Annotated in this window: 53 protein-coding genes and 1 tRNA gene (1 of these 54 cut by a window edge); 30 read left to right on the top strand and 24 right to left on the bottom strand. The window is 43.8% G+C overall.

What is annotated here, in order from left to right:
• The 10 genes from tatC to trpA all read left to right on the top strand — a co-directional run.
• A protein-coding gene (gene tatC, locus X939_RS0120790) for a twin-arginine translocase subunit TatC (RefSeq protein WP_025765205.1) crosses the window boundary here: on the top strand, positions 1 to 380 show its final stretch. 484 nt of this gene lie to the left of the window's left edge; the window shows 380 of its 864 coding nt (coding positions 485-864); the start codon falls outside the window, past its left edge; it ends in the stop codon at positions 378 to 380.
• A gap of 288 nt (positions 381 to 668) precedes the next feature.
• On the top strand, positions 669 to 2090 hold the full coding sequence (locus tag X939_RS0120785) for an anthranilate synthase component I family protein (RefSeq protein WP_025765204.1): 1422 nt from the start codon (positions 669 to 671) through the stop codon (positions 2088 to 2090).
• Between the two features lie 36 nt (positions 2091 to 2126).
• A complete protein-coding gene (locus X939_RS0120780; protein WP_025765203.1) occupies positions 2127 to 2693 on the top strand; it encodes an anthranilate synthase component II in 567 nt (188 codons plus the stop codon).
• 51 nt (positions 2694 to 2744) lie between these two features.
• Positions 2745 to 3734, top strand: coding sequence for an anthranilate phosphoribosyltransferase (gene trpD / locus X939_RS0120775; RefSeq protein WP_025765202.1), 990 nt, complete (start codon positions 2745 to 2747; stop codon positions 3732 to 3734).
• A gap of 35 nt (positions 3735 to 3769) precedes the next feature.
• Positions 3770 to 4561, top strand: coding sequence for an indole-3-glycerol phosphate synthase TrpC (gene trpC / locus X939_RS0120770; RefSeq protein WP_025765201.1), 792 nt, complete (start codon positions 3770 to 3772; stop codon positions 4559 to 4561).
• Between the two features lie 18 nt (positions 4562 to 4579).
• Positions 4580 to 5230 (top strand): phosphoribosylanthranilate isomerase, encoded by a 651-nt coding sequence (locus X939_RS0120765; RefSeq protein ID WP_025765200.1) that lies wholly within the window; start codon positions 4580 to 4582, stop codon positions 5228 to 5230.
• 8 nt (positions 5231 to 5238) lie between these two features.
• Positions 5239 to 6438: a tryptophan synthase subunit beta gene (gene trpB, locus X939_RS0120760; RefSeq protein ID WP_025765199.1), complete on the top strand. Its 1200-nt coding sequence runs from the start codon at positions 5239 to 5241 to the stop codon at positions 6436 to 6438.
• Between the two features lie 45 nt (positions 6439 to 6483).
• Entirely contained in the window at positions 6484 to 6684 is a 201-nt protein-coding gene (locus X939_RS0120755) for a hypothetical protein (RefSeq protein ID WP_025765198.1), read from the top strand.
• Between the two features lie 35 nt (positions 6685 to 6719).
• Positions 6720 to 7109: a Dabb family protein gene (locus tag X939_RS0120750; RefSeq protein WP_025765197.1), complete on the top strand. Its 390-nt coding sequence runs from the start codon at positions 6720 to 6722 to the stop codon at positions 7107 to 7109.
• Entirely contained in the window at positions 7106 to 7915 is an 810-nt protein-coding gene (gene trpA, locus X939_RS0120745) for a tryptophan synthase subunit alpha (RefSeq protein ID WP_025765196.1), read from the top strand. Before X939_RS0120750 ends, trpA begins: the two co-directional genes overlap by 4 nt.
• 63 nt (positions 7916 to 7978) lie before the next feature.
• Here the strand turns inward: trpA and X939_RS0120740 are convergent, their stop codons facing one another.
• The 5 genes from X939_RS0120740 to X939_RS0120720 form a co-directional block, all read right to left on the bottom strand.
• Complete coding sequence (locus X939_RS0120740; RefSeq protein ID WP_025765195.1) at positions 7979 to 8743, bottom strand: glycosyltransferase family 2 protein; 765 nt, start codon at positions 8741 to 8743, stop codon at positions 7979 to 7981.
• Positions 8744 to 8795: 52 nt separating this feature from the next.
• Positions 8796 to 9608 carry a glycosyltransferase family 2 protein gene (locus tag X939_RS0120735; protein WP_025765194.1) on the bottom strand — a complete coding sequence of 271 codons (813 nt, stop codon included), beginning with the start codon at positions 9606 to 9608 and terminating at the stop codon, positions 8796 to 8798.
• Between the two features lie 89 nt (positions 9609 to 9697).
• Entirely contained in the window at positions 9698 to 10516 is an 819-nt protein-coding gene (locus X939_RS0120730) for a phytanoyl-CoA dioxygenase family protein (RefSeq protein ID WP_025765193.1), read from the bottom strand.
• Between the two features lie 128 nt (positions 10517 to 10644).
• The gene (locus X939_RS0120725) at positions 10645 to 11580 is read right to left on the bottom strand and encodes a glycoside hydrolase family protein (RefSeq protein ID WP_025765192.1); all 936 of its coding nucleotides are present in this window, start codon (positions 11578 to 11580) and stop codon (positions 10645 to 10647) included.
• 71 nt (positions 11581 to 11651) lie between these two features.
• On the bottom strand, positions 11652 to 12533 hold the full coding sequence (locus X939_RS0120720) for a class I SAM-dependent methyltransferase (RefSeq protein ID WP_025765191.1): 882 nt from the start codon (positions 12531 to 12533) through the stop codon (positions 11652 to 11654).
• 200 nt (positions 12534 to 12733) lie between these two features.
• Between X939_RS0120720 and X939_RS0120715 the strand changes: the two genes are divergently transcribed.
• Complete coding sequence (locus X939_RS0120715; RefSeq protein ID WP_044200240.1) at positions 12734 to 13942, top strand: M20 metallopeptidase family protein; 1209 nt, start codon at positions 12734 to 12736, stop codon at positions 13940 to 13942.
• Here X939_RS0120715 and X939_RS0120710 read toward each other — a convergent pair.
• Together X939_RS0120710 and X939_RS0120705 are read right to left on the bottom strand one after the other, a co-directional pair.
• The gene (locus tag X939_RS0120710; protein ID WP_374754305.1) at positions 13905 to 14669 is read right to left on the bottom strand and encodes a polyprenol monophosphomannose synthase; all 765 of its coding nucleotides are present in this window, start codon (positions 14667 to 14669) and stop codon (positions 13905 to 13907) included. The two genes, X939_RS0120715 and X939_RS0120710, sit on opposite strands and share 38 nt — an antisense overlap.
• Positions 14670 to 14692: 23 nt before the next feature.
• Complete coding sequence (locus X939_RS0120705; RefSeq protein ID WP_131694830.1) at positions 14693 to 15109, bottom strand: DUF4296 domain-containing protein; 417 nt, start codon at positions 15107 to 15109, stop codon at positions 14693 to 14695.
• Positions 15110 to 15136: 27 nt separating this feature from the next.
• Between X939_RS0120705 and X939_RS0120700 the strand changes: the two genes are divergently transcribed.
• The 4 genes from X939_RS0120700 to rnhB are packed head-to-tail and all read left to right on the top strand — an operon-like array spanning position 15137 to position 18638.
• Entirely contained in the window at positions 15137 to 16027 is an 891-nt protein-coding gene (locus X939_RS0120700; protein WP_025765187.1) for a DUF58 domain-containing protein, read from the top strand.
• 4 nt (positions 16028 to 16031) lie between these two features.
• Positions 16032 to 17018 (top strand): hypothetical protein, encoded by a 987-nt coding sequence (locus tag X939_RS0120695; RefSeq protein ID WP_025765186.1) that lies wholly within the window; start codon positions 16032 to 16034, stop codon positions 17016 to 17018.
• Positions 17019 to 17025: 7 nt separating this feature from the next.
• Positions 17026 to 18051: a VWA domain-containing protein gene (locus tag X939_RS0120690; RefSeq protein ID WP_025765185.1), complete on the top strand. Its 1026-nt coding sequence runs from the start codon at positions 17026 to 17028 to the stop codon at positions 18049 to 18051.
• On the top strand, positions 18051 to 18638 hold the full coding sequence (gene rnhB / locus X939_RS0120685) for a ribonuclease HII (protein WP_025765184.1): 588 nt from the start codon (positions 18051 to 18053) through the stop codon (positions 18636 to 18638). The genes X939_RS0120690 and rnhB overlap by 1 nt, the downstream gene beginning before the upstream one ends.
• An 11-nt stretch (positions 18639 to 18649) precedes the next feature.
• Here the strand turns inward: rnhB and X939_RS0120680 are convergent, their stop codons facing one another.
• The 8 genes from X939_RS0120680 to X939_RS0120655 form a co-directional block, all read right to left on the bottom strand.
• Positions 18650 to 19165, bottom strand: a complete 516-nt coding sequence (locus tag X939_RS0120680; protein ID WP_025765183.1) for a DUF2480 family protein — start codon at positions 19163 to 19165, stop codon at positions 18650 to 18652.
• Between the two features lie 128 nt (positions 19166 to 19293).
• Positions 19294 to 19989, bottom strand: coding sequence for a tRNA (adenosine(37)-N6)-threonylcarbamoyltransferase complex dimerization subunit type 1 TsaB (tsaB, locus tag X939_RS0120675; RefSeq protein ID WP_025765182.1), 696 nt, complete (start codon positions 19987 to 19989; stop codon positions 19294 to 19296).
• A 43-nt stretch (positions 19990 to 20032) separates the two neighbouring features.
• The gene (locus X939_RS0120670) at positions 20033 to 21688 is read right to left on the bottom strand and encodes a S41 family peptidase (RefSeq protein WP_025765181.1); all 1656 of its coding nucleotides are present in this window, start codon (positions 21686 to 21688) and stop codon (positions 20033 to 20035) included.
• A gap of 24 nt (positions 21689 to 21712) precedes the next feature.
• Entirely contained in the window at positions 21713 to 22111 is a 399-nt protein-coding gene (gene rnpA, locus X939_RS23490; protein WP_084299594.1) for a ribonuclease P protein component, read from the bottom strand.
• A gap of 91 nt (positions 22112 to 22202) precedes the next feature.
• On the bottom strand, positions 22203 to 22361 hold the full coding sequence (gene rpmH / locus X939_RS23485) for a 50S ribosomal protein L34 (RefSeq protein ID WP_084299592.1): 159 nt from the start codon (positions 22359 to 22361) through the stop codon (positions 22203 to 22205).
• Between the two features lie 193 nt (positions 22362 to 22554).
• Positions 22555 to 23793: an OmpA family protein gene (locus tag X939_RS0120665; protein WP_025765180.1), complete on the bottom strand. Its 1239-nt coding sequence runs from the start codon at positions 23791 to 23793 to the stop codon at positions 22555 to 22557.
• An 82-nt stretch (positions 23794 to 23875) separates the two neighbouring features.
• Positions 23876 to 24640, bottom strand: a complete 765-nt coding sequence (locus X939_RS0120660) for a DUF5672 family protein (protein ID WP_044200236.1) — start codon at positions 24638 to 24640, stop codon at positions 23876 to 23878.
• A gap of 9 nt (positions 24641 to 24649) precedes the next feature.
• Positions 24650 to 25627: a glycosyltransferase family 2 protein gene (locus X939_RS0120655; protein ID WP_025765178.1), complete on the bottom strand. Its 978-nt coding sequence runs from the start codon at positions 25625 to 25627 to the stop codon at positions 24650 to 24652.
• 291 nt (positions 25628 to 25918) lie between these two features.
• On the opposite strand from X939_RS0120655, the gene X939_RS0120650 reads away from it, so the two are divergent.
• The 6 genes from X939_RS0120650 (at position 25919) to X939_RS0120625 (ending at position 33512) form a co-directional block, all read left to right on the top strand.
• Positions 25919 to 26470: a hypothetical protein gene (locus tag X939_RS0120650; RefSeq protein WP_025765177.1), complete on the top strand. Its 552-nt coding sequence runs from the start codon at positions 25919 to 25921 to the stop codon at positions 26468 to 26470.
• Positions 26471 to 26560: 90 nt separating this feature from the next.
• On the top strand, positions 26561 to 27349 hold the full coding sequence (locus X939_RS0120645) for a cysteine hydrolase family protein (RefSeq protein WP_025765176.1): 789 nt from the start codon (positions 26561 to 26563) through the stop codon (positions 27347 to 27349).
• Positions 27350 to 27351: 2 nt separating this feature from the next.
• Positions 27352 to 27996 carry a phosphatase PAP2 family protein gene (locus tag X939_RS0120640; protein WP_025765175.1) on the top strand — a complete coding sequence of 215 codons (645 nt, stop codon included), beginning with the start codon at positions 27352 to 27354 and terminating at the stop codon, positions 27994 to 27996.
• Positions 27997 to 28004: 8 nt separating this feature from the next.
• Entirely contained in the window at positions 28005 to 29537 is a 1533-nt protein-coding gene (locus tag X939_RS0120635) for an ArnT family glycosyltransferase (protein ID WP_198034464.1), read from the top strand.
• 159 nt (positions 29538 to 29696) lie between these two features.
• Complete coding sequence (uvrA, locus tag X939_RS0120630; protein ID WP_025765173.1) at positions 29697 to 32555, top strand: excinuclease ABC subunit UvrA; 2859 nt, start codon at positions 29697 to 29699, stop codon at positions 32553 to 32555.
• A 120-nt stretch (positions 32556 to 32675) separates the two neighbouring features.
• Positions 32676 to 33512, top strand: coding sequence for a fumarylacetoacetate hydrolase family protein (locus X939_RS0120625; protein ID WP_025765172.1), 837 nt, complete (start codon positions 32676 to 32678; stop codon positions 33510 to 33512).
• Between the two features lie 56 nt (positions 33513 to 33568).
• Here X939_RS0120625 and X939_RS23240 read toward each other — a convergent pair whose 3' ends face one another.
• From X939_RS23240 to X939_RS0120605, 4 genes are all read right to left on the bottom strand, one after another.
• Complete coding sequence (locus X939_RS23240) at positions 33569 to 33964, bottom strand: hypothetical protein (RefSeq protein WP_025765171.1); 396 nt, start codon at positions 33962 to 33964, stop codon at positions 33569 to 33571.
• Between the two features lie 331 nt (positions 33965 to 34295).
• Positions 34296 to 35606, bottom strand: a complete 1311-nt coding sequence (gene der, locus X939_RS0120615; RefSeq protein WP_025765170.1) for a ribosome biogenesis GTPase Der — start codon at positions 35604 to 35606, stop codon at positions 34296 to 34298.
• Positions 35607 to 35679: 73 nt separating this feature from the next.
• The gene (gene era, locus X939_RS0120610; protein ID WP_025765169.1) at positions 35680 to 36603 is read right to left on the bottom strand and encodes a GTPase Era; all 924 of its coding nucleotides are present in this window, start codon (positions 36601 to 36603) and stop codon (positions 35680 to 35682) included.
• Positions 36604 to 36655: 52 nt separating this feature from the next.
• Positions 36656 to 38602 carry an LTA synthase family protein gene (locus X939_RS0120605; protein ID WP_025765168.1) on the bottom strand — a complete coding sequence of 649 codons (1947 nt, stop codon included), beginning with the start codon at positions 38600 to 38602 and terminating at the stop codon, positions 36656 to 36658.
• 109 nt (positions 38603 to 38711) lie between these two features.
• Between X939_RS0120605 and X939_RS0120600 the strand changes: the two genes are divergently transcribed.
• Both X939_RS0120600 and X939_RS0120595 read left to right on the top strand, forming a co-directional pair.
• Positions 38712 to 38784, top strand: a tRNA-Met gene (locus X939_RS0120600).
• A 451-nt stretch (positions 38785 to 39235) separates the two neighbouring features.
• Positions 39236 to 40483: a glycoside hydrolase family 76 protein gene (locus X939_RS0120595; RefSeq protein WP_025765167.1), complete on the top strand. Its 1248-nt coding sequence runs from the start codon at positions 39236 to 39238 to the stop codon at positions 40481 to 40483.
• A gap of 207 nt (positions 40484 to 40690) precedes the next feature.
• Here the strand turns inward: X939_RS0120595 and X939_RS0120590 are convergent, their stop codons facing one another.
• Both X939_RS0120590 and X939_RS0120585 read right to left on the bottom strand, forming a co-directional pair.
• On the bottom strand, positions 40691 to 41452 hold the full coding sequence (locus tag X939_RS0120590) for a hypothetical protein (protein WP_025765166.1): 762 nt from the start codon (positions 41450 to 41452) through the stop codon (positions 40691 to 40693).
• Positions 41453 to 41496: 44 nt separating this feature from the next.
• Complete coding sequence (locus tag X939_RS0120585) at positions 41497 to 41853, bottom strand: DUF4174 domain-containing protein (protein WP_084299590.1); 357 nt, start codon at positions 41851 to 41853, stop codon at positions 41497 to 41499.
• A 541-nt stretch (positions 41854 to 42394) separates the two neighbouring features.
• Between X939_RS0120585 and X939_RS0120580 the strand changes: the two genes are divergently transcribed.
• The 6 genes from X939_RS0120580 to X939_RS0120555 all read left to right on the top strand — a co-directional run bounded on the left by X939_RS0120580 (position 42395) and on the right by X939_RS0120555 (position 53145).
• Positions 42395 to 45739 (top strand): coiled-coil domain-containing protein, encoded by a 3345-nt coding sequence (locus X939_RS0120580; RefSeq protein WP_025765164.1) that lies wholly within the window; start codon positions 42395 to 42397, stop codon positions 45737 to 45739.
• A gap of 244 nt (positions 45740 to 45983) precedes the next feature.
• Positions 45984 to 46397, top strand: a complete 414-nt coding sequence (gene ybeY / locus X939_RS0120575) for an rRNA maturation RNase YbeY (RefSeq protein ID WP_025765163.1) — start codon at positions 45984 to 45986, stop codon at positions 46395 to 46397.
• Between the two features lie 55 nt (positions 46398 to 46452).
• A complete protein-coding gene (mnmG, locus tag X939_RS0120570; protein WP_025765162.1) occupies positions 46453 to 48315 on the top strand; it encodes a tRNA uridine-5-carboxymethylaminomethyl(34) synthesis enzyme MnmG in 1863 nt (620 codons plus the stop codon).
• Between the two features lie 5 nt (positions 48316 to 48320).
• A complete protein-coding gene (locus X939_RS0120565) occupies positions 48321 to 49217 on the top strand; it encodes a class I SAM-dependent methyltransferase (protein ID WP_044200234.1) in 897 nt (298 codons plus the stop codon).
• 64 nt (positions 49218 to 49281) lie between these two features.
• The gene (locus X939_RS0120560; RefSeq protein WP_025765160.1) at positions 49282 to 50895 is read left to right on the top strand and encodes an Ig-like domain-containing domain; all 1614 of its coding nucleotides are present in this window, start codon (positions 49282 to 49284) and stop codon (positions 50893 to 50895) included.
• Between the two features lie 432 nt (positions 50896 to 51327).
• A complete protein-coding gene (locus X939_RS0120555; RefSeq protein ID WP_044200247.1) occupies positions 51328 to 53145 on the top strand; it encodes a tetratricopeptide repeat protein in 1818 nt (605 codons plus the stop codon).
• Positions 53146 to 53271: 126 nt separating this feature from the next.
• Here the strand turns inward: X939_RS0120555 and thrC are convergent, their stop codons facing one another.
• Positions 53272 to 54576, bottom strand: coding sequence for a threonine synthase (gene thrC, locus X939_RS0120550; protein WP_025765158.1), 1305 nt, complete (start codon positions 54574 to 54576; stop codon positions 53272 to 53274).
• Positions 54577 to 54825: 249 nt separating this feature from the next.
• Between thrC and pruA the strand changes: the two genes are divergently transcribed.
• Positions 54826 to 56457: an L-glutamate gamma-semialdehyde dehydrogenase gene (gene pruA, locus X939_RS0120545; protein ID WP_025765157.1), complete on the top strand. Its 1632-nt coding sequence runs from the start codon at positions 54826 to 54828 to the stop codon at positions 56455 to 56457.
• 304 nt (positions 56458 to 56761) lie between these two features.
• Here pruA and X939_RS24180 read toward each other — a convergent pair whose 3' ends face one another.
• The gene (locus tag X939_RS24180; protein ID WP_510185985.1) at positions 56762 to 56911 is read right to left on the bottom strand and encodes an endo-acting ulvan lysase-like protein; all 150 of its coding nucleotides are present in this window, start codon (positions 56909 to 56911) and stop codon (positions 56762 to 56764) included.
• A 26-nt stretch (positions 56912 to 56937) separates the two neighbouring features.
• On the bottom strand, positions 56938 to 57384 hold the full coding sequence (locus X939_RS0120540; RefSeq protein ID WP_025765156.1) for a hypothetical protein: 447 nt from the start codon (positions 57382 to 57384) through the stop codon (positions 56938 to 56940).
• Between the last annotated feature and the right edge of the window lie 287 nt (positions 57385 to 57671).

The raw sequence follows: 57671 nt of genomic DNA, 5'->3' as shown, positions 1-57671 counted from the left end.
TGACCCCCTTGGCTATCAATTTCCTGGCCAACTTCACCTTAGATCCTGCCATTATCAATGAATTCAGTATAGGCTCCTATATATCCTTAGTTGCCACCCTCACCCTAGCTTGTGGAATAGCCTTCCAGTTGCCGGTCGTAGTATTTGTGCTTTCGAAAGTAGGTATACTTACTCCTGCATTTATGCGCGAGTACCGCAAGCATTCTATCATTGTGATCTTAATTGTAGCCGCTATTATTACCCCGTCACCGGATATTTATAGCCAGATTCTGGTCGCTATCCCCTTATTCCTTCTCTTCGAAATCAGTATACTGGTATCGGGAAGAGTGGAAAAAGAGAGGCTTCGGGAGGAAAAAAATCTCCAGGGCCCGGTGGAATAAAATAATCGATTGAAAATAAGTACCAAAAAATAAAAAGACCATGGAAGCTTGAATATCTCCATGGTCTTTTTATATATTTGCAGCATCGTACTCTCCCTGAGGAGGATCGATTAATAATATCGACTCATGAATACTACATTGAATATCGTATGGTGGTGGCAAGCTCGTCTAAATGGATTGGACGCGTAGGCTACTGTATGGTATACAATTGAAAAAATACTCGTATCACGGCTCGCTGTTCATTCAACAGCGAGCCGTTTTTTTTGTTTCCAACTTTTTTTTCTAAACATGCAAATCGAATCAAAAACCTTCCCCATTAAGTCGGAGTATAAAAAACTACTCGCAGACACCCTTACACCCGTATCGATTTATCTAAAGCTTAGAGATCGGTTTGTAAACACCATCTTACTGGAAAGTTCGGACTATCATGGCAACGACAACTCGTTTTCCTATATCTGCTGCGACCCTGTAGCTTCTTTTAAACTCAATGATAGCGAGGTTTCGTCACTCTATCCCAATGGAGAAAAAGTGTCCTACCAACTGGAAAATAAAAAGGATGCCGTTCAGGCTCTTTATGGCTTTGCCCAAGGCTTCCAGTCCGAAAAGCATAACTTCCCTTTCATCACCAATGGCCTGTTCGGACATATGACCTACGATGCCGTTCAGTATTTTGAGGACATCGACGTGCAGGGCCCCAGTAAAGAGACCGCTATCGACCAAATTTTCTATCAGGTATTTCGATATGTCATTGCCATCAACCATTTCAAAAACGAACTCTATATTTTCGAGCATACCTATGGTAACCAGGCAGCAGGCAGTGGGCTTCAGCAAATTGAAACCCTGATCAAAAATCGAAACTATCCGCAATATGGCTTTAAAATAACGTCGGAGGAGACCTCCAATGTTACTGACGATGAAATGCGAACGGTAATCCAACAGGGAATCGACCACTGCCTTCGGGGCGATGTTTTCCAAATCGTGCCTTCCCGACGCTTTAGCCGCAGTTTTCAGGGCGACGACTTCAATGTTTACAGGGCACTCCGATCCATTAATCCCTCTCCTTACTTATTTTATTTCGACTATGGCAATTATAAGATTTTCGGGTCTTCCCCTGAGAAGCAGATTTTTATAAAGGATGGACAAGCAGAAATACACCCTATCGCAGGCACTTTTAAAAGGACAGGAGATGACCAAGCCGATGCGATTGCGGCTAAAGAATTGCTGAATGACCCCAAGGAGACCGCCGAGCATGTCATGCTCGTGGACTTGGCACGTAATGACCTTAGTCGTAGCTGCGAAGCCGTAGAGGTAACCAATTATAAGGAGGTACAGTATTATTCCCATGTCATCCACCTGGTGTCGAAGGTGGTAGGTAAGATGACGGCCCATGTCAATCCACTTCAGCTAGTGGCCGACACCTTTCCAGCAGGAACTCTATCGGGGGCTCCCAAGCATAACGCCATGAAGCTGATCGACCAGATGGAAACCAGCAATCGCAGCATTTATGGGGGCGCCATCGGATTCATGGATTTCAATGGGGACTTCAACCATGCCATCGCCATCCGCACCTTCCTGAGTAAGGACAATACCCTGTTTTACCGAGCCGGAATGGGCGTGGTGGCCAAGTCGGTTGTAGAGAGCGAACTTCAGGAAATTAACAGCAAACTGGCTGCACTTCGTAAAGCCATTGAGTTTGCCAACGAAATATAATAAAGCATTCATCCATTATCTCTATATTCATTTCAGATGAAAATATTAGTTCTCGACAATTACGATTCCTTCACATACAATCTGGTCTATATCCTGCGTGAGTTACATGACCAGGTGGACATCTTTCGAAACGATAAAATCTCCCTGGAGGAGGTTAACAGTTATGATAAAATTTTGTTGTCTCCGGGTCCCGGAATCCCATCCGAAGCAGGGATCATGCAGGAGGTTATCCGTACCTATGGCCCCACAAAGAGTATACTGGGGGTATGTCTGGGCCATCAGGGCATTGGGGAGGTATATGGTGCTCAACTGGAAAATATGAGTGAGGTATTGCATGGTATCAGCGACCTGGCCATCATAACCGACCCCCAGGAGCGAATCTTCCGCAACATTTCTTCACCAGTTCGGGTAGGACGATATCATTCCTGGACCGTCATTCCGGAATCCTTTACCCCGGAGCTTAAGATCACGGCTACCGACGAGCAGGGACGGGTAATGGCTTTAGCTCACAGCCGTTACGACGTTCGGGGAGTTCAGTTTCATCCAGAATCAGTACTTACTGAAAATGGAAAGTTAATGCTCCAGAATTGGTTAGAGGATTAATATTTCTTAACCTAATCTTTCAATAAGACTCCATATTGTATATCCAATTTTATGAAACGCATTCTTAACGATCTGTTTGAATACAAGGTACTTACCAAAATGCAAGCGAAGGAAGTCCTTATCGGCATTGGCACAGGCCAGTACAGCACCTCGGAAATAGCCTCATTTCTAACCATTTATGCCATGCGCAGCATCACCGTTCAGGAACTGGAAGGCTTCCGTGACGGCCTACTCGACCTATGCCAGCGTATAGACCTTTCGGCCTACGACCCTATAGATGTCTGTGGAACGGGAGGAGACGGAAAGGACACATTTAATATATCCACGCTTTCTTGTTTCGTTGTGGCCGGAGCCGGGCAGAATGTAGCCAAGCATGGTAATCATGGAGTCTCCTCTCACTGTGGATCCTCTACCGTGCTGGAGTACCTGGGAGTGAAATTCACAAACGATCCCGACCGTCTCGAACGGCAAATTGCCCAGGCCGGGGTATGTTTTCTTCATGCCCCGTTATTCCATCCCGCCATGAAAAATGTTGGTCCAGTACGGAAAGAGTTAGGGGTCAAAACCTTTTTTAATATGTTGGGGCCTATGGTCAACCCAGCGTCTCCCCAAAAGCAGCTGGTAGGCGTTTTCAGCCTTGAGTTAGCACGTCTTTTTGCTTATCTTTACCAGCAAACCGACAAATCCTTCTTGGTTATCCATTCACTGGATGGTTACGACGAAGTATCACTTACCGGGGCTTTCAAGGCAATTGGTCCGAATTCGGAGCAGGTATTAATGCCCGGCGATTTAGGCCTGGAAACCTTGCAGGCAGTCCAACTCAGCGGTGGGGTATCCGTAGAAGATTCGGCGAGCATATTCATGAATGTACTCCAAAATCAGGGTACTTCGGCACAGAAACAGGCTGTTATCGCCAATGCGGCGATGGCTCTATACTGTGCCAACACTACAATGTCTTTCGAAGAGGCCACCGCCAAGGCACGGGAGTCGTTAGAGAGCCAAAGGGCTTTGAAATGCTTTGAAAAACTCGTAACCCTGTAACACTCCTATACTTTGCCCGATAGCTTTTACTGATTATGAATATTCTAGATAAAATAGTAGCCAGAAAACGAGAAGAAGTTCAGGCTGCCAAAAAGATCAAAACCATAGCGGACCTGGAAAAGGAGGCTCTTTTCAGCAGAGAACACCTTTCATTGGCTGAGAAATTAAGGGCAGCGAACAGCCCTCAGATCATCGCGGAATTCAAGAGAAAATCCCCTTCCAAAGGGATTATAAACCCTAATGCAACCCCAGGCAATGTCACCCAGGCCTATACGGAAGGGGGAGCAGCTGCCTTATCAGTACTGACCGATACAGACTTTTTTGGAGGATCTTTTCAGGATTTCAAAGAGGCTCGCCAGGCCAACCCAGGCATCCCCATGCTGCGAAAGGACTTTATGATAGATGAGTACCAGCTCTTCGAAGCGAAAGCTATCGGCGCCGACCTGGTCCTACTGATTGCAGCATGCCTGACGCCCAAAGAAGTGCAAACTATGGCCAGTAGAGCAAAAGAACTTGGCATGGAAGTACTTCTAGAGGTTCATAACCTCGAAGAACTTCAAGAATCACTATGTGATCAGATAGATATTGTAGGAGTAAATAATAGAAATTTGAAAACATTTGATACTTCCACAGAAATCTCCGTCTTACTAAGTACATATATACCAGAATCATTTGTTAAGATATCAGAAAGTGGTTTGGAACACCCTCATACGATTCTTGGTTTATATGATAACGGATACAAAGGATTTCTGATTGGAGAAACATTTATGAAGTCCGAGGATCCGAGAGAAGCCTTTAGAGCCCTTCAACATAAACTAAACGTTTAAACCCAATTCGAACTACCTATGAAAATCAAAGTTTGCGGCATGCGTGTCGAGGAAAACATAGCAGAGCTAATCAAATTGATGCCGAATTATATTGGTTTTATTTTCTACGATAAATCAGCACGTTTTGTGGGAGATAGACTGGATCCTGAGTTTATTAAGGGAATCCCACATGATATTCAAAAAATTGGGGTATTTGTCAATGCGAGTCCGGGCTATATTATGGATACAGTAAAAAAATACGACCTCCAATACGCCCAGCTGCATGGACAGGAGATGCCTGATATGTGTCGTATCCTGCGACAAAAGGGCATTAATGTAATTAAGGCATTTTCTATTGACAATAGTTTCAACTTTGCCATGCTCAATAATTATGCTCCTCATTGCGACATGTTCCTGTTCGATACCAAGGGAGATCAGCCAGGAGGTAATGGTATAGCGTTTGACTGGAGTTTGTTAAAAAAATACGATCACGAAAAACCCTTCCTTCTGGGTGGAGGTATCAGCTTGGAAAACATCCAGGAAATATTAAGCTTATCCGTTTCCATGCCCATTTACGGCATTGATGTCAACAGTAAGTTCGAGATAGAACCGGGTACTAAGGATCTGAAGAAGTTGGAACAACTTTTTGATATCGTACGAATCAAACAAAAGCAAGAGGCAGAAGCCTAATCAACAGTATGGAAACTTCAATTGAAAATAAGTCGTATCACGTAAGCGATAGGGGCTATTATGGAAATTTTGGGGGCGCTTTTATTCCGGAAATGCTCTATCCGAATGTAGAGGAGCTTCGGGACAATTACCTCAAAATCATTCAGGAGCCATCGTTCCAGCAAGAATTCGAGCATCTTTTACGAGATTATGTAGGACGGCCTACACCCCTATATCGAGCCAACCGGTTATCGGAAAAGTACCAGACCAATATCTTCCTTAAACGAGAAGACCTCTGCCATACAGGAGCCCATAAGGTAAATAACACCATTGGACAAATATTGCTTGCTCAGCGATTAGGCAAAAAACGGATTGTAGCTGAAACAGGTGCTGGCCAACATGGCGTTGCCACAGCCACTGTTTGTGCATTAATGAACCTGGAGTGTATCGTTTACATGGGATCATTGGACATAGAGCGTCAGGCGCCTAATGTAGCCCGTATGCGCATGTTAGGGGCCGAAGTGAGACCCGCTACATCTGGATCGAAAACACTTAAGGACGCCACCAATGAGGCGATGCGCCACTGGATTAACAATCCGACCGACACCCATTATATTATTGGCTCCGTGGTGGGGCCTCACCCATATCCGGATATGGTGGCCCGCTTCCAGTCTATTATTTCAGAGGAGATAAAGTGGCAGCTAAAGGAGAAAACAGGCAGTGAAAACCCTGATTACGTCCTTGCCTGTGTGGGAGGAGGCAGCAATGCGGCTGGTGCATTTTATCATTATCTGGATCAGGAATCCGTAAAATTAGTGGCGATAGAAGCCGCAGGTCAAGGTATTTCTTCGGGCCATTCAGCTGCTACTACGGCCCTGGGTAAGCCAGGCGTACTGCATGGTAGCCGCACCATTCTGATGCAAACAGAAGACGGCCAGGTCGTTGAACCTTTTTCTATTTCGGCTGGCTTGGACTATCCCGGCATTGGCCCACAACACGCCTATCTTTTCGACTCCGGACGAGGAATCTTTATGTCAGCAACTGACCAGGAAGCCGTGGAGGCAGCATTTGAACTCACCAAACTCGAGGGCATCATTCCCGCTCTGGAGTCGGCACATGCCCTGGCCGTATTAGGCCGCCTGGGAGCCGGTAGCTCAGAAACGGTAGTACTCAATCTGTCGGGCCGAGGCGATAAAGACTTGTCGACCTATATGAAATATTTAGACTGATCGGATTTCCCGAACTTAAACACGATTATAACCAATACCTCAACCATGGCCAATCTATCATTACCGGAGGTTTTTGACCTGCGCCTGAAAATACAGGAACTGGAAGCAAAAGTAAATTCCGGAGATTTATCTCTTTTTGAAAGATGCGACCTAGAAGACGAAATTCTCGACATGAAAGAAAAGCTGGGCGAGTTCGACCGCTTAAAGTTCAGCGATGAAGGCGAATGTCTCAACTGTTCCGCATAACTATTTAAATAACAAAACCATACCAATTTGATGTTATGAAATTACGCTTAATGTTTCTCGCAGGACTCCTCATTTTCGGATCGATGGCCTTTGTTTCACCTCATAACCCCGCACCCAAAAAGATGTTACGACATGTGGTAATGCTTAAATTCAAAGATACCTCGACGCCTGAGCAAATCAAGGAAGTGGAAGATGCCTTTCGCAAGCTGCCTTCTCAGATCAAGACCATTAAGGCCTTCGAGTGGGGGACCAATAACAGCCCCGAAGGACTAGCTCAGGGTTTTACCCATTGCTTCTTTTTGACATTCGATAGTGAAGCAGGACGGGACGAATACCTACCCCATCCCGATCATAAGGCCTTTGGAAAAGTACTAGGTCCGCATCTGGACAAGGTGATGGTTTTAGATTACTGGACAAAAGAATGAACAGAATAACGACCTTATTTCAACAAAATGCCATAGAAAATGGCCCCGGCTTGCTGAATGTCTACTTTACAGCAGGATTTCCCGATAAGAATGATACTTTGCGCGTGCTTACCGCCCTGCAAAACAGTGGGGCTGACCTCGTGGAAATTGGAATGCCCTACTCGGACCCTGTGGCCGATGGCGAAACCATACAGATGAGCAACGACCGTGCTCTGAGCAATGGGATGACCATCAAACTTCTCTTCGATCAATTGCAGGACATGCGTAAAGGCATTACTGTTCCCGTATTATTGATGGGCTATATCAATCCGGTCCTGCAATATGGAGTGGAAGCATTTTGCCAAAAATGTGCCGAAATCGGTATAGATGGGCTCATCTTGCCCGATATGCCCATGGATGTCTATGAAGAAGAGTATAAACCTATTTTTGATCGATATGGAGTCTTGAATATTTTCCTTGTCACTCCTCAAACCTCGGAACAAAGAATCCGCCAAATTGACGCAGTGAGCGAAGGTTTTATTTATACCGTATCTTCAGCAAGTGTAACTGGTTCTCAGAGTGGAGTAAGTGAGAATATGGAGGCTTATTTTGAACGCCTTCAGTCCATGAACTTAAAGAACCCTCGCCTGATAGGCTTTGGTATTAAGGACCATGCTACCTATAGCAAGGCCTCTCAGTATAGTGCTGGAGCCATTATTGGAAGTGCCTTTATCAGAGTCCTGGCCGAAGCCACGGATCTAGAAGCGGATATAGCCAGTTATATTCAATCGGTTAAAAACCCTAAGGTGGAAGCGGCTATTAATTAAGTATGATCTGTCATTAAAAAAGGGGGCTAGGCCCCCTTTTTTAATGATTTAAGGATATTGAAATTATCTGCTTACCTCCTTCTTAGGAGCATCGGTTTTCTTTTTGAAATCACCCTGCGAAAAGAATTTTTCAATCAGGCAGTACATCAATATAAAAAAGTACCGGCTGCCCATTTCTTTGATCTTCAACTTAGACTCCCCATACTTTCGATTGGTCCAGCTATTGGGAACTACGGCATAATTATACCCCCGTACGATGGCCTTTAAGGGTAGCTCTACGGTAAGATTAAAATGTGGCGACAGGAAGGGCTTAATCCCTTCCATCGTCTCTCTTTTGTAGAGTTTAAATGCATTTGTAGTATCATTATAACGTATTCCCATCAGCACACTGACGATGAAATTGGCCACCCGGTTAATCACCTTTTTGACGGTAGGATAGTCTATTACCTTGCCTCCCTTTTCCCAACGCGAGCCAAAAACACAATCGTAATCACCCTCTAGCATTTTATTATAAAACTTAACAAGGTCTTCAGGATCATCGGACATATCGGCCATAAAAACGGCGACACAATCGCCGGTAAAACGCTCTAGCCCATAGCGTACGGCATAGCCAAACCCATTTGGTCCCGGATTAGTATAATAAACCAGAGTCGGGATCTGCTTGGATAATTCTTCCAGCACCTTCAAAGTCCCATCTTTAGAGTTGTCGTTGGTGACCACAATTTCATGAGGGATATTGTATTTATTTAAGGTGCCGTGAAGTGATAAAAGTGTGTGAGAAATGGATTCTTCCTCATTATATGCGGGTAATACGACGCTTAGCTTCATCCTTTATTTTTTAAAACAGCACAAATTAAAGGCTATTAATTAAAACCACCAACTATTCATGCACTGAAAGCAACTCGTCGTATCGTTGCAGCGTTTTAGCGACAATCTCCTCGTAACGATATTCAAGCCAGGCATTCACATCTTCAAACATTTTTCTTCTATTTTCTAAAAATTTTTTATTGGTAACGGCATGTACATTGCTCAAGCCTGCACTATGCTTGCGATACACCCCCATTACCTCGGGTAGATAGCCGATTTTTCCCTGGGCTGCCAGCTGAATCATAACCGCCCAATCGCCGGCAGCCGCCCTGCCATGCCACTCGGCGAATTCATGATTGCGGAAATAATTGCGATATAACCAGCTGGCAGTGGCCATAAACCAGCGATCATCCAGCAAATCGGCAATGGTAGAAATAGCAGGCTGATCGGGTTTATTAAAATGATGGGAGGGACTGCCGTCTTCATAGGTCACCAGCATATTATGGTGACAAATGGAGAAATCAGGATTGGCATCCATGAAATCCACTTGCTTTTGTAATTTGAGAGGGTCGGTCCAGTAGTCGTCCCCTTCACACATGGCCACATAATCTCCTTGGCAGGCCTTCAGTAGCTGCAATACATTATTACGTCCTGCGAATTCCCGGGGTTCACTGGGGCCTTGATTTTGAGTATGCAGAAAAGCGCGGAGTTTACCAGGATTACGCTCCCGGTAAGCTCTGATGATGTCGGCCGTATGGTCCGTTGAAGCGTCGTCACCAATAACAATTTCGAAATCAAAACTGGTCTGTTGCATCAATGCTCCTTCCAGCATTTGACCTATATATTGCTCATGGTTGTAGGTCGGTACGCAGATAGATACCTTCATAAATGTATGGGAGTGGTTTCCGGACAGTACCGATTCAAGATATATAAGCAATTCGCCACGATATCGGGTAGATACCGTGGCGAATTATACTATTGAAAAACTGTTTCGAGCTGCGACAGGGTAGGGAAGTCTGGTGTCACCAGGTCCGTTTCCGGCTTATAAATATAAGCCATGGGGTAGCCTCGTTCTATAAATGTAGGCTCGTCGAGATTATTATACCGCAACTGTACCGACCAGCGGATGTTGTTGGTAATATTATTTCCTGATTGGTGAATTAAAAATGCAGAAAACAACAAAAGGTCGCCTGTTTCGAAAGTTGTTTGCACGAAAGCATCCTCTCCCAAATCGGACGTAATCCCTCCTTGGTAGCCAGAGGTACTGGACTCTTTAAGTCCCCACTTATGGCTCCCAGGGATCACCTGAAGTGCGCCTAAGTCGGCCCCTGCATCCACCATCGGAAACCAGATCACCGCGCTATCCAGCGAGCCCTGGCCTGTACGCCAGTCCTGATGAGCATCTAGTTTCCAATGCTTACTACCATCTTTAGATAAAAATCGACTATTAAACTGCATGGCAGGGCGTGCTCCTATAATAGGGCTGCTGAGCCCTGCCTCCTTAAGCAACTCTCCAATCTGCGGATCTACACCAAGGCGGTGTAAGGAAAAAGTATGCTGAACCGTTTTGCCCGTATTGACAAAGGCATTGAAGTCCTTTTCGAAAAATTCGAACATGGCTGCTTCGAATAGGTCTCGGTCATCGATGTCGACACTACGGCCTGTAACGCGCTTAATCTGCTGGGCAAATATTTTACGTGCGTCGGTATAAATTTCCGCAACTAGGCTTTTGTCAAGGAACTGGCGAAGGAGCACATAACCCTCTTCGTTGAACTGCTTTCTTATAGAATTCATAGTGCTTCGTTATAGATTTGATCCTGATGATCCTTCTGTGATCATTGAACACAAAGATATCATAGGGTAAGCGTCAAAATTATGACAAGGATTAGGAAATAGGCAATAATCTGATATCCCCTGGCTCCTTAATCTTCCCAAACGGCATAGCCAAAGCCTGCCGCTCCAAACCCATTTCCGTTGTATAGCAGATAGCGCTTGTCGTTATGAGTATAGCAATAGGCATAATCGATCATTTGATAATCGAAATCCTCGGGGTTTTCCGATTTGGATATTCCTACCTGATCATCTTTTCGTTCCCAGTTCACACCATCCAACGACTCTGCATAACCAAGTCTGTAGCTTTGGTTACGGTCTGTCCGATAATCGCGGGAGTGACGATAGGAATAAAACATCTTGTAGATACCGTCCTCCTTAAAGACACTGGGACGACCCACGGCATGCAGGAAATCGTCGAAATCCAAGGTAGGTACATCGCTGATATCCCAATGGATTCCGTCCTTTGAGGTGGCCGACTGAGCTCTGTAGTAGGGTTCGGGGTAGTCATGAATCATTTCACATTTGTGACCTGAAATATACCACATTCTCCAGGTTCCATCTTCCTCGCGCATCACTGAGGGCTGTGCAGCCCAAAGGGGATTCTGAATGCTTCGATCCATAATAGGGCCCCTAAACATTTTCTTAAAGGTCAGCCCTCCATCATGGCTCACCGACAGGCCCATCGAAAGGCGATAGGAGTTCCAGGTCCGATTCCAACCCGTGTAATAGAGCCATATATCTCCATTGGGCATATTCACGAACCAAGAGGGCATGGCCCCGGTCTCGTCATATTCTCCCGGACCGCCCAATTCCAGCACGGGTTTATCATGGATATACAGTATTTTAGAAGGATCCTCATAGTCAACGTCAATAAAGGTAGGTTTAGACTGCCCCTGATCGTCACGGGATGAGAAATAGATACGCAAAAAATCCTCATGCTTGTAGGCGAATGGTACCTGGGCATGGGTTCTGCTATGCGGCAAACTGCCGTCGGGTTTATAAATTACTCCTTTTTTAATCCACATAGGTATATTTCGATATAAAACAGCCTTCCAGTGGAAAGCTGTTTGCCTTAAAATAATTTTGGCACAGGCCCCTAGTCAACCGCTTTTTCGGCCCTTAACCGCCAGTTGTCAACGAAATCCTTTCCAGGTATAGGAAGGTCAATATCGATTTCAGGAGCCTTTTCCGTTACCCTATATTCCATTACATAAAAAGCATTTCCAAAAATATAATGAAGCTTAAAGTCTTCAATATTGGCTGGGACGTCCTCCAAGGGCACCTCAGCGCGGAAGAGGGGATTGGCCTTAAGCAGGGTGGCATAGGTAGGTTGCGATCGCAGCCATGGAGCCACACTTTCGTCCCCAACAACCACTTTACCACCTGGGCGCACAACCCGGGTCAGCTCGTCGAAGGCCCGTTTTCTTTCTGAAAATGTATTAATACCACCAAAATGGAAGACGGCATCGAAGGTATTATCCTCAAAAGGCAGGTAAGAACCATTCCCGAGGAAATAATGTACATTCAAATCGTCGGTACTCAACTTCTCCTGTGCCAGTTTCAGCATATTAGGAGACAAGTCGGAGAGGACGGCCGTTCCTCCAGGTCTGATTTTATCTAAAATAAGAGCCGAATCCTTTCCAGTTCCTGCTCCCACTTCCAGAGCTTTCATACCTGGCTTGAGCTCCATAAGGTTTATAAAGAATTGACGGGTAGCCGCTTCATCCGAATGGTTCAGCGTCTCAAACACCCAGGAAACACCTCGGTCGTACCGTAAGAATGCTTGGTCATATAGGAATTGCTCATGAGCATCTCCTGGAAGTAACTCTTTGGGATATAGCATATTGACAATTCCCGAATCGCCTACTTCATAGGTAGTTCCGTCTTCACTCGTGAGGGTTTTACCATCTTCTGATATCTTAAGGGGGCCACCCGTAGTGGGGCATACTAACGATTGAAGAAAATCCTGGTGTGTCATTGCGCTTATTTTGGTTTATAATTTGGTGCCAAAATTACCTTTTTTTCTTAAAGTCCTTTACTGCCCAAGCGGCTAATTAGGGAATGTATCTAAAAATTACTCCTCCATATAGAAAAACAGGGGTAGCACCTAACTGTATTAACTTCGTACCTTTACGTCTCCGAATGATTTTTTAGCAACCCAATATAACAGGAAAAAGTATGCTTGATCTGCAAGAAAAGATAAAAGAAATGGCCAAGGCTCAGGTGGACCAGGTCATCGCCAACCGTCATCATTTACACCAGAATCCCGAGCTATCTTTCGAGGAATTTAAAACCGCCGAATTTGTTGCTACCGAGCTCAAGGGTATGGGATTACAGCCCCAGGAAGGAGTCGCCGGAACGGGCTTGGTGGTGCTCATAGAGGGAAAAAATCCTAGCAGCAAAGTGGTTGGCCTGAGGGCGGATATGGACGCTCTTCCCATACACGAGGCCAATGAAGTCCCCTATAAATCGAAAAATCCGGGTGTAATGCATGCTTGTGGCCATGACGTGCATACGTCTTCTTTATTGGGAACGGCCAATATCCTGCGACAGCTCACCGAAGAGTTCGAAGGTACTCTTAAATTAATATTTCAACCGGCGGAAGAAAAGGCCCCTGGTGGTGCTTCTATCATGATCAAAGAAGGGGTTTTAGAAAACCCCCGACCTGCCAGCATGATCGGGCAACATGTAGCTCCTAATGTACCCGTAGGCATGATCGGCTTCCGGGAAGGCATGTATATGGCCAGTACGGACGAACTTTATCTGACTGTCAAGGGAAAAGGGGGACATGGAGCGGCTCCCCACCAATTGGTCGACCCGGTGCTGATGGCTTCTCATATAATCGTGGCCTTGCAGCAGATCATTAGCCGCAACCGTAACCCCGCAAACCCATCTGTACTTTCATTTGGAAGATTTATTGCCGATGGAGTAACGAATGTGATACCCAACGAAGTAACTATTCAGGGAACCTGGCGCTGCATGGACGAAGAATGGCGGGAAGATGGTTTAAGGAAAATGAAAAAAATGGCAGAATTAATAGCCGAATCCATGGGGGGGAGCTGCGACTTCCAGATAGTAAAAGGTTACCCTTTCCTAAAGAACCATCCTGAGCTCACCCGACGTGTTAGGGCAGCTGCAGGAGAATACATGGGCGAAGAAAATATCGTGAATCTGGATTTATGGATGGCCGGGGAAGATTTCGCCTTCTACTCTCAGGTAGTAGACTCTTGTTTCTACCGCCTTGGCACACGCAATGAGGCCCGTGGCATCGTTTCGGGGGTGCATACCCCTACCTTCGACATCGACGAATCGGCCTTGCAAATTTCTACCGGACTTATGAGTTGGCTGGCTATTGCAGAGCTTTCTGACCGGGAATATAACGCTTAAAATAACTGCTGATTTTCAGAGCGATTACACCTAAAATGGCTTCCTTGAAAATTCCAGCAGACATTTTGGACGCCCCTAATGTACGGTCGGTGAAAATAATGGGTACTTCTACGATTTTGAAACCATACTTCCAGGAATTAAACTTCATTTCGATCTGGAAAGCATAGCCGATAAAACGGATTTTGTCAAGATCGATGGTCTTTAATACCTTGCTCGTATAGCAGATGAATCCGGCAGTGGGATCCATTATTTTCATACCGGTTACGGTGCGAACATAGTACCCAGCAAAATAAGACATCAAAACCCGATTAATAGGCCAGTTCACTACGTTTACTCCCTTGATATACCGCGAGCCAATGGCAATATCATTCCCCTCTTCTGCACAGGCCTTATAGAGGCGGATAAGGTCTTCGGGAGGATGCGAAAAGTCTGCATCCATTTCGAATATGTATTCGTAGCCTCTGGCCAGAGCCCATTTAAAACCATGAATATAGGCCGTACCCAAGCCCAGCTTGCCTTTCCGCTCTTCCATATTAAGCCGCCCTGGAAACTCCGCCATCAGTTTTTTCACCACCAACGCAGTGCCATCGGGAGACCCATCGTCAATAATTAACAAATGAAAAGGATGTGCCAGACTAAAGACCTTACGAATGATAGCCTCTATGTTTTCTATTTCGTTATAGGTAGGTATTATTACAATACTTTGGTTCACGGCTTTTTCGGTCATTGGTTTATAAACGGGTTGAAACCCTATATCTTAATATTTTTTTCTTTCTCTCGTTTTTCAAGCAATTTATTCACCTGGTCGTATATTTCTTTCATCAGCCCAGGATGCGTCACATAAAACTCATAGCTAGTTTTGTATTGAAGGGTGTCTACCTGGTGTTTTTTCCAAATATCAGCTTTGAGCCTGTCAAAGACAAGAATTGACGAATCTACTGAATTGAGTTGCAATTTGGATACCCGAGCTTCGGCAATATGTATATCGGTCAGGATACTGGCCATTTTTTCCTGAGCGATGGTCCCCTCCGGTACCTTATCTTCCCGGATACAGCCTCCCATACACAAGACCAATGCCATCATCAGAACAAGCAAAAGGGTAAAATTACTATGAGTAAGGCGCAAAACTCTCAAAATCGTTATCTTTGTTTTTGTCCAATTTGCCACAAAGTTGGTGATTTTTTCTCAAATCCTATGTTTGAACAATTTTTAGGAAAACTGCGTAAGTTCGAAATTCGCATGAGGAAGGCTGTCACCTCCGAACGTCATGGAAATTTCCATTCCGTTTTTAAGGGCTCTGGCTTGGAATTTGACGATTTACGCCTTTATCAGTACGGCGATGATGTGCGTGCCATCGACTGGAATACTTCTGCCAAAGGACATGGGACTTTTATAAAGATTTTCAAAGAAGATAAGGAGCAGACCGCATTTTTCATGCTCGATGTGAGCGCCTCACAAAAGATTGGGGAAGGGGGAAGGCATAAGCTGGATATTGCCAAAGAAATCTGCGGCGTGCTCACTCTTTCAGCCATTCAGGAGGCTACCCGGGTGGGCTTGCTCTGCTTTTCGGATCGTAATGAGCGTTATATACGCCCCACCTCAGGTATGAAAAATGGCTATAGAGTCTTATCGGAGATCTATAAGATTGCTCCGCTATCCGTGCAAACCAATATCAGTGAAGCCATTTTTATCGCTCTTAATGTGCTAAAACGACGTAGCCTGGTCTTTCTCATTTCCGATTTTATAGATCAAAACTACTACCATAACCTTAAGGCTCTGGCTCGTAAACACGATCTGATCGTTATCCATCTATACGATCAGCGGGAAATACAACTGCCCAATTTAGGCATCATCCCACTCTACGATGCTGAGACCGACCAGACAATTTGGGTTAACACCTCTTCCAGGCAATATCGAGAGGAACGCATTAAACGCTTCGAAACGAGAAGCAGCGAACTAGAGCGCCTTTGCCGACAGAATCGGGCAGACTATATCTCCATCAATTGCCAGGAAGATTATGTTCCGGCCCTCATTCATATGTTTAAGGTGCGACGCTTCAGCCGAAGTTCGGGAAGTAATACGTAATTTTGTGAAGCAATCAATTAACTTATATTCGATTATTAATCCTGTTTTTATCCGATTCACGAGACTTTTAAAGCTCAGTTTTCTGGCTACCACTCTGCTGCTGATATTTTCCTGGCTTGGGGAGGGAGGGACAGCCTGTGCTCAGACTGCTAAAACCCCACCAGTAGGGCGATTTTTGTCCGACAGTTTCGACGTAGGCAAACCAGTATACTTTTCACTCAGCTACCAACACAACCCATCAGAAGAAATATTTTTCCCGGATTCTACTTTTGATTTCTCCCCTTTCGAATTACTTGAAAAGCAAACTTTTTTCTCCCGAACAGAAGGGAATGTTACGCTGGACAGTGCTATCTATCAACTGGTAAGCTATGAGGTGCTTCCGGTGCAGAGCCTTCGACTACCTATTTATCATTTCCATAGTCGGGACTGCACCCAAGTATTTAGCCAAACAGACACGCTCTTTCTCACCCAGCAGGCGCGGCAGATTCTTAAAAATCAAAAGACAATTGAACCAGCAGCCATTCTCGTACCGCTAGAAGACCAGTTCAATGTCTCTATTTTTTTAGGAGTCCTTGCCTTGGTTATAGGCCTTAGCACGGCCATATATTGGGTATTCGGTCGAGATATCTACAAACAATGGCAATTACTTAAACTTCAGCGCAGGCATTTGGAATACCTGCGTGCCTTCAACCGGATGCTCCGAAGCACTCGGGAAAAGGAAAATACCAAAGACGCAGAAAAGGCAATAATTATCTGGAAAAACTATCTGGAGAGGCTGGAGAACAAACCATTTGCCACTTACACTACCCGTGAAATTATCGATAACATGCCCGATGCAAAGTTAGCAGAGGCACTAAAAAACCTGGACGGCATCATTTACGGACAGGTAAAGTCCAGTAAAATGAATGTGTTTCTGGAAGTCCTCAAGGACGGAGGTACTAAGATTTATAAAAACAAGAGGAAACAGATTTTGGATCGACAAACTGCTTAAAATAGGTATGGAAAACTGGTTTTCGATAGAATGGTTCAGCTACGACGTAATTCGTAACTACTCTTGGGTATATCCTTATTTCCTTTTTGCCATTCCTGTCATCCCTTTATTTTTCTGGCTTCGCAATGCCTTACACCGCAAGCGCAAGCAGAAGCTGGTCATGACGCACCAGGTAGGCTCGGGCCCTATGGAATGGCTCGTTTTTCTGCGCTACCTACAGCCCCTTACGGCTGGATTAGGTATCGCAATGATCCTTATTGCACTTGCCAGACCACAGGTAATTTCTGAGCGCACCGACCGTTTTTCGGAGGGAATTGACATCATGCTACTCATGGATATTTCTGACTCCATGATGGAGCGGGATCTTAGCCCTAACCGACTGGCATCGGCAAAAGCCATCGCCAGCAATTTCATAAAAGGAAGGCTTCAGGATCGCATAGGGCTGGTAATTTTTGCCGGAGAGGCGGTATCCCTTTGCCCTTTGACCACAGACTATGATTTACTCAATGGCTTCTTAGATGAGATTCACCCCAACATGATTCCTATTCCTGGAACGGCCATTGGCAGTGCGCTTGCTGTGGCCGTAAATCGAATGCGAGATACAAAAGGAGAAAGTAAGGTGGCCATTTTGATCAGCGATGGAGACAACACCTCTGGCAGCTTAGGGCCTACTACGGCGGCCCAGTTGGCTGAAGCCTATAGTATCAGAGTTTATACCATCTCCGTGGGTCTACCCAAAAAAAGAAGCTCTTCAGATACCAACAGCATCAAGTCGGCTCAGGCTTCGGTTGATGAGAGTGAGCTTCAAAAAATAGCAGACATAGGCGACGGAAAATTTTTTAGAGCCACCGATAATAATGCACTCGCATCTGTTTTTGAGCAGATAGACCAACTTGAGAAAATTAAATCTAAAGACGTGGTCTCCAGGGATATAAAAGATTTTTACAGAATCTATTTATACTGGGCCATCACCTTTTTGCTTATCGCCTTTGGTACTAAATGTACCTTTATGGCCAATATCCTTGAAGATTAATGCTAAAACCCTATTACACAGCCGATTGTATTGAAGCGGGCCTGGACGAAGTTGGCCGAGGCTGCTTGGCAGGCCCGGTAGTCGCCGCTGCAGTCATTCTCCCTTCAGACTACTTCCACCCCTATCTGACCGATAGCAAACAGTTGAGTAAGGCAAAACGCATTATCCTCGATCTCGAAATCAAAAAAGAGGCCCTAGCATGGGCAATCGCAGAGGTAGACAATCACGAGATAGATAAAATCAACATTCTGAAGGCCAGTTTCCTAGCGATGCACAAAGCCGTTGATGCACTTTCCATAACTCCAGAACACCTGCTCGTCGATGGTAATCGGTTTGTAAACTACCCGATGATCCCCCATACCTGCATTATCAAAGGAGATAGCAAGTTTTTATCTATTGCAGCCGCTTCCATTTTAGCCAAAAATTTTAGAGACGATCTGATGGAACAATTGTCCGTTTTGCATCCCGCATATGGCTGGGAGCAAAACGTGGGTTATCCCACAGTTTATCACAGAGAGGCTATTCTGCAGTATGGAACAACACCCTACCACCGTATGAGTTTTAAACTTTTGAAAACGATCAGGTAACTAGCTTATTACTAACCACGAGGCCGTTTGTACACCGGGACAGTGCTGCAAGGCTCACCGAACATGATGCTTTGAGCTACAGGTTTTAGCAACTGGGTTAGCTGCATGTACGCCCATGTGGGTACCGCACGCTTGCTGCATCCTTTTACCACCACCTTTTTATCGCGATACTCTTCCATGTCTATGGCTCTCAGGGCAATATCGAATAACCTTTCCTCTAAGGCTTGTTCAGAACCGAAGGCTATTACATTCGCATAAGGCTCTAGCTTGGCAGCAAGCAGCATATAGGCCCAGGTAGGCACAATCGCATCTTCTGAGCATACCACTACCACGTTTTTTCCGGTGTAAACCGACCAGTCATGTGTTTTCAAAAACTCCCTGAAGTCCTTTTCACGAAGTAGGAGTCCCTGAAAAAGATTATCCTTAATATCATAAACTACTCTTTCGCCTGGGTGATAATACTCTTCCAGATCCAGCGAAACCAAGCCTGATCCCGCTACCCGGTTGACAATTATATCATTTTCCATTTTTTCAGTCATCTCTTTTTTAAGAATCAAAGCAATTATTACCCCCTAGGGCATTCTAACTCTTTGGCAGCAGGGGGCTAACCTGCTAACAAGAAAGCAGGTAAAAATGTTTGGAATATGATTTAGAATTAAGGTATTAAGGGAGATTTCTTTGGCTTAGGCGACATAAAATCTTTTAGATAGTAGGGTTCAAAGCTCGCTAAATCTTCGAACCGAGCGGCATTATAAGCCGCTACCGCCAGCTTACCAACACTACGCGCCGAAGGACGTATATCCTCAGTAATAAAGATGGCGCCAGGGTGTGATCCTAATAAACGCTTACATTTATCAGAGCCATCTCCGAAAAATACTAATTTATGAGCGGATAAATATTCCATAAAGGAATTTTCATCCAGAATGAGGGCTTGGGTAGGCATCAACTCGATTCCATGGATGTTATATATCGCTGAGTAGACCTCCATACGCCGGGCATCAATCATAGGGCAGAGCAAGATATCCTCAGAAAAAATACCAGTTAGTTGCACGGCCATAGCCTGAAGGGTATTGATCGCTATTAGGGGTTTGTCCAATGCAAAACACAGGCCCTTAGCCGTTGAAACAGCCACGCGAAGTCCCGTATAGGACCCAGGCCCCTTCGCTACTGCTACTGCATCTAGGTCAGCCAGGGTATGCCCAGCCATCTTCACTACATTTTCGATGCAAACGGTCAGCATGGCCGATGCGGACCGGTCGGAATATACCTCACTAGAGGCCAGTAGGGTATCCTGCTCGTAAAGGGCTACCGAACAGCCTCTGGTCGAACTATCTATACTAAGAATGAGCATGTCAAAACGCTTTACCCAGCCCCGAAAGGATGGGTAAAAAAATTTATTTTTTTGTTTTAAGAATTCCTTGATAGCGCTCAGGTGACTGAAGCAGCGCAATGGCCTGTTTCACCTCCTGATCTTCTTCGAAGGAGGCCTCCCGCATGCCCTTTTCCAGATAATAATGCTTGATAATCTCTTCCTCTAAGATGTTTTTTATCTCGCTTTTAAACAGCTGCAGGTCGTTATCTTTATTATGTGTCAACTTGGACCGAAGCGCTGTCAACTGACCTTGAATGCTTTCATAGGACTTCTCCTTTTTTGCGGAAGCTTCCAAATCGGCCATATCACGCTCTACCTGAGTCGTATAGTCATAATCTTTATCGGACAACCATTTTACAAATGCGTCATATTCAGCATCGCTCAGATGAAACTTGGCTGCCGGGAGTATGGTAGCATGTTTGGCATGATATTGAACCGCATAATCGAAGAAGAGCCTGTTACGCCCTAGGGCAATAGCCAATGGTGAATAGGTCTCCCTTTCGGTAAGTATGTCTGGGAGGATACCACCCCCATCGTATACCAGCCGTCCATTACGTGTTTTGAAACTGGTCATCAAGGAATCGGCAATCTTTCCTACACTACCGTCCTCATTGCGATGGCTATAGTCAATGGCCTGAATACAGCGCCCGCTAGGAATGTAATACTTGGCCGTAGTAATCTTCATTTTGGTATTATAAGAAAGATCCCTGGTGGTTTGCACCAGGCCCTTTCCATAAGTACGTTGCCCAATCAATACCCCCCGATCATAATCCTGCATAACACCAGCCACAATTTCGGCGGCAGAAGCGCTTCTATTATTAGTTAGAACAACCAGAGGAATTTCGGTATCCAAGGCGGGGTTATAAGCCGTATAGGTCTTATTCCACTCATTTACTTTTCCCTTTGTAGAGACTATTTCTTCTCCTTTGGCAACGAAAATATTGGAAATCTCAATGGCCATATTCAATAGTCCACCTGGATTATCCCGCAAATCGAGTACCAAAGATTTCATTCCCTGACCTTTCAATTCCTGAAAGGCATTTCGTACTTCACGAGATGCAGTGGCGGTAAAGTCCTTAAGGTCAATATAACCCACTCCTTCTCCCACCATACCATAATATGGAACATTGGTGACCTTTACCACATCACGGTTTAAGGAAACCTCAATAGGAGAGGGCTTACCAAATCGCTTTATTGTCAGCTTAACAGCAGTTTGGGTCTGCCCTCGAAGCAATTTACCCGTATCAATATCTTCCCGGTTGGCAATGTCTACATCATTAATTTTAATAATCTCATCTCCTAATTGCAAACCCGCCTTCTGAGCTGGAGTACCTTCATAGACCATCATGACCATATGCTTCCCTTCGGCTGCACTCACCATAGCGCCTATGCCATTATACTTCCCAGTGGTCATGGTCATATAGTCTTCTATATCGTCCTCAGCATAGTATACCGTGTATGGATCTAAGGTTTTCAGCATATTGTCTATGCTGGACTTGATCAGGGTATTTGGATTAATATCGTCTACGTAGTAAGAATTTAGCTCTTTAAATAGGGTAGCGTAGATGTCCAGATTTTTGGCTATCTCGAACAGTCGGTCATCCTGGCGGAACGACACCAGGGCCAGGCCCGCTACGACAGGCAATGCCAACAGGGTGGTACGAAGGTATTTTCTCATGGAAATAGAGGAAAAAATGAAGCGTTATGGGCGCCCATTGGTGTTAGGCCTTAGCCGCACCAGCAATTTCTGCATGGACGTATCTATAACGCTAAATGTGCTTATATCTTTCGCAAGATACAAAAAAGCAACATATGAGGGGCGACCCAGATCAGGATCAGTATACAATAATGCTTTGTGAAGTCGATACGCTTCGCGACAACGGCGGCGTATGAGATTGCGGTCAACAGCTTTTTTGAATTGTCTCTTAGAGACCGAGAATAGCACCTGTGTGGGCTGTGACGCTTGTTGAGGATCGTAAATATACAATACCCTAAAAGGAAAGAGGTAGAACGTGTGCACTTCCGAACTACCCCTTTGAAATAGCCTGCCAATTAATTTGGGGCTACATAAACGTTCATTTTTGCTGAAAGTTTGCTTCAAGTTGTAAATGATTTGGTCAGGCTTATTAAATTACAAATAGGTCTGACTCTGAAAGACGAGCTTTCAACCGATCTCCAACCATTCAACAATCCTATTGCTTATGACGCTTCTCGTCCGATACCGATAGTTTCCAACGTCCTTTCTTGCGACGGCTGGTAATTACCTTTACCCCATTAGGGGTAGACATTCTTTCACGGAAACCGTGCTTATTTCTCCTCTTGCGATTTGAAGGTTGAAATGTACGTTTCATCTGTATATCAATTTATTGCGCTATAAAATCTACTTTACTCCGAATTTGGGCTTGCAAAGGTAGAAAAGTATTTGGATTTGTCAAATACTTATCAAAAAAAACTGAGGGATAGGGCTTTAAAGAGCGAAGTAAACCTAATTTAGGTTCTGTATTTCGCAGAAAAATACCCTAACAAGCCGACAAAACTAAGCAATTATTCTTGAGTTATTACCACTTCGACCCTTCTGTTACGACTACGCTCGGCCTCGGACTGATCTTTGGCAATGGGTCGGGTGGATCCGTAACCCCTCGCTTCTATGCGCTCAGGCTTCACGCCCTTGGAAACCAGATAGCCCTTTACCGCTTCCGCACGTTGCTTCGAAAGCTCCAGATTTTTATCAAAGTCCCCTACATTATCTGTATGCCCCTCTATCCGAATCCCTAGCCCAGGATTGTCCTTCATCAAGTTGAGCAGTCGTTGCAATTCCGGAAAAGATTCAGGTAATAAGCCGTACTTTCCCGTCTCAAAATAAATATTACCCATCGCCATGGAAGCCCCAACCTGTATGGGGCGTAGGTAAATATTCTTATTGAAAAGCTGATGACCCGATGAGTCTTTAGGATTAAGCTCTAGTGATTCGCCAAAGTATCCCTTTGCAGCTACCTGAAATGAATAGGTTTTAGAAAGATCCACCCCAACCCTGAAGGAGCCGGAACTGGAGTAGATAGTCAGGGAATCTCCGTTTTCAACATATTGAATCGAAGCTGTCAAGGGCTCATTGGTGACGGCATCATACACGGTCCCTTGCAGTTGCCCAAAACTTGGCTCCGACAGCATCCTTTTTTCATCTAATTCTTCGGGATTCTCTATCAGCTCAGGCTCCCTGGGTTTTTCTAATGGCTCGGCCTTTTCTGGTGTTACAGGCTTGGGTTTTTCAGGAAGCTTGGCGGGCTTCTCCGAAATCCTGTTTTTGGGGTTTTTAATATGTACCCCATAAAAATTCCAGGTGCGCTCCCCAGGATTGGTAGCCCGCCCTTCATAGAAGTCAAATACCTCTATTCCAGGAGTAAGCCTCTCAAAATAGGCCACAAAATCTACGACCTGCCCACCTTTTACTGGCATGCGATCCGATTTGGTGGGTATATTTTCGGCCTTGATGAGCTTGAATTTTGTATTTATTTCTCCGGGCTTGTAGAGTCGAGTTTCCGGATCGAGCCAGATAGACGCTCCTTGGCTCTTCATGCCCGGAAACGGGAGCCCGGGAGCCTCTCTCTGGCGGTCAATGTATTGAAGATAAATAATGGTGTATTGATCCGTGAGCTCTACTTTTTTTATACTCACATCCTGCACCGAGCGCTCCTCTACTCGGGGCGACTCTGTTACCTGCCCAAGGGCTTGGGTAAAGAGAGCAATGCTGAAAAGTACTGCGGTAATATAAGTCCTAAATTTCATGGTTCTCGTTACTGATATGTTGACGATACCTACAAAAAACGACAATTAATGGGTTATAGTTTGTTAAAAATTGTTAAACCCCCTACCCATTCGTATGAATATGGGTCAACCAGAAAGAAGGGTCATAACGTTCCCAGGCATGGCAGGCAAAAGGCAATTGTCCGCCGGTAAGCGCATATGAAGCGGCAGGACTCTTTTCAAAAGCAAAATGCAGGGCCTTTTTCCAGGTAGGTGTTTTTAAAAATAACTTCATGGGCATGAGGCGGGTAGCATCCTGAGAGAAAAGCATGTCCTCGTTGCCTTTCCAGACCGGATAAAATATATTGTAAATGCTCAGGTAACGAAGAATAGCCGGAATCCGCCGAAGCGACAGCCCACCATTAAGCACAATTCGATGTGTACTCAGAGCATTGGAGAAAGTAGCGGCCTCCATTTCTGAAAGAGAATCGAAAGCAGTATGATGCAAGGAGGGTGCACCAATATAATCGTAGCCCGCTTCACACCATTGCTCCAGCTCATCTCGAAAGACATAGGCATCGAGCTGGTAGATCAGAACGAACTCGTACATTCTGAACATTCCATAGAAATGAGGAGAAATAAGTAAAGCGTTATATCCCGCTATGTTGCTAAAATATCGGTCTTCAAAAGACACAGTCTCTAAATTAGGATACTCGGCCAAGAGATTCGATAAGCATAAACTCTGAGGTTTGGCCACTATAATAGGATAGGCTGAGAGTATCTTGATACACTGCTCAAGCGATATACGCTCGGATACCGTAAGTTGAGACTTATAGACGGGTATTACCACCGCAACGGGTGGGTTCAAAGAGATAAATTTAGATGGCATAGCTTTATTTTATTCCAACAAATCGCCAATAGCAGGTATCCACCAATCCTTACTACTAAATTGATAATTGCCCCGCAGAACCTGGTTGACGATGGGAACTACTCTCAAGAGCCTGTTATTGGGTAGAGAAGACCTTCGCTCAAAATGACGCTTGGCCAGATATAACTTGATCAACTTCTCTCTGGGGACAAAGGAGATGGATCGGAGTAATAAGTATAACCCATTAAGCTTGTCCGCCTTGGCTTTCAGAGGAATTAATTTTTCCTGGCGATCCCGGGACATGCGCTCCTTAAGGCTAATGTATTCCGTTTTACTACCAAATCCTACTTGTTGACTCGCATGAATCCGGTAGCTAATCAGGTTTTCATTTATAAATGAAATTTTGTTCTCAAGTCCCAGTATCATCGCAATCCATGCATCATGAATAAGATCGGGCACATGGGTGGGGAAGGGCATCAACCGTTCCAAACAACTGCTCCGAATAGCCAGAGTGGCCCCTGTCACTACAAATCCATTGAACAGTATTTCATGGGCCTTGCCCTGTTTCCATTTATGTTGCTTTTCCTTGTCAAATTCTATTTCCTCCCAAATGCTCTTGCCAGTAGGCCTGGAGTCATCATCGATCATCATCGCATTCGAGAATACGGCATCCTGGTCTGTATGTTTTTTTAAGAATCCTATTTGTTTTGCTACCCGGTCTTCTCTCCAAATATCATCCTGGTCGGTAAGCAAAATAAACTCTCCCTGACATAAAGACAAACATTTCTCAAAGTTCCGGGTAGAACCTAGATTGTCTTCGTTCTGAATGATACGAACCGGAAAAGTCACCTTCTCTGCGAAGGCTTTTAAAACGGCAAGGGTGTTATCTTTAGAACGGTCATCACATACCACTAATTCATCTACCTGGACCGTTTGCTTCGCAATGCTTTCAAGTTGTAGGGGCAGAAACTTTTCCCCTCCATAAGTGCACATGGCCACTGATATCATAAAACCCTATAATTGTCGTTGGAGTGAAAAAAAATGCAATTTAGACGCATTTATTAAGTTTATGAAATTTAAGTCTGTTGTATTTTTTTCAATATTGGTTATTATTCGCTAACGGTCAAGGCCTTACAGCCATATGCCACACATTTATATAAAAAGGATGACCATTATACCTTTGGCACAGTTATCTACCCAGGATCCGAATGTATGGTAGGAGAAAATTAATTGATTATTTCACTATGAGGAACTATACTTACGCAATTTTTTAAATTCATAATATTACCAATTAGTACCATGGCCTTACCTGACGCTCTAAAAAAGGCGATTCTACAAATGCCCACAAAGGAGAAAGACAAAATTTTACTCCGATTGATCGCCAAAGACAAGGTTTTAGTAGACAAGCTTCATTATGAATTATTGGAAGAAGGCCTCACACTGGATGATAGGCGGGAGGAAATCCGCGACAGAATAGAGAGAAGCGCTCAGGGGGATCATGGTACCCCTGGCTGGCTGATGATGGATATGCGAGATATAAGCGGGATGATCTCTTATCATGTTAAGGTGACCAAAGACAAGCCTGCAGCTCTGGATATGAACTTGTTTCTCTTACTCCGATTTATGGAAGAGAACCAGAATATGTTAAGAACCTATTCGTCCAGAGCCGATAAATGCGCCTTATATCTGGCCAAAAAGGCCCAGACTGTTATAAATGCCTTCAATCGCCTCGACCCAGACTATCGGATTGATTATATCTCTGATTTGAATCGGATGCTTACTCTGCTTTTTACGCTCTGTTCTAAAGGGTATGCCCAACAACTGGGCCTGCCTCGAGACATACAATCTTAACAATCTTTTAACTTCCTACTAATCTGCCTTGAATTTTGTTTTCGGAAATTTGGATCTTTAAGGGTTTATTCACCAACCCCTTAATGTCAGATGGACACGAAAACCGCCTTATTAATCATTGATGCACAATTTGACTTTTGCAGCCCTAATGGAGCACTGTTCGTTCCCGGGGCTGAACAGGATGTACTCCGCATCGCAGGCCTTATCAACCAACATGGGCAAGCCCTTACAGAGATTTTCGTATCGCTGGACACCCATCGGGTAATGGACATCGCTCACCCTATGTTCTGGGAGGATCCAAACGGCAATTCCATAGCTCCTTTCACGACTATTACGGCACAAGCGGTGCAAGAAGGGCGCTGGACGCCTCGCTACCATGCACCTTATGTACTCCAATATTTAAAAAAACTAGAGGAGCAGAAGGGTTTCCATCATATTATATGGCCTGAGCATTGCCTTGCGGGAACGCCAGGAGCTGCGCTGGATGAAAGTATATCCAACGCTCTATTGGCTTGGACACATCGGGTGGGGCGGGATTATACCCCTATATATAAAGGGATAAATCCCCTGAGTGAACATTTTGGAATTTTCAGAGCACAAATACCAGTTCCTGGTGACTCAGAAACAGAGCTGAACCGGGGTCTTCTTAACCATCTGTCAGGATTCGATCGCATACTAATCTGTGGCGAAGCCCGCTCTCACTGCGTAGCCACCAGCATCCGGCAGATCATAGATCATGCTCCAGAGCTAGTATCCAAGCTCGTTATTCTGACGGACTGCATGTCGGACGTTACCAACTTCGAACATAATGCTCAACCTATATTTGATCTGGCTAAAGGGGCCAGCTTCACCACATCCTCACAACTATATCTCCATTAGCCATGATCCCCGCCAAGCGCAGATTTCTACTATTTTTCTTTAGTATATGGATTATTTTAGGAATTGCACAGGCCATTTTCGGGCAAAATCAAATACTGTTTGCAATTAATGATGCCTGGAATCCAATTTTCGACGCCACCATGCCCTACCTTACCCATTTAGGAGACGGTATTTTTTGCATCATTATTGGAATCTTGACGCTCCTGATTTCCTACCGGCTAGGGGGCTGTATCTTGATATCTTATTTATTTTCTGGATTATTCGTGCAGTTTCTCAAGCGAATGGTTTTCACACAAGCCCTTCGACCGCCTGTAGTGCTAGCCTCGCACCTCCCCAACATGCATCTGATTCCAGATGTAACGCTGCTTCAGCACGGGAGCTTTCCTTCTGGCCATACGACCTCAGCCTTTGCGCTCTTTATGACTATTGCCCTTTATAGCCGTCCAAAATGGATTCAGGGAGCCTGCCTCATGGCTGCTACCCTGGTCGCCTTTACAAGGATGTATTTATTAGCACACTTCCCCGCCGATGTCTGGGTAGGTGCTATGACTGGTGGAGTATTTGCCGTTGCCTCCCTAATTCTGGTAGAACGCTTCGCCACCAATTTTGCCAAAGGAGACCTCGATCGCGGTTTACTCCGCTTTTAATGACAGCTATGATCGCATTTACCCCTTTAAGTCGAAAGATATTTATATTATTATTTGTGGGTTTTAGTTTCCTCTGGGGACTAGGGCAGGCCCCACTCTTTGATGAAGACGAAGCATTCTTTGCTGAAGGCACCCGGGAAATGGTTCTCCGAAATGACTTCATTTCAACCTTTGTCAATCAGGAACAACGTTTCGATAAACCTCCTCTTACCAATTGGCTTCAGTATGCCAGCACTGCAGTACTCGGCTGGAATGAAATGGCTATTAGACTACCCTCAGCGCTGGCAGCCCTATTGTGGATGTATTTTATTTATTACTTTACTAAACGAAAACTCGGCGAACGAGCGGCCTTCTTCGCTACGCTTATAGCCGCATCCTCCCTTCAAATCACTATTATTGGGAAGGCCGCCCTAGCCGATTCATTATTGAATGCCTGTCTGGCAGGGACCATGTTCAGCCTTTATAAGGGATCCGCAAATGGCTCTAAATATTGGGTCTGGATAGGCTATTTTCTTAGTGCCATAGGTTTTCTGGCCAAAGGGCCCATTGCCCTTCTGGTTCCCGGATCGACATTTGTTCTTTATATCCTTCTTCACCGACAGTGGAAACTGATTCCTAAACTCCTTAGCCCCTTGGGAATTCTGATTTTTCTCCTAATAGCGGGCCCCTGGTACCTCTTGGCCTACCAGACTTCTGGAATGCGCTTTATTGAAGGTTTTTTTCTCTCTCATAATGTCAACCGTTTCCAGACTGCATTTGAAGGGCACTACGGAAGCATCTGGTACTTCGTTCCGATATTATTACTAGGACTTATGCCTTTTACAGGAGTCATACTTCAATCCCTACGCCCCCTAGGCAAGCTTTTCTCCGACCGATGGTTTTCGTTCCTTCTCATTTGGTTCCTTTTTGTTTTCGTCCTGTTTTCTCTGTCAGGTACCAAATTACATCATTATATCATCTATGGTTACACACCTTTATGTGTGATTGGAGGCAAGTTTATGGAGCAGAATAAGCGCCCAGTTATGTTTTGGCCCAGTATTCTACTACTCATTATTCTGGCTACGATCCCCTTCGTACTCCCGTTTGTCACTAACTATATTCAAGATGAATATGCCTTGGATGTGATGAAGGGAGCCGCCAGTGTATTTGGGCATTATTATATTCTATGGATGGCGGGACTGGTAATAATCTTAGTTGGAGTATGGTGGTCTTCCAAGGCCCCATTGGAGCTGAGGGCCACCCTTCTGGGCCTAGTATTTTTGGTGACCATTAACGTCGTATGGATGCCCCGGCTCGGTCTTCTCCTACAGATGCCGGTTAAGGAAGCAGCCTTGGTGGCACAGGAGAAAGGACTTACGAATATTATCGTACTTAATCATTATACGCCTAGTTTTCATTTTTATTCTAAACAATTTGCATCAGAAAGAAAGCCCGAACCCGGAGAGACCGTCTTTGCGCGTAAGGCAAGCCTAGATATGAAAAATATTGCTCAGGTATATTATGAAAAATATGGGTTAATTCTGGCGCGTCTTAAAGAGTAAAATGGTCTTGCAGTACAAGTAAATGGCCATTATGAGCATCCATTTTCCAGTCTATGGTCATCTCTTTCTAGGAAAGCTAAACTAAAGGAACGATTTTTGGGTTAATTACCAGTTAAGGGTTAAATTGAATTGACCCAGCTATTGACCAGTAAAATCCGTATGACATTATTGACCCTGCCCCGCATCGAGGCCTCCGAGTTTAACACTTTAGATCCGCGATCCTATATTTTGATTAAAGGAGCCAATGTTAACAATCTGAAGAATCTGGATGTAGCTATTCCTCGCAACAAATTGGTCGTTATCACCGGGTTGTCGGGATCAGGGAAGTCCTCTCTGGCCTTCGATACCTTATTTGCTGAAGGACAACGCATGTATGTGGAGAGTTTGAGCAGCTATGCCCGTCAATTTCTGGGGCGCATGGAAAAACCTGCCGTGGAATATATCAAAGGCATTTCTCCAGCGATTGCCATAGAGCAAAAGGTAAACACGAGAAATCCACGCTCCACAGTGGGGACCTCCACAGAGATTTATGATTATCTGAAGCTTTTATTTGCCCGAGTAGGTCATACTTTTTCTCCAGTGTCGGGACAACAGGTACAGAAAGATACAGTGACCGATGTGGTCAATGATATACTGTCTCTTGAGGAAGGGACTCGGGTGCTCATTCAAACCCCGCTTATCATTAGATCGGGACGATCATTGGAAATAGAGCTGGGTTTGCTATTATCCAAAGGATATAATAGGGTGATTAGGAACGGTGAGGTGATTGAAATAGAAGAATTACTGGAAAAAAAAGACCTACTGGAAACAGAAGCTGAGCTTTTTGTACTGATCGATAGAGCCAGCGTACGTCATGAGGATGAAGACACCCAATATCGAATCTCTGATTCGGTTCAGACGGCATTTTTTGAAGGAGAAGGAATTTGTATCGTCCAGGTATATGGTGGAAACCGCAGTACCTATTCTGATAAATTCGAACTCGATGGAATCGTATTCGAAGAGCCCTCGGTCAATTTGTTTAGCTTTAACAACCCTTACGGGGCCTGCAAGCGATGCGAAGGCTTTGGGAAAATACTGGGCATAGACCCGGACCTGGTCATTCCCGACAAATCATTATCGGTCTATGAAGGTGCCATTGCTCCATGGCGCACTGAAAAAATGAGTGAATGGCTGACACCACTTGTCAGGGCGGCAGATAAATTCGATTTCCCTATACATCGCCCATATAAAGATCTCACCCAAGAGCAGCGAGACTTATTATGGTCGGGTAACCAATATTTTACCGGAATTAATGGATTTATAGCAGAACTTGAAAAGCAAACGCATAAAATTCAATATCGGGTTATGCTCTCCAGATACCGCGGCCGCACGACCTGTCCGGAGTGCCGTGGCTCCAGGCTACGTCAGGATGCTTCTTATGTCAAAGTGGGGGGGAGTTCTATTACTGACCTAGTGCTCATGCCCATTCATGAAGTATCTAGATTTTTTAACGAATTAGAACTATCTGAGAATGACAGACAAGTAGCCAAACGCATTTTGACAGAAATTGAATCGCGGTTGGAATACATGTGTCGGGTAGGTCTGGGGTATCTAACCCTTAATAGACTTACCAACAGTCTGTCAGGTGGAGAATTCCAACGTATTAAGCTAGCCACCTCCCTTGGCAGTGCGCTGGTAGGATCTATGTATATCTTAGACGAACCAAGCATCGGGCTTCATCCAAGGGATACGAAGCGCCTCGTAGGGGTTCTGGAGTCGCTGCGAGACCTGGGAAATACTGTAATTGTAGTGGAGCATGAAGAAGAGGTCATGCATGCCGCCGATCAGATTATAGACATCGGACCCGAGGCTGGAACGGGGGGAGGATCGCTTATTTTCCAGGGAAGCTGGCAGGATCTAAAAAGTCAGAATAAGGAAGAACTGGCAGAATATACATCTGAAATACCCAGCCATACTCTGCGCTTCCTTTTACATCAAGATCAGATAGAAGTACCATATTCCCGCCGAAAAGCCCTGCATTTTATAGAGGTAAAAGGAGCCAGAGAACATAACCTCAAAGATATTAATGTACGCATTCCGCTCAATACACTCACAGTGGTTACAGGCGTGAGTGGTTCGGGGAAATCCACTCTAATCCGAAAAATACTATATCCGGCACTGATGCGGGCCAAAGGGGAGTTTAGTGAAGAGGTTGGCCGATTTACCGAACTTACAGGTAGCCTCGACCGGATAGAGGCCATTGAGATGATCGACCAAAATCCTATTGGTAAGTCATCCCGCTCCAACCCTGTCACCTACATTAAGGCATACGACCATATCCGACAGATGATGTCCGAGCGACCTTTAGCAAAATCCAGAGGATACAAACCCTCCCACTTCTCCTTTAATGTGGATGGGGGTAGATGTGAGGTTTGCCAGGGTGAGGGTCAGGTAAAAATCGAAATGCAATTTATGGCCGATATATACCTAACCTGTGAAGGCTGTAATGGTAGACGATTTAAGCAAGAAGTGCTGGAGGTAAAATACGACGATAAAGATGTAGCCGATATCCTGGATATGACCGTCGATGAGGCCATAAGCTTCTTCGAAGCCAAGGAACCAAGACTTACGGAAAGGCTCAAACCTTTGCAGCAGGTAGGACTAGGCTATATCGGCTTAGGGCAGTCATCCAATACCCTTTCTGGTGGGGAAGCGCAGAGGGTAAAATTAGCCTCTTTCCTGGGAAAAGGGGGAGCTCATAAGGGTAAAACCCTCTTCATCTTTGACGAGCCCACTACCGGTCTTCATTTTCACGATATAAAAAAACTCCTTAAAGCCATCAATGCATTGGTAGAGCAGGGGGATAGTGTAATCGTGATCGAGCATAATATGGAAGTTATCAAATGTGCCGACTGGATCATCGACCTGGGGCCCGAAGGGGGAGATGGAGGCGGATACCTTACCTTTGAAGGCACCCCTGAGCAAATGGCCAAACTAGAAGATAATCATACGGCCGATTTCCTTAAGGACAAATTATAAGCTGTTTCCCGGAAATGGCAAAGACGATAGCCCAAATGGGACTTGGAATAGTAAGTTATAGGGCGGGTAAACAATGTACTTACCTGACTTTTATAGACCATACTAAACGTCAGTATCCTGATGAAACTATTCAAAACCGAACACGGCATACTACTGGAACACGAAGATCGTTATTATCGCCTTCATGAGCAGGACTGGGATGTGGTGGTAAACCGAAACGACCTTTACGATTGGCTGGAACAACAGACGACCACTTTAATCGCCGTTCCCCTTTCAGATGAGGAAATTTCTAATCCCGTATTAGCGCCCATTGGCAGCCAGGAGGTCTGGGCCTCGGGCGTTACCTATTTTAGAAGCCGGACGGCCCGTATGGAAGAGTCCGAAAAGGCCGGTGGAGGCAGCTTTTATGACCGTGTATACGATGCCGAGCGACCCGAGCTGTTCTTTAAATCTTCTGCTTGGCGGGTCGTGGGCAACCATGGGGAAGTAAGAATCCGTAAAGATTCGGGCTGGGACGTCCCTGAACCTGAGCTTACGCTCTTTGCCACTTCCGATGGAACCCTGGTAGGATATACCATTGGCAATGATATGTCGTCGAGAAGCATAGAGGGCGAAAATCCTTTGTATCTGCCACAAGCCAAATCTTATACTGGCAGTGCGGCACTTGGTCCATGCCTCTATGTCAGTAAAACAGCCCTGGCTGGAGATACGGTCATTGACCTATCGATCATTCGCCAGGGTGTGGAAGTATTCAATGAAGAAGTATTGCTTTCGCAAATGAAACGAACTCCTGATGAACTGCTAGACTACCTATTCCGTGAGCTAAGTTTCCCAACTGGGTGCTATCTCATGACAGGAACTGGCATTATTCCCCCTTCCGATTTCACCTTGCACAGTGGTGATATCGTTCATATCACTATTGAACCTATCGGTACTCTTACTAATATAGTTGCCTAATTCATAGAAAAAGGATGGCTCATCACCATCCTTTTTCTATGTGATATTATAAAAAATTATCCTCTGATGCTAAAAATAGCCATGACCATGCGCTTTACTCCTTCGACAAGTGCCGATATGATGGTCTTGGTGGCACTTTTGGAATCATCATCTTCTTCTATCTCAAAAATATTGAGCCGGCTTTCGTGTAACATCCCTGGATTCAGGGAGCTGAATATTGCTTTTCTGTCTTCGGCCTGGTCGGCATTAGAGAACTGAGCCTGGTTAGATAAGGAGATTTTTTGAGTCCTGACCACTGAAGTATGCTCCTTAGGGTATTTATCCATTACCTTAGGAGCCTCTTTCTTAGTCTGCAACTTTTTATGAGCCACAAACATGTTATGAGCATAGCCACTAGCCTGCGCCTGCACACTTATGGTTAGTATTAGTAAGAAAGACAGTAATATTTTCATGGCTCCTGGGCTTACAAATGTTTAAAAAAACGAATAGCTTATTGAGTTAACTCCTTGACCTTACAAATATATGTGTTTTATCTGGTATCTTGCAATACATAGTACCTTGTTTTTACATATTTTTTTCAAAAAAGTTTTTTCTACAAGATCTACGATCTATAGATGGGAAAATAATCCATAGGGTTGCATACGGCTTAAATAATTTTTTAAGACCGCGATGCATTACCTGAAAAGGCCTTAAAAAGGAAATATATGCCTAAAATAACGACCAGGATACAATAAAAAAACGCCCATACTAGGTACAGACGTTTTAAGTTAATGGCCGGGCTCTTTACTTTTCTCTAAAGAAGATCGTGATGGGCACACCCGAGAAATCAAAATTTTCACGCATTCGATTCTCCAGATAGCGCAGATATGGTTCCTTTACATGCTTTGGATTACTGCTAAAGAAGACGAATGTCGGTGATGGGGTGGGTAGTTGAATCATATACTTGATATTGATATACTTACCTCTATGCGCCGGAGGTGGATATTTGGTTATTTCCGCCTGCATCACTTCATTCAACTTGGAAGTTGTAATTTTCTTGGTCTTATTATGATACACCTCCATTGCCTTTTCAATCACCTGGTGAATTCTCTGTTTTTCCACCACTGATGAGAAAATAATAGGCATGTAATTCATTGGTGCCAGTCTTTCTAGGAGTTGTTTTTTGTAGGTATCCGCAGTTTTAGAATCCTTTTCTATAAGGTCCCATTTGTTAACCATGATAACGATACCCTTTTTGGCCTTATCAGCCTGTCCAATTATATTCATGTCCTGCCCTTCAAGACCTTGGGTAGCATCCAGAATAACAATACACACATCGGACTCCTCCATTGCTTTGACAGAACGCAGCGTGGAATAATACTCTATATCCTCATTTACTCTGGACTTTCGGCGAATTCCTGCCGTATCGGTTAAGATAAACTCCATCCCAAAAGCATTATAATGCGTATGAATGGCGTCACGTGTGGTCCCCGCAATATTGGTAACGATGCTTCGGTCGGTACCAGTCAACACGTTTAGAAAAGAAGATTTACCGACATTGGGCCGACCCATAATAGCGATGCGCGGAATTCCTGCTTCAGGATCTTCCACACCGGCTGTATCAAAGTGTTTAACCACTTCATCTAAGAGCTCACCAGTACCAAAGCCCGTCTGAGCGGAGATAGGGTATATAACATCTCCTATCCCCATTTCATAAAATTCGGCAGCAGCATGATAACGATCGGTAGTTTCTGCCTTATTGGCTACCAAATAAACTGGTTTATCATATCTTCTTAGAACGTTTGCGAAGTCCTTATCAAGGTCTGTAAGTCCAGACATGGTATCTACCATAAAAAGTACCACCGTAGATTCTTCGATAGCGAGCTCTACCTGCTCACGAATCGCACCTTCAAAAATATCTTCGGAACCCACGACATATCCACCTGTATCGATTACCGTAAAATACTGATCAGTCCACTCTCCATAGCCATAGTGACGGTCACGAGTCACCCCACTCTGATTGTCCATAATGGCCTTGCGGCTCTCAATAAGCCTGTTGAACAGGGTAGATTTACCCACATTGGGTCTCCCTACGATTGATATTATATTTGCCATAATTGCGCTAATGCATTTTTAATTGATCCGGAAAAAGAAATTGCTCTTTCCTCCATTCACTGTTATTAATTATTTAATCTCCGTACCCAAACTGACGAAGCTTGTTTTCTTTGCTTCTCCAATCGGGTTCTACCTTTACATGTTGTTCTAGAAAAACTTTTTTGCCGAAAAAGGCTTCCAAATCTTGGCGGGCCTGGGTGCCTACCCGTTTCAACATTTCTCCCTTTTCTCCAATAATAATTCCTTTTTGACTCTTACGCTCGACGAGAATTTCGGCGCGAATCACGATGATATCATCTTTTTCCTTAAATTCAGAAACGACCACTTCGGAGCTGTATGGGATCTCTTGGCGATAGTTTAGAAAGATTTTCTCCCTAATGATTTCCGAAGCAAAGAAACGTTCGGGCTTATCAGTAAGTTCATCTTCTTGAAAATAAGGAGGATGAAATGGTAACCGGGTAATTACTGCATCGAAAAGCGTTTGGATATTGGCGTTCAATAGCGCTGAAATAGGAATAATGGCAGCAGGTTGAATGGCTTCCTCCCACTCAGCTATTTTTCTGTTCACCGTTTCTTCGTCAGAAAGGTCAATCTTATTAAGAACAAGCACCACGGGCGCATCAGTACGGACCAAAAGAGGAGTAACTTCATGGTCGACAGCCTTTTCTCCTATCTCTGCCACAAATAACACCACATCGGCATCTTCCAATGACCCCTTCACAAAAGTCATCATAGAATCATGAAGCTTATAAGCCGGTTTCACAACACCGGGCGTATCGGAATAGACCAGTTGAAAGGGGATATCCTCATGCATTCCATTGAGAATACCCATGATCCGATGACGTGTCGTTTGTGCTTTCGATGTAATAATCGACATCCGTTCACCTACCAGCACATTCATCAGGGTGGATTTGCCTACATTGGGTCTTCCAATTATGCTCACAAAACCCGCACGAAAGTCCCTTAAATGGAGTTTATTTTCTTCGTTATTTTCCATTATATTTTTTCATTTTTTCTTCGCAGAGAGTCAATTCCCTCTATTATTCAGTTTAGGGCACCAGCTTATCGTCCAGCATCCGGTTGTTATATTGCTGTATAAATGCCTTTATCTGAGCCTCCATGGGCTTTTGAACCTCCAAATTGGTTCCACGAAGGTTTTTCTTCAGAAGCTGGTCTTGCCTATAATTATACAAACCTACGGTTTTCTGGCCATCAAATTGCAATACATAAGTTCCATTAAACCATTGATATACCCCGTCGTAGTTGACTGCAAAATTCAGGGCAGGAGGGCTAAACACATTTTTACCAAAAGAAAAATAAGGTTTATCATAATGTAAATAACTCAAAACAGAAGGTAAAATATCTATCTGCTGCACCAATGTTTGGCGATCGATACCCCGCATCGTACTGTCTGCTGGAGCGAAAAAAATAACAGGCACTGAAAAGTTTCCCACTGAAGTCTGATATCGGGGATAGTGGGCAAAGGTGGCAGCGTGATCGGCGGTAAGCACGAATAATGTGTTGCGATACCAAGGCATAGTTTTGGCAACTTCGAAAAATTTCTTCAAAGCTTGGTCGGTATACCCCATGGTTTCATAGATGGGTAGGGGACCTTTCGGAAATTTATCTTTGTATCGGGTAGGAATATTGAAGGGGTCATGAGAAGAAACCGTAAAGAGGGTGCTTTGAAATGGTTGCGGAAACTCATTCATCTTTTTCGCCCAGAACTGCAAAAACTCTTCGTCCCAGATACCCCAGATCCCATCGTAATCTGCATCGTTTCCATACTCTGATTTGCCAAAATAATGCTGAACTCCTATCAAGTTCACAAAGGCTTGGAAGCCCATAGAGCCATTTGGCGCTCCATGAAAAAAGGAGGTATGGTAACCCTTTTCTTCCAACATTTTAGGTAGACTGGGAATCTCGTTATCGGTATATCTGGTGGTGATGAAAGGCTCTTTAATTCCAGGTATGCTAGTAAGTACCGAAGGAATAGCCTCTATAGATTTAGCACCGTTGGCAAAGGAGTGCCAAAAGACTCTACTGTGGCCCATGAGAGAGTCCACAAAAGGGGTGTAGCCCTTATAACTACCATTTTCTAAATCCTGATTATAGGCTCCCACCATTTCCTTGCCGAAGCTTTCCCAAATAAGCACAACTACATTTTTCGGTTGAAATAACGTATCACCAGTAGATGCCGGATGAATAGGGTCGTAAATAGCCCTTAGCGCTTCGTTATTGGAATAATAGGTGGCCCGCTCATAGTCATCCCGCTGTATGGTTTTATAGATGCAGAAAGGAGTATTAAGGGCGATAAACATTTCTTTAGGTTTATTGACATATTCCCCGGCATTGCTGAGGGTTATAGGGCGGGTGCTATGCAGAAATCCACCTCTCACTCCAGCAACAAATAGGACGACTGAAATACCCATAAGGATCGAGTGAGCGGCAACAAACTTCCATATCCCCACTTCAGGCCTTTTACCCAGCCGAACTTTTCGACTCACCCTGATAAGGGAGTAGACCATCAATAGCCATATAACGAGCACGTACCAATAAGAAATCAAAAATCCTCCAAAGACTTGCGGTAGATTATCCTGATGCGAAAACTCCGTTAGGATAGACCAAGTAGCTCGTTTGATGGTAAACCTATAATAAATAAAATCAGAGCAATTGGCCAGTAAAGCTATAGCATTGGTAAAAACATAAAGAACATCCAACGCACGCTGATAACCTTTTCCATATTTAAAAGTGAAGGGTACTAACATTAGCAGAATATAGAGTACGTTGGTGTAAAAAATTGCCACCGTATCGAACCTAAGTCCCCCTACGAACAGCCGAAAAGCTCCACTTGGCGTTATTCCCGGAAAAAAAACGGTGTTAAATGCATAAAAAAGTATACGGCAAAGCATAAAAAGGAGATATACCCAAAGTAGTCTCTTAATGAGGACAATATGGGCATTTCCATGCAGCCAATTGGTGCTGGTAATGGTCATTTCAAGTATTTTCTTGGTGTCAATGAGAAGCGCAGTCTCAAATATTTTACAAAAATAATTGTTTTTTAGTTAACAATTGTCGTATATTTGCACTCCGATTAACCAACACCGCGGGATGGAGCAGTTGGTAGCTCGTTGGGCTCATAACCCAAAGGTCGCTGGTTCGAGTCCAGCTCCCGCTACGAAGAAAGGGTTTCTAAGCAATTAGAAACCCTTTTACTTTTTAAACCTAAATATAAAAAAGCAAGCTCGGCAGGCCCGTACCCCAAAGGTCGATGGTTCGACCGGGCAGGCGATCCTGGCCAGCTCCCGCTACGCAGAAAGGGTTTCTAAGCAATTAGAAACCCTTTTACTTTGTAGGAATTCGGTTTTAAAGCATACCATTTTAATTTGATAAGAACCTATCAGCAAGATTGTTTTATCTGTAGTCTCACAGAACCACAAAGTGGTGAAATAATTATTGCTATATTTAATTTCTATAATTAAAACCCCGCATGGGTGACATAATTTGTCAATTCTGTCTTCCCTTCGGGATTATAGTTGCCCCAACTAGCACTGGTAGAGCAAAGAATCTCGGAGCACATACGTTTCGGAAAAATCGATTGAATTTCAACAGAATAAATTTAGTTTCAAATGCCAAAAGCCAATCTATTACTAGCCTTATCAACACTTTTTGTTTTCACTTTTCTCGGAAGTAAAAACCTGACGGCTGAAGAATGGAATACCAGTCACAGCTCCCTTCAAACAAATTCCAATGAAACAAAAAAGGACCAAGACTATTGGGAAAATATAGCCGAAGGTATGAGTAGATCCTTGATCAAACATTTTTGGGGAGCCAATTTTGAAGGGCATGAAGGCAGGTATTACTTCAATTATGGATCTGACCTGTCCAATATGACCACGAATCACTACTGGCCCCAGGCACATGCCATGGATGTGTTGGTAGATGCATACAACCGTTCTTCGGACTCCTTCTACCTGGACTATTTCCCCCTTTGGTGGGAAGGAGCGCCGAAATACAATTTTTCAGGCAGGGATGAAGATGCCTGGTGGAATGTGTTTGTGGATGACATGGAATGGATCGTATTGGCGCAGATCAGGATGTATGAATCTACAGACGATGAAAAATATATATCCAAAGCGCAGCAGATGTACAATGACTGGATTTGGACTAACTGGGGCCCGGAAACTGAAGCACCTTGGCATGGTGGCATCACTTGGAAAACCGATGTGGAAAAGACTAAAAATGCTTGCTCAAATGGACCTGGAGCGATTGTCGCTGCAAAAATTTTTAGGCTATATGAACAGTTGGAAAACCCGGGCGTCAAGCCCAAGCAAGCATATTTAGACGAAGCAGTGAAAATATATTCTTGGTTGAGAGCTAACCTATATGATTCTGTTGAAGGGAAAGTTTACGACAACATGGATGCCAATGGCGGAATAAACCAGGCCATTTACAGCTACAATCAAGGGACATTTATAGGCGCTGCTCATGAACTATATAAAATCACCGGAGACGATAAATACTTAGATGATGCCATAAAGGCCTCTAATTATGTGATCGACCATATGTCGACAAACAACGGGGTTCTGGCTAATTCCACTTCGGGAGATGGAGGGTTATTCAACGGGATTTTCTTTCGATACTTTGTGCAATTAGTTAATGAACCGGATCTGGATTCGGCCACACATGAAAAATTCCATCATTACATTACTAAGTCTGCTACCGTGATGGTTGAAAATGGATTGAATAAAAAAACCATGCTCTATGGAGGAGATTGGTGGAATGCTCCTGCAGATGATAATCCAGTTGCATTGACCCCTATGCTATCAGGCTGTATGCTCGCGGAAGCCATGTGCATGCTCAAGCCTTTAAATTGACTCCTGAGTATTGCTCTTCATTCATACCCACTTACCCTATTTCTTTATTAAGCATGCGTATTATCAATAAGTCCAGATCGATTAGGCCCAATTCCCTTATATGCTAATTATGAGCTATTTACAAAAATTTGAGATTGATCTTTTTGGTCCTAACATCCGTAAAAATCCATGAACCTGACGGTATTCTAAAGCAGTGACTCCAATACGTTAATTGCTTTTGAAGGTATATGCGAGACCAACAGAGGCATAATGGAACAAGGTAAAATTATATACCTCATCGTTATCGGCGCCACCTTCCAGAAGACGATAACCAATACGACCGGTAAGGCGGTCTGAAAATCTATAGGTCCCGGCAAGCTGAACATCTTCGGCCCTTCCCTGGGGTGCGGCCAATGCATCGCCTTCCAAGAGAATGCCGATTTTTTCGTTCATTCGATAATGGAGTCTGAAATTTACGATGGGGACAAAGCCAACATTTTTCTTGGATGCTTCCACTCCTTTACCGGAGAGGGCTATTTCGGCATCTCGGATTTTAGCCGTAAAACCGAGACCGAAATCTAGTTTAGGCCTTTTAACCAGATCATATCGATAAGTAATTCTATAGGAATTAAACGTGTAGCTCGCATCCAGAGGAGTATTGGCAGCAAAAGTCTCCCCGTCAAAATCAACAGGAAAACCGACCATACCCTTAGGTGTCACATTTAATGGAGCGTATAGGCCTGAAATGGTATGTCTTGACTTAATAGTATAACCTAGTCTTAATCTAAAAAATGGGCTCACTTCTGTCTGTAAATCATCCTTAAACGAAATTTTCGTACCAGATTCTCCTGGAATGCGAACATCATTATATCCCGGAAACAACGCACCAGACTCTACATCTAAGAACAACTGGGCTTTTGCCATATGGCTGGTTATGAAGAGCGCTAGCATTATGGTAAAGCTTGCCGTTAGGCGTAAATGGTTTTTCATGCTTAAATAATTTTGATGTTAAATAAAAAATAGGGGTGCCAGTACTAATTTTTCCGCTCTAGTTCCCACCGTCGCATGGGCATGGCATCAATAAGACCAAATAATTTTTTATGTCCTATAATTTCCTCAGAACGAAACTTTTCTGTTCCATCCTTCCCTATCAAAATAAAAGTAAAGGGATGGCTTGCATCCACCTTCCATTTCACCCATTCTTCTGAATGACCGCCCTTTTGAAAGGAATAAATCTCAAGTTCCCGTTCTTGCATCCCTACCTGATAGGGTGCTAGGGTGTCCATTTGCAGCTGCAGTAATGAGGATTTTGCTGGGTCGAAAAACAAAAGGATTTTTCTAGGCATCAATTGTTGGCTTAATAGTATGGCAAAAAGGATCAATAAATTCATAATAGAAGTGGAATTTCGGTTTTGTCACTGGCGGCGAACCCTATAATACCAGGCCATGAAAAAAAAAGCGTGCCCACAATAAAAATTTCCGAAAGTAACTTCCTTATATTGATCTTACGTCCTTGCGTTAACCTCAGTCTCGTGTTGCTACCATTGAATTTTAGTCTGCCATGACCATTCCTAATCAGAATAATCTATTCCGATGCCTATCAGAAATATAAAAAAGAGAAAACCGTCAAGTTCGTCCTACTCCGAAACTCTCCATTACCCCCTGTCCTGGCAGGAGCCCGAGAATTATGGAATTTGCACTGCTCGTAGACGCCTACAATCCCTGCCACATATAGAAAGGACCCTTTCATTATGAAACATGAAAGTACATTACCAGGCAAGGGAGGCTTATAAAAATACAGGGATCTATTAAATTTTTATCACTTTGACTACAATGATAGGCGAAATCAGTAAATTACAGTTTAGTACCATCGCTAGTCAGGCACTTTAAGCTAATTTTATCCGTTAAAATAGAGGAATCCAACGATCAATTATGGCACCTAACAATCCGGTAATGGACGGGCTACTGGGGAGAATTCAGGAATATAGGCAGAAATACTATCAGAATAAATTGTTAAAAGGGCTGATTTGGTCTGCTGCCTTATTGCTCACCGCCTTTCTCTTTGTGAACACTCTTGAATATTACGGACGATTCAACTCCGTGGTAAGGGGAGGCTTACTATTCGGCTTCCTGGGAATCCTGGCATTCAGCGTCTTTCAATGGGTCATTCAGCCGCTAATCCACTTATGGGGTCTTCGTAAGCCACTTTCCGATGAAGAAGCCGCTTTGCAGATTGGTAACTATTTCCCCGAAATTGGCGATAAGCTTTTAAATACGCTTCAGCTCCAGCGTATCGGCAACCTTCAGTCCGACTTGATTGAAGCGAGCATTAAGCAAAAGTCCAGTCAGCTTCTTATCGTACGATTCTCTGATGCAGTGCATTTTGAGGAAAACAAAAAGTGGCTTCGATATGCCATTTATCCTTTAGCGGCAATAGCGGCTATCTTATTATTTAATCCGACATTTTTCAGCAGCAGTTCGGAGCGAATCATTCATTTTCAACAAAAATTTGAATATTCTCCCTTTCAGTTTATCATTGAAAATGGAGCGCTCAAGGCCTTTAAAAACGAAGATTTTGATCTTAAACTAAAATTGGAAGGGGAGGCACTCCCTCAAGCCGTATATCTGATTCAGAATGGTTCTCGATTTAAACTAACCAAAACAGGGGAGCAGGATTTTACTTACCAATTTCGAAATCTACAACGGGACGTTCCATTTACATTTGAAGCCGCAGGGTTCCACTCGGATAGTTATATTATTCGGGTTTTAGAACGCCCGTCGTTACTTTCCTTTGGGGTAAAACTGAATTTCCCCTCCTATCTCAACAAACCCTCAGAGTCCCTGGACAATGTAGGCAACCTAACAGTTCCGGAAGGAACAAGGATGGAGTGGAATTTTAATACTTCTGCCACTAAAAGCGTGGGTATGCGACTGGACGAAGACTCTCTTTTTGTTGAGGCTGAACCGACTAAGGATGGAGAGTTCCGCATCAGTCGAACAGCGCGCCGATCGACACAATACCAATTGCAGCTCAAAAACGATGTGGCTAATAATGCAGATCAGATCGGATATTATATTCAGGTGATACCCGACCAGTATCCAACCCTGACTATGGAGAATTTTCAGGATACGACACTATATAATTATTTTGTTTTAGGTGGTACCATAGGGGATGATTATGGATTTTCTAAACTCCAGTTGAATTATGCTGTCCAGCGCAAAGGAGAACCAGAAACCAAGAAGAATTATCGCTCCCTGCCTATTACTTACAATCCCAAAGTCAATAACCAGAGCTTTTATTTCCAATGGTACGTAGACAGTCTTCAACTGGCTCCAGGCGATCATATTGAATACTATGTTCAGGTTTCGGACAATGATGCGGTTAATGGTGCAAAAAGCACCCGTTCCCGTGCTTTACAATTTACTGTTCCCTCCCAAAGTGAACTGGAACGCGATTTAAAAAAGGCTGAAGAAGCTACCCAGCAACAGATGCAATCGGCTCTGAAAAAAGCCCAGAGTTTAGAAAAGGATTTGAAGCGTGTGGATGACCGTCTGAAAAGTACTAAGGAAATCGATTTCAAAGAACAAAAGCAAATAGAAGACCTTATAAAAAAACGAGAAGAACTGATGCAGGAATTGCAGTCCTTGCAGGAAAAAAATAAAACGGCCTTTGAAAAAGCCAACCAGTTTAACCAGCAAAGTCCTGAGCTAAAAGAGAAAATAGAAAAGCTACAAAAGCTAATGGACGAACTTATGGACAAAGACACTGAAAAGCTTTATGATGAGCTCAAAAAGCTTTTGGAGAAAAAACAAAGTGAGCGCCTGAACAGTACCATGGAGAAGCTCCGCAATAAAGAAAAGAATTTGGAGAAGGAGCTGGAACGCACTATGAAACTTTTCAAGCAGATGCAACTCGAACAGAAGGTAGAAAATCTAGTAGAAAAGCTCAACGAACTGGCTGAGAAAGAAACGAAACTGGCCGAAAACGCGGAGAAAAATGAGCAAAAACCTAACGGCTCAGAAAAAGAACAGGAAAATAAAAATCTTAGCAAGGATCAGCAAGCCATTAAGGAAGAGTTTGAAAAGGCCTTAAAAGACAGCAAGGAAGCGGAGATTCTAAGCAAGGAACTAGAGAAAGCATTGGACATCCAGCCAGAAAGCCAAAAAGAGGCCTCTGAACAGCTCAATGAAAGCCAGGAACAACTTGGTAAGCAAAAGCCTGGAAAAGCTGCTGAATCTATGAAAAAGGCGGCCAAATCGATGAGCCAATCGGCTAAGGCAATGGCTCAGTCTATGGAATCAATGGAAATGGAACAAATGCAAGAAGATATAGATGCTCTGCGCGACATTTTAGAGAATCTTATCACCCTGTCCTACGATCAGGAACAACTCATGAAAGATTTTCGAGGCGTGAGTCAACAAGATCCTCGATTCGTTAAACTCGGTCAGCAACAGCTTAAACTACAAGATGACGCTAAGGTGGTAGAAGATAGTCTGTATGCTCTTGCCAACCGGGTACTACAGATTCAGACTTTCGTTACCCGGGAGCTTAACGACATGAAGGGTTATATGGATGGCAGCATGAAGCAAATAAAAGACCGCCACATCAATCTGGCTACAGCTCAGCAGCAAGCGGCCATGACCTCCATGAACAATTTGGCACTGATGCTGAGTGATGTACTCAATCAGATGCAGCAGCAAATGGCTATGGCCATGCCGGGAGCTGGAAAAGGCAAGAAAGGAAAGCAAAAAGGGGAGCAGTCGGGAATGGGGGAGATGCAAGAAAAGCTCAATGGACAGCTCAAGCAGTTGGGTTCTGGAAAAGAGGGCCAGGGCAACCAGTCGGAACAGTTGGCACGTATGGCTGCTGAACAAGCCAGGATTAGAAAAATGATTCAGGATTTGATCGAGTCACAAAAAGGCACCGCATTAGGCAAACAACTCAATAAAGAGTTACAGGAAATTGCTGATCAGATGGATCAGACGGAAACTGACCTGGTCAACAAACGCATTAGTCCGGAACTGATCAAAAGAAACCAAGAAATAAAAACCAGATTACTTGAATCGGAGAAGGCGATGAAAGAACAAGACGAAGACGAGCAGCGCAAGGCGCAGGCAGCTCGTCAGCTTCCGAGAAGGCCTCCTGCGGCTTTTGAGCAATTCATTAAGGAAAAACAGAAGCAAACTGAATTATTGAGAAGCATTCCTCCGGCCTTTTCTCCCTATTACAAAAGGGAGGTAGATCAATACTTCAAGAAATACGAATCTAAAAACTGATCCGCATCGACAGAGCCTGGAATTCAAAGGATATTGCGGTGTTGTAGAGTTGCCCTAGAGTACTCTTCAGCACATGAATCCCAGATAAACTTTGGCTATAACATTCTCACGACTCCCTACCTCGGCCCAGGGTGGCTGGGGCTACTTCATCAAGTTAATGATCTAGTTAGTATCTTTGCGCTAATTTTCGTTTCAATTCGTTCAATACGAATAAATTACGATATCATTTCATCTTATTCTATACATGATTAAGTTCTTCCAGGAAGACATAGAATTTGACCTTAGCAAGCCGGTCAAGACAAAAAAATGGCTAATAACAATCTGTAAATCAAATGGTTATGAGAAAATAACCGTAAATTATATATTTTGTTCGGACGAATATCTGCTAGAAATCAACAAAGAATATCTGAACCACGATTACTATACCGACATTATCACCTTCGATAATAGTGAGGAAGAGGGAGTACTGGAGAGCGATATATTTATCAGCATTGAACGCGTTAGAGAGAATGCCCAATCATTCGGAGCCGATTTCGACACGGAGCTAAGAAGGGTATTAGTTCATGGGCTACTACATTTGATGGGGCACGACGATCGGACCCCTGAACTGAAGCAAGCTATGCGGGAACAAGAAGATGAATGCCTATTATTATTTTAAAAAATTTCCACGTGGAACATTTACCAAATGATTTCACAAAAAGCACAAATGAAATATGTTTCCAGAATATGATGTCATTGTAGTGGGGGCTGGACATGCGGGATGCGAAGCCGCAGCAGCAGCAGCCAATATGGGCTCTTCGGTCCTGCTCATTACCATGAACATGCACACCATCGCACAGATGTCGTGCAACCCAGCTATGGGAGGTGTAGCCAAAGGACAAATCGTAAGAGAAATTGATGCACTAGGCGGGCAATCGGGAATCGTCAGCGATAAGACCATGATCCAATTTCGAATGTTGAATCTATCCAAGGGACCCGCTATGTGGAGTCCACGCTGCCAGAGCGATCGTGCCCTGTTCGCTCAGGAGTGGAGGAATATATTGGAGCAAACACCCGGCGTAGATTTCTGGCAAGATACTGCCAAGGAAATTATACTGGAAGACGGAAAAGCGGCTGGGGTAGTGACCAGTCTCGGACTTACCATTAAATCTAAATCTGTTGTACTTACCAACGGAACCTTTCTGAACGGATTAATCCATATAGGCGAGAAGCAATTTGGTGGGGGACGAACTGGGGAAAAGGCCGCTACCGGACTAACAGAGCAGCTTGTAAAAATTGGCTTTGAGGCCGGAAGAATGAAAACAGGAACACCTCCACGGGTAGACGGCAGATCCCTGGACTATAGCAAAATGGAGGAGCAACCCGGAGATATTAACCCCAGCAAATTTTCCTATACCGATACCGTCCCCTTGGCCAAACAAAGGAGCTGCTGGATCACTTATACCAACGAAGAGGTGCACGATGTGCTACGCACAGGATTCGAAAAATCGCCTATGTTTTCGGGAAGAATAAAGGGTATAGGCCCCCGTTACTGTCCCTCCGTCGAAGACAAAATTAACCGCTTCGCAGACAAAGACAGGCACCAGATTTTTGTGGAACCCGAAGGTTGGGATACGGTAGAAGTCTATGTAAACGGATTCTCTACTTCTCTGCCTGAAGATGTACAATATGCTGCATTAAGGAAAATCCCCGGCTTTGAAAATGCCAAAATGTTTCGTCCGGGATATGCCATTGAGTATGATTATTTCCCACCGACCCAATTGAAACCCACCTTGGAAACACATTTGGTCGGCAACTTATTTTTTGCAGGACAGATCAACGGGACCACCGGCTACGAGGAGGCGGCCTGCCAGGGGCTTATGGCAGGTATTAATGCCCATCAAAATGTAAAAGGATTGGAGGCATTTACCCTCAAAAGATCGGAGGCTTATATAGGTGTCTTAATCGATGATCTGATTAATAAGGGCACAGAAGAACCCTATCGCATGTTTACTTCGCGAGCAGAATACCGGACGCTATTGAGGCAAGATAATGCCGATATCAGGCTAACTGCCAAAGGGCATGCTCTGGGCCTAGCCAGCGAAGATAGACTGATAAAGGTGGAAGAAAAGTTGAAACAAATGGCCGTGCTAACCGATAAGCTTCAGGAGACCAAGTTCCAACCAGCCGATATCAATACAGCCTTAGAAGAACTTGGAACGGCCCTCTTAAAAGAAAAGACCTCCTTATATCAACTCCTAAAACGACCGCAAATATCGATTCAGAAGTTAAGAGAAGTATATCCTAAGCTTGAGAATCTACTCGAAGAATATACTGAAGATGCCATTTTACAAGCCGAAATCCACTTAAAGTATGATAGTTATATAGAGAAAGAAATGCTGCTTGTAGAGAAAATGAACAAACTTGAAGACCTGGCCATTGTACAGAATTTTAACTATGATTCGGTGACCTCGTTATCTTTCGAAGGGCGGGAAAAATTGAAGCGAACCAGGCCATCTACAATAGGGCAGGCCTCCCGCATCAGCGGCGTTAGCCCCTCAGACATATCAGTACTCATGCTCTTTATAGGAAGATAATCGACATGGAAAAAATTGATCAATGTCCCGTTTGCCAAGGGAGTAGCTTTAGCAATTATCTCAACGTCGAAGACTTTACCGTATCGCGACAAGAATTCAAAATTCAACAATGTAATACCTGTAATTTTCTATTGACTAACCCACGTCCTGCTGAAGCAGAAATAGGTGCCTTTTACCAATCGGATGCCTATATTTCACATCACGACGATGCCAAAGATCTGATGAGTCGGGTGTATGGACAGGTAAGAAATTATACCCTCCAGCAAAAATTAAAAATGATCAATGAGCTGGTTCCTGCCAAAGGATCCCTCCTGGACATAGGATGCGGTACAGGAGCTTTCCTGCATACCTGCCAGCAAGATGGCTGGAAAATAATAGGTACGGAACCTGACCCTGATGCAAGACTTCAGGCCGAACAAAAAGTAGGAAGCCCTATCCATGCGCAAATTCAGGGCCTTCCACACGCTGATAATAGTTTCGATATTATCAGCATGTGGCATGTATTAGAACATGTCCATCGACTAAATGAAACCTTATCATGGCTTCGGAGTAAGCTCAAAACAAGTGGCAAAATCCTGATTGCAGTTCCGAATCCGGAATCGCATGATGCACAAGTATTCGGAAAATATTGGGCCGCTTATGATGTACCCAGACACCTCTATCATTTCACAAAGAACACCATGAATAAGTTACTGGCAAATCATGGGCTCCTGATTCACTCCATCCAACCTATGTGGTTTGATGCCTTTTATGTGAGTATGCTCAGTACGAAATATCAATCCGGAAACACAGACCTTATCAGGAGCTTAAGCACCGGGATTAAGTCAAATTTCAAGGGACGTAAAAGGGCTGATCACAGAAATAACACATCCAGCCTGATTTATATAATTACTAAAAAATAAGTCCTCACACCGACTAACCCCCAGTACCCTGCATCGTATTGGGGGTTTTATCTTTTATACCAACATGATATTAAGAACCATCATTTTTGCCTGTTCGATTCTCTTGATTTTTGGACGCTGTGCCCAGGTAGTCGCACCAACCGGCGGAAAAAAAGACAGTATCGCCCCTCAATTAGTGCAAAGTATTCCCAGCAACAAAACAGTAAATTTTCAGGGGAACCGCATCGAATTACTCTTTGATGAGTACATCATCGTAGATAATATTAACCAGAAATTAGTCATCACCCCGGAAGCCGACAACCCCTATTCCTATAAGCTAAATGATGAAACATTGGTCCTGAATTTCAAGAAAAAATTCGAGGACAGTACCACTTATACCCTCAATTTCGGAGATGCTGTAAAAGATTTTTCGGAAAAAAACCCAGCCAAAAACCTGAAAATTGTTTTCAGTACCGGCCCTAAACTGGACTCGGGGAGGGTGTATGGTCGAGTTAAAGATTTAAAAACTAATCAACCTATTCTTGACGTGTTGGTAGGGCTTTATCCTCCTTCTGATACCCTAGATCCCGTCAAGCAGAAGCCCTACTATTTTTCAAGAACAGACAGCTCAGGAATATTCAGTATTGAAAATATTCAGGTTAAACCATACCGTATTATCGCTGTGGAAGACAAAAATCGGAACATGCTTTTTAATTCGAAAGACGAACGAATTGGGTTTCTCACAGACCCTATTCCTGGTAATTCCGACTCCACATTTTACAACCTGGATATGGTCATTTCCGACAACTCCATGCTGCGCATACAGCGTACCTTACCGAAGGTAAATGACTATACCGTGATATTCAATAAAGGGCTCGAATCTGCGAAAATTCGGTTTACAGAGGGGGATACCTTACCCCATGTGGTAACAGCTGACCAAATAAAATTTTATAATGTAGGCACGCACCCAGACAGCATTCAGGTTGAAATTGCCGTTACCGATTCTCTCGGAACTGACAGTACCTTCCAGCAAAAGATTACCTTCCTTCAACAAAGAGGAAAGACCCCCCAGAAAGACCCCTTTAATCTTAACTCCAGGCCCGAGAATAATAGACCCCTATCCCTGAATCTTCATTCTCAATTTAACTTCAACAAACCAGTTTCCATCCTTGACACCGAGTCCATCATGCTAGTTCGTGATAGTACGAGCAGTACAGCATTATCAAAATTTGAGATGGAGTGGAACCCCTATCGAACAGAGCTTATAGTTAAGGGAAAAGTGGTCGCAAAGGACAGCCTTAAATGGCAGTTTCCCAAAGGGGCTGTGATCAGCATTGAGCAGGATACACTGCCAGCCACCACTATTAAACATCCTGTTTTGGATAATGAAGACTATGGAACCTTAGCGGGATCCATCCTGATTGCCGATAGTTCTCAAAGTTTTATTGTGGAACTAGTCGACGAAAAGTATAAAGTGGTACGAAGCGCCAAGGAATCCCCTTATCATTTTACTGAAATACCTGAAGGAAAATATTTCTTAAGACTCATTTTGGACGACAATAAAAATGGACGATGGGACAGTGGTCAGTTTCAAAAGGCAATGCAGCCCGAAAGAATCGTTTACTACCAGGAAGTTCTCAACATTAAAAGCAATTTCGAATTCTCCAATATCAATATTTCGGTGGATAACCCGAAATAAACCTAAAACTTATACTCAAAGTGTGGATAACTATGTGAATAACCCGAAAAAACTGTTGGTAAAAGCCCTAAAGATGTTAACAAAGCTGTGGATAACACCCAGGTTATGTGGATAAATTCCAGGTTTTGCTTCTACAGTGGATAAATCACATCTAAAAACGAGTTAACAGTACGTTGATACACTATAGATCCTGTGGAAAACCAAAATTAGGTAAATTATGGAGTTATGCACACTATGATGTCGATAAATAAATCTTTACCTTGTATTCCAATCAGTTAAAAGTTCATAACTCTAAATAACTATGTGGACAAACCCACATAGTTATCCACAAAATGTGAATAACTATGTGCATCTACAGTGAATAAGCTATTTATCGACATATCCACAGGCCTAGAGATAGATAATAAAAAAGGAAAAAAATTTTTTTCTATTATGAAAGGGAAAATTATAAGGGGGTTGATTTATAGTTTTTTGATTTCCGGGGCGGCCGGCCCGGCGCTGGCCCAGGGGGAGCGGGAACTGGCCCAGGAATACTTCAAAACAGGAGACTGCGACAAGGCCACCACCCTTTATAACACTTATCTGCAAAGTGATTTTGACAGACTTTCACTCCGAAATTATGTGGAGTGTATGCAAAGACTTAAGAAATGGTCAGAAGCAGAGCAATTCCTGAAAAAAAGAACAAAAACAAATCAAGAACATGCGGGCTGGTATCAACTATACTGGGGGGCGCTATTGGAGGCGCAAGGGAAGGCTCAGGACGGACTTAAAAAGTATCGACAAGCTATCGCCTCACTTGGGGAGGGGATAGATCAGAATCGCGAAATGGCCGAGGAGTTTAGAAGGTTACAACATCCCGAACTCTCTCTTATCGCCTTAAATGATGCCCGCACAAAAGCCAAACGGAGTGACCTCTTTCAGCTGGAAGTGGCAAGTATATATAAGGAGTTGAACGAGCCCGAAAAAATGATTGATGAGCTCCTATCTTATGGTACCCGCTACCAGAACGTGCAAATTGTGCAGAATATGTTTCAAGACTTCCTGAAAGGTGAAAAAGAGCAGCTTTTGCTTGAGAAAATTCTCTACGAAAGAATTCAGGCCTATCCCAACGAAGGATTTTATAACGAACTATTAATCTGGTACCAGGTCCAGAAAAAGGACTTCTATAAGGCCTTCGTCCAGGAACGGGCATTGGATAAGCGCTTTAACCATAAGGGCGAACGCCTTTATAATTTGGGAATGCTTGCCTTGCAAAATGAAGATTATGCCAGCTCAGGTCAAATTTTTGATTATATAATTAAGGAGTATCAGAAGGAGAATATTTATTCGGTAGCCCGTAGAATGGCTATTTTTGCCAGAGAACAGCAGGTTCGAAATACCTTTCCCATCAATCAGGAAGAGGTTTCCAAGCTGGTGAAACAGTATCACAAATTGCTTGATGACCTAGGAATAAACCCACGCACTGTGGCAGTTCTAAGAAACCTGGCTAGCTTGCATGCTTTTTATCAGAACGATTTTGAAAAGGCGGTTGCTGCTTTGGATACTGCTATTCAAGCCGGAAAACAGGACCCCCTTTTTGTGGACCATTGCAAGCTGGATCTTGGCGATATTTATCTGCTTAAAGGAGAACCGTGGGAAGCATCTTTGCTCTATTCTCAGGTAGAAAAATCTCAGAAAGATAATGTACTAGGCTATGATGCCAAACTTCGGAATGCCAAACTACATTATTATAAGGGGGATTTTGATCTGGCTAAGGAGGTATTAAACATTCTAAAAAAGGCTACCACCAGAGAAATTGCCAATGATGCCAATGATCTATCATTATTGATCATGGACAATACAGGACTCGATAGTAGTGAGGTAGCCATGCGGGCTTTTGCCAATATTGAATTATTGCTCTTTCAAAATAATACCCATGAGGCTTTGGATAGCCTCCAGGCTATGCTCAAGCAATACCCGAAGCATAGCCTGACCGATGAGCTGCTGTGGATGGCAGCTAAAACATATGTCAAGCTAGACAGCACAGATGCGGCGCTGAAGAACCTTTTTGATCTATATAATCAATTCGGTCATGATATTCTAGGCGATGATGCACTCTTTGAAATTGCACGCCTCCACGAAGAAAAACTCAATAACCGGGAACTGGCCATGAAATACTATCAGGAACTTCTGGAAAAATATCCTGGGAGTATTTTCATTGCCGAAGCCCGGAAAAGATTTAGGACTCTTAGAGGTGATTTAGTAAACTAGAAAGAACGAAAGGGAGTAACCTCATTTTACTGATTTTACTCCCTTTTTCTTTGATCTGTACCGGCCCATTGACGGACCTGTATTTAAATACTCAATTCTAAGCGCCTTGAAATTGGTATATTTATACTATAACTCACTAATTAATAGCGTTTTAAATTGTGAAAAATCGGAAGTTATTTTCGTCGACCTTTTTGGAAGAGAAAGCAGATTTTTCAGTCTTTCGGGTACATCAATCGGTTTTCCTAAGGTTTTCTCCACCAAATCAATAAATTTGGCCGGATGGGCTGTTGACAAGAAAACGCCGATGAATTCTGACTCACTTTCCTTTCGGTAAGTCTCTAGCCCTAGGTAAGCAACAGCGGTATGGGGGCAGGCCACATAATTAGCTTTCTGGTCTAAGATTCGCATCGCTTCAGAAGTTTCTACGTCATTGAAATAGTAACCAGAAATTTTTTCCTTCGTCGAAAGGTGGTCATCTCCGAAAAATCTGATCAGACGAACAAAGTTACTCGGATTACCTACATCCATGGCATTGGAGATAGTCTCTACCGACGGCAAGGGATTGTAGACACCCGATTCCAGATACCGGGGAACGGAATTATTTATATTTGTTGATGCTACGAAATGCGCTACGGGTAGTCCCATCCGAAATGCGAGCAGTCCCGCACTTAGATTTCCAAAGTTACCGCTAGGAACAGAAAACACGATTGGTTTCCCCATTTGCTTTAACTGTGCATAGGCTGCAAAATAGTAGAAGGACTGAGGGATGAGCCGGGCAATGTTGATGGAGTTGGCAGAGGCTAGGTTGAACTTTGTATTGAGCTCTGTATCCAGGAAGGCATCCTTAACTAACTTTTGACAATCATCAAAAGTTCCCTCTACTTCCAGGGCCCTTACATTACGACCCAAGGTAGTAAGTTGTTTTTCCTGAATGTCGCTTACTTTTCCACTGGGATATAATATCGTTACTGAAATGCCCGGAACATCGAAGAAGCCCTGGGCTACAGCGCCCCCCGTATCTCCGGAGGTAGCCACTAGTATTTTTAAGTCCTTTTCGGATCGGGCAAGAAAATGCGACATAAGGGCGGCCATAAACCGAGCTCCAAAGTCTTTAAAGGCCATAGATGGACCATGAAATAGCTCTAGAACATATGTATCCTCAGTAATTTGTTTAGCAGGGGCATCGAAGTCATAGGCTAGCCCAATGATATGCTCCACTTCTTCTCGGGACAAATCGTCTGATAAAAGCGTATGAGTTATCTCTATGGCTATTTCCTGAAAGGATTTATTATGTATATCAGACAGAAAGTCGGGAGATAGGGTGGGAATATGCTCGGGCATATATAAACCATTATCTGGAGGAAGGCTCCTGAAAATTGCCTCCTCTAAATTGACTTTATGGCTGGCTGTTTTGGTACTATAGAATTGCATGGTGACGGATATGGCAAACGGTAATTAAAAACCAAAGTTAATTAATTTTCGTGCACTGAACCGGTTGAATGTTAACTTCTTGTAGACTGCTAAATACTTTCTAATAAATGCTCTAAAGCGACACTAATATAATTTTAGTCCTAATCCTTTGGATTGATGGGTAATGGCACTAAGTTTATATTACAAAATATAGATTGCCAGAATTTATATTTTGATAGATAATAGATTGATTCACAAACTAATATAGCGATGTCAAAAGGCGTATTTTTAGTACCCGCATTAAAGAATGAGCCCATTAAGAGTTATGCACCCGGAACTGCCGAAAGAGCAGAACTAAAGGAAATGCTCGATCAGGCTCGTAAAGTTCAGATAGAGATTCCACAATATATTGGCGGTGGAGAAAAATATTCGGGCAAGAAGGTCAGATTAGCACCTCCCCACGACCATCAGCATGTGCTAGGTTATTTTCACGAAGGCACTGCAGCTGATGTGAAACTGGCAATCACTGAGGCTTTGGAAGCCCGTACCAAATGGGCAGCTATGGACTGGGAACAACGCGCAGCGATCTTCCTGAAAGCCGCTGACTTGATTGCGGGCCCTTATCGCGCTGAAATCAATGCCGCTACTATGCTTGGGCAATCAAAGAATGCCTATCAAGCAGAGATTGATTCAGCCTGTGAACTCATAGATTTTTTGCGGATGAATGTTAATTTCATGCAAGAAATCTATGAGCAGCAGCCTATCTCCTCTGACGGAATCTGGAATCGGATGGAGTATCGGCCTTTGGAAGGTTTCGTTTTTGCTATTACCCCCTTCAATTTTACCGCTATTGCCGGTAATTTACCCGCTGCTCCCGCACTGATGGGAAATGTGACCCTGTGGAAGCCAGCTTTTACTCAGGTGTATGCTGCTAATGTAATCATGAAAGTCTTCAAAGAAGCTGGTCTTCCCGATGGTGTTATCAATATGATCCTGGTGGATGGGCCGGAGGCAGGAGAAGTGGTATTTAAACATCCTGACTTTGCTGGAATCCATTTTACAGGAAGTACCAAGGTTTTTCAGACAATTTGGAAAACAATTGGCGAAAATATAGCAGGCTATAAAACCTTCCCACGCATAGTGGGTGAAACAGGTGGTAAAGACTTTGTTTTGGCTCATAAGTCGGCCAATGCCAAGGCACTTGCTACTGGTCTGGTTAGGGGTGCTTTCGAATATCAGGGCCAAAAGTGCTCTGCTGCCTCCCGAGCCTATATACCAAGTAATATTTGGGAAGAGGTAAAGGAGTACATTCATGCTGACCTGGCAGAAATCAAGATGGGTGGTGTTGAAGACTTTGGTAATTTCATTAATGCCGTTATTGATGAAAAAGCCTTTGATAAAATAGTCGGATACATAGATGCAGCAAAAGCCTCTCAGGAAGCAGAAATCATTGCCGGTGGAACCTACGATAAATCAGTAGGGTATTTTATTGCTCCTACCGTCATCTTGGCTCATTCTCCCGATTATGTCACCTTATGTGAAGAGATATTTGGTCCGGTATTAACTATCTACGTGTATGATGAGAATAAATTTGAAGAGACTGTACAGTTGGTAGACCAAACTTCACCTTATGCGCTAACGGGGGCCGTTTTTGCAACGGACCGGTATGCTATAGAGTATGCTACCACAAATTTGGTCAATGCTGCCGGCAATTTCTATATCAATGATAAACCCACAGGTGCGGTAGTAGGACAACAGCCTTTTGGTGGTGCACGCGCTTCGGGCACCAATGACAAAGCTGGTTCTATTCTTAATCTGTTGCGTTGGGTATCACCGAGAGTTATAAAGGAAACATTCGTTTCACCTATAAGCTATCAATATCCATTCCTGAAAAAAGAATAGATGATAGAGTACCTTACCCTGCATCCTTTTAAGACGGCTGGATGTGGTGAATAATATAAAACAGGCAGGATTTGGGGATAGGCCCACATTTATCCTGCCTGTTTTTTTGCAATCCTAACTTTTAATGGAAATAGCAAATCGAAAGGGGGCTAAAGTTGCCTGATCTTCAGTCGCTTGAGTCCGGTGATTTGAGGCTCATTTTTGGTAAAGTAAACAAAACAGTAGAAGGTTTTCGGATCCATATTTACTAGTATTTTTGTAACTGAATGAGGGGCTTTCTCCCTCTATATAGGGGCTCTAACGGTTAGTTTTCTGAGTATGTAATAACCCCATATCGCCCCGAAAAGCGCAGACCCGATGACTTCACTGTGTACTCACCATCATTTGTATTAGAGACAATTACAAACTTTGTAATTTCTTTTCCGGAAATTATTGACTCGACCCTGAATCCCATAAAGACCCCATCTGGAATTAGCTCTTCTACAGGGCGTTTACTCCTTTGTCTTTAGCAAAAGACTCATAAACTATGGCAAAGGGTTGTTGCCAGGCTTCCCCATTTTGCCGGATTACGAGGGTAGGGTTGCCATCTGATAATTGTATCTTTTTTATTTCATTATTATTGGTCCTATAAGTAATGTATAGTATCGAATCTTTGCCCAGCCATCCGAAAATTCTCAAGAGGAAAAATACAGTGCTAGCCGCCAGCAACCAATTTCTACTTATGATGGGGTCGATCTTTATGGGTTTTCGGGGCGCACAGCAGGCTACGAGGTAGGTAGGTTGGTAGGATTCCCGCATATAATGAAGATACCTCGGACGACTCTCTTTAAACTCAGGGATGTACTGGGGGGGGACATTCTCCCATTTGTCCAGCCAAGTATAATACTGCTCTTGATTATGTTCTTTATGTGGCCATTCATAGATCATGAGTTTTGGCATGAGTGTACACTTACTGCGAAATGGTCAAGGATGAGTTATTTATTAATAATAGGTGCCGTATAGAAATGAAGAATACTTTATCGTTGGAGGTAGACCCGGGTTTGATCTTATGTTATTCAGAAAATATTCAAGATTTCGTTGGATATAGACTAACACCTCAGTCCGACTACGTAATGGTTAAGAATATTTTTTAGAAAGTTGTAGACAGTTTATAAAGCTATATGCCGCAGGAGAAGGGAGATTTGCTATATGTCAAGAACGAAACTTTCAAAAGA

The sequence above is a fragment of the Dyadobacter tibetensis Y620-1 genome, assembly GCF_000566685.1.
In the GTDB taxonomy this organism is placed as follows: domain Bacteria; phylum Bacteroidota; class Bacteroidia; order Cytophagales; family Spirosomataceae; genus Dyadobacter; species Dyadobacter tibetensis.
This window is presented reverse-complemented; position numbering and strand designations above follow the sequence as displayed.

Coding starts and splice junctions, on each gene's coding strand:
- X939_RS0120785 (WP_025765204.1), top strand. CDS start 669: ATGCAAATCGAATCAAAAACCTTCCCCATTAAGTCGGAGTATAAAAAA.
- X939_RS0120780 (WP_025765203.1), top strand. CDS start 2,127: ATGAAAATATTAGTTCTCGACAATTACGATTCCTTCACATACAATCTG.
- trpD (WP_025765202.1), top strand. CDS start 2,745: ATGAAACGCATTCTTAACGATCTGTTTGAATACAAGGTACTTACCAAA.
- trpC (WP_025765201.1), top strand. CDS start 3,770: ATGAATATTCTAGATAAAATAGTAGCCAGAAAACGAGAAGAAGTTCAG.
- X939_RS0120765 (WP_025765200.1), top strand. CDS start 4,580: ATGAAAATCAAAGTTTGCGGCATGCGTGTCGAGGAAAACATAGCAGAG.
- trpB (WP_025765199.1), top strand. CDS start 5,239: ATGGAAACTTCAATTGAAAATAAGTCGTATCACGTAAGCGATAGGGGC.
- X939_RS0120755 (WP_025765198.1), top strand. CDS start 6,484: ATGGCCAATCTATCATTACCGGAGGTTTTTGACCTGCGCCTGAAAATA.
- X939_RS0120750 (WP_025765197.1), top strand. CDS start 6,720: ATGAAATTACGCTTAATGTTTCTCGCAGGACTCCTCATTTTCGGATCG.
- trpA (WP_025765196.1), top strand. CDS start 7,106: ATGAACAGAATAACGACCTTATTTCAACAAAATGCCATAGAAAATGGC.
- X939_RS0120740 (WP_025765195.1), bottom strand. CDS start 8,743: ATGAAGCTAAGCGTCGTATTACCCGCATATAATGAGGAAGAATCCATT.
- X939_RS0120735 (WP_025765194.1), bottom strand. CDS start 9,608: ATGAAGGTATCTATCTGCGTACCGACCTACAACCATGAGCAATATATA.
- X939_RS0120730 (WP_025765193.1), bottom strand. CDS start 10,516: ATGAATTCTATAAGAAAGCAGTTCAACGAAGAGGGTTATGTGCTCCTT.
- X939_RS0120725 (WP_025765192.1), bottom strand. CDS start 11,580: ATGTGGATTAAAAAAGGAGTAATTTATAAACCCGACGGCAGTTTGCCG.
- X939_RS0120720 (WP_025765191.1), bottom strand. CDS start 12,533: ATGACACACCAGGATTTTCTTCAATCGTTAGTATGCCCCACTACGGGT.
- X939_RS0120715 (WP_044200240.1), top strand. CDS start 12,734: ATGCTTGATCTGCAAGAAAAGATAAAAGAAATGGCCAAGGCTCAGGTG.
- X939_RS0120710 (WP_374754305.1), bottom strand. CDS start 14,669: ATGACCGAAAAAGCCGTGAACCAAAGTATTGTAATAATACCTACCTAT.
- X939_RS0120700 (WP_025765187.1), top strand. CDS start 15,137: ATGTTTGAACAATTTTTAGGAAAACTGCGTAAGTTCGAAATTCGCATG.
- X939_RS0120690 (WP_025765185.1), top strand. CDS start 17,026: ATGGAAAACTGGTTTTCGATAGAATGGTTCAGCTACGACGTAATTCGT.
- rnhB (WP_025765184.1), top strand. CDS start 18,051: ATGCTAAAACCCTATTACACAGCCGATTGTATTGAAGCGGGCCTGGAC.
- X939_RS0120680 (WP_025765183.1), bottom strand. CDS start 19,165: ATGGAAAATGATATAATTGTCAACCGGGTAGCGGGATCAGGCTTGGTT.
- tsaB (WP_025765182.1), bottom strand. CDS start 19,989: ATGCTCATTCTTAGTATAGATAGTTCGACCAGAGGCTGTTCGGTAGCC.
- X939_RS0120670 (WP_025765181.1), bottom strand. CDS start 21,688: ATGAGAAAATACCTTCGTACCACCCTGTTGGCATTGCCTGTCGTAGCG.
- rpmH (WP_084299592.1), bottom strand. CDS start 22,361: ATGAAACGTACATTTCAACCTTCAAATCGCAAGAGGAGAAATAAGCAC.
- X939_RS0120665 (WP_025765180.1), bottom strand. CDS start 23,793: ATGAAATTTAGGACTTATATTACCGCAGTACTTTTCAGCATTGCTCTC.
- X939_RS0120660 (WP_044200236.1), bottom strand. CDS start 24,640: ATGCCATCTAAATTTATCTCTTTGAACCCACCCGTTGCGGTGGTAATA.
- X939_RS0120655 (WP_025765178.1), bottom strand. CDS start 25,627: ATGATATCAGTGGCCATGTGCACTTATGGAGGGGAAAAGTTTCTGCCC.
- X939_RS0120650 (WP_025765177.1), top strand. CDS start 25,919: ATGGCCTTACCTGACGCTCTAAAAAAGGCGATTCTACAAATGCCCACA.
- X939_RS0120645 (WP_025765176.1), top strand. CDS start 26,561: ATGGACACGAAAACCGCCTTATTAATCATTGATGCACAATTTGACTTT.
- X939_RS0120640 (WP_025765175.1), top strand. CDS start 27,352: ATGATCCCCGCCAAGCGCAGATTTCTACTATTTTTCTTTAGTATATGG.
- X939_RS0120635 (WP_198034464.1), top strand. CDS start 28,005: ATGATCGCATTTACCCCTTTAAGTCGAAAGATATTTATATTATTATTT.
- uvrA (WP_025765173.1), top strand. CDS start 29,697: ATGACATTATTGACCCTGCCCCGCATCGAGGCCTCCGAGTTTAACACT.
- X939_RS0120625 (WP_025765172.1), top strand. CDS start 32,676: ATGAAACTATTCAAAACCGAACACGGCATACTACTGGAACACGAAGAT.
- X939_RS23240 (WP_025765171.1), bottom strand. CDS start 33,964: ATGAAAATATTACTGTCTTTCTTACTAATACTAACCATAAGTGTGCAG.
- der (WP_025765170.1), bottom strand. CDS start 35,606: ATGGCAAATATAATATCAATCGTAGGGAGACCCAATGTGGGTAAATCT.
- era (WP_025765169.1), bottom strand. CDS start 36,603: ATGGAAAATAACGAAGAAAATAAACTCCATTTAAGGGACTTTCGTGCG.
- X939_RS0120605 (WP_025765168.1), bottom strand. CDS start 38,602: ATGACCATTACCAGCACCAATTGGCTGCATGGAAATGCCCATATTGTC.
- X939_RS0120595 (WP_025765167.1), top strand. CDS start 39,236: ATGCCAAAAGCCAATCTATTACTAGCCTTATCAACACTTTTTGTTTTC.
- X939_RS0120590 (WP_025765166.1), bottom strand. CDS start 41,452: ATGAAAAACCATTTACGCCTAACGGCAAGCTTTACCATAATGCTAGCG.
- X939_RS0120585 (WP_084299590.1), bottom strand. CDS start 41,853: ATGAATTTATTGATCCTTTTTGCCATACTATTAAGCCAACAATTGATG.
- X939_RS0120580 (WP_025765164.1), top strand. CDS start 42,395: ATGGCACCTAACAATCCGGTAATGGACGGGCTACTGGGGAGAATTCAG.
- ybeY (WP_025765163.1), top strand. CDS start 45,984: ATGATTAAGTTCTTCCAGGAAGACATAGAATTTGACCTTAGCAAGCCG.
- mnmG (WP_025765162.1), top strand. CDS start 46,453: ATGTTTCCAGAATATGATGTCATTGTAGTGGGGGCTGGACATGCGGGA.
- X939_RS0120565 (WP_044200234.1), top strand. CDS start 48,321: ATGGAAAAAATTGATCAATGTCCCGTTTGCCAAGGGAGTAGCTTTAGC.
- X939_RS0120560 (WP_025765160.1), top strand. CDS start 49,282: ATGATATTAAGAACCATCATTTTTGCCTGTTCGATTCTCTTGATTTTT.
- X939_RS0120555 (WP_044200247.1), top strand. CDS start 51,328: ATGAAAGGGAAAATTATAAGGGGGTTGATTTATAGTTTTTTGATTTCC.
- thrC (WP_025765158.1), bottom strand. CDS start 54,576: ATGCAATTCTATAGTACCAAAACAGCCAGCCATAAAGTCAATTTAGAG.
- pruA (WP_025765157.1), top strand. CDS start 54,826: ATGTCAAAAGGCGTATTTTTAGTACCCGCATTAAAGAATGAGCCCATT.
- X939_RS24180 (WP_510185985.1), bottom strand. CDS start 56,911: ATGGGATTCAGGGTCGAGTCAATAATTTCCGGAAAAGAAATTACAAAG.
- X939_RS0120540 (WP_025765156.1), bottom strand. CDS start 57,384: ATGATCTATGAATGGCCACATAAAGAACATAATCAAGAGCAGTATTAT.